Source organism: Stenotrophomonas sp. STEN008, from assembly GCF_056760435.1.
Genome location: NZ_JBRRET010000016.1, coordinates 1 through 57,671 on the forward strand (window position 1 = coordinate 1; position 57,671 = coordinate 57,671).

Consider the following 57,671-nt stretch of genomic DNA (forward strand, 5'->3'; position numbering starts at 1 on the left):
GGGGGGGGGGGGGGGGGGGGGGGGGGGGGGGGGCGCGGGGGGGGGGGGGGGGGGGGTGGGGGGGGGGGGGGGGGGGGGTGGGGCGGGGGGGGGGGGGGGGGGGGGGGGGGGGGGGGGGGGGGGGGGGGGGGGGGGGGGGGCGGGGGGGGGGCTGGGGGGGCGGGGGGGCGGGGCTTTTTGCTGGGGGTCTCCGGGCGCGGCCGGGGGTGTGGGGGGGGGCGCCACCCACGGAGCACCCCATGATCGACCTGAACCAAATCGATGACCTCGCCCGCCGCCTCAGCGACCTGGTGCCGCCGGGCCTGCGCGAATCACGCGAGGAACTGCAGGCCACCTTCAAGAGCGCGCTGCAGGCTGGGCTGGCCAAGCTCGATCTGGTCACGCGCGAGGAATTTGAAGTGCAGCGCGCGGTGCTGCTGAAGACCCGCCAGAAGCTGGATGCGCTGGAAACAGCGGTGCGCGAGCTGGAAGGGCGCCGCGCCGCAGAATGAAAAAAGGAGGCGCACTGCGCCTCCCACTTACAGATTATTTCCCGGATGGGGCCTTGCAGCAAGGCCCACCTGGCCCCCTAGACTCGCCGGCCTGTCGATCCGGCAGGACAACCTGGGGGTATCGCGATGACGCAGGACACCGAATGGACACCCGTTTCGCAGGACACCTGCGATCAGGTCGCCGGGCCGTTCTATCACGGCACCCGGGCCGACCTGGCCACGGGCGATCTGCTGGTTGCGGGCTACAGCTCCAACTATCGCGATGGCGTGGTGATGAACCACGTCTACTTCACCACGATTGCCAAGGGCGCCGGGCTGGCCGCGGAGATGGCCCGGGGCGAGGGGCGGCCGCGTGTGTACGTGGTGGCACCGACCGGGCCGTTCGAGGACGATCCGAACGTCACCAACAAGAAGTTTCCCGGGAACCCGACACGGTCGTATCGCAGTGCACAGCCGTTGCGGATTGTCGGTGAGATCACCGAGTGGGAACCCTACGATGCGGACTTCATCCGGCAGTTGAGGGAATTCGTCGCATCGGGGAGTGGCGAGATCATCAACTGATGGTCTATTGGTGCTGAGCGTTGCGCACATCTTCATCGGCATCGTAGATGTCAAGGCCGAGCTCGATGCCGCGCTCTCCCAGGGCGAGCAGGACCTTGGGCGAAAGCGAGACACCATCATTGCTGCTGCCCATGAAAAGGCCGCAGAACAGGTCAGGCCGGAACCGTGCCAGCGACTTCCATATGGCGGGATCTCCGGTGAGCTGATCAAGGATCTCAAAAATCTGAGCCTCCAGATCTTCAGGCTCACGACGCATCGCGGCCATTCGCCAGCTTCCGGTCCTGGCGATACGCACGACGCCCGAGTGGCTGCCTCCAAGTTCCTGGCCCTTGTGATGCGAGGCGGTTGGAGCCGCCCCCAGCAGGGCACTGATCTCATCCGGCAGAAGGTCGTCGCCGAAAAATCGAAGCGTTACCAGGGAATGATCGAATGCTGCCATTGAAGTCGGGTCGTCTTTTCGGAATGTCTTTCAGTATGCGCGTCCCGTCAATGTCAGCCTTGATCGGACCTGCGCGATTGCCCCGTGCCTGCACGCCTGTCCATCAATGCGCGGGCTGCGTCTGTAGTGCACTTGGCCCCCTGCGCAGCAGGTACAGCGCGACCAGGAAGGGCCACAGGGAGTTGATGGAAGAGAACAGGCGCTGGGTGAGTCCCCTGAAACCCTGCGGATCCGCGCCCACCAGGTTCAACCATAGATAGACCACTGCCGCGATGCTCACCACGGCAGTCACGGCATAGGCCCTTCGGTTGGCCGACCAGGCCCTCAGTTCGATATGCGACATCGCCGGCGCAATGATGTTCGCGATACCGATGGCGTAGAAGCCGTGCATCGGATGACCCATGGGCCAGAGCCCATTGGTCAACATGGAGACGCCAAAGATCATCCAGCAGGCGGCACCCACGGCGATCCGGCGACCGGATTCCCGCCATAGCGCGATGGCAAACAGTACGAACCCCAGCCCGCAGCCGATGGCGGCGATCCGTCCGCACAGGCTTGCGAGCACGGGTGCCTGCAGCAGCTCGCTGGCGTGATGTGCAATCGGGTTGTAACCGGGTGCGAGCATCGCAGCAACGGTGGTCCAGAATAGGAACCATGGCAGGGGTATCAGACCCGCGAAAAGAAGAGGTCGGCTGTGACGCAACATCTGCAATGATCCTTGTCGGGGTCTGCGGGGGCGGCGAATCCATTCAAACACCACCGCCTTCTCGTACTGCGGGCAGCCACGTCCAGGTGCCTGCCGCGGCAGTCAGACTCGGCGTGGCGCGCTGGACGGTCAATAGGTGGAAAGTCACTCGCACCTTCGCAGACGCGCGCCGCACGCTGTCGCAATCAACGCACTCTTCTCCCTCCAACAGACGAATCTGACGGGGCCGTCGCAGAAGTACCGAAAGCCCCGCCGTTCAAGCCTCTCGCGCCACTCCTCCCTGTACGACAATGCCAGAAACGTCTCGGGCCTGGCCGCATTGGCCCCGATCCCTTGGCATTCCCCACAACGGCGGGTAATCGTTGCTCCGCCACCGTGTATCGGTGGCCGGGCCTCGAAAACCCGCTGCTGTGACGAAGTCTGCGCCTGTCGGCTATGGCGGGCGGTTCGTGGGGGCCTCGTGCCCGCCGGCCCAACACAACCCGGTTTTCGAGCCACGCATCGTCCGCCCCCCTACTGGTGGCAGCTTATGCCCGCCCGTGCCGTCGCATTCCCTCAGTAGTCGTAGCTCACGCTGACGCGCAGCGAGCGCGGTGCCTGCCGTACCGTCGCTGCGCCGTACAGCGGGTCCGGCTGCCCCGGATCCAACTCGGAGTACGGCGATTTCCACAACGCCACCTGGCGGTTGAATACGTTGAACACATCCAGGTTGAAGCCCAGTCGCCCAGCCGCCACCGAAGGCCGGTAGGAGACTCCCAGATCCAGCTGTTTCAGCCAGGGCAGGCGCCCCTGGCTGCCCGGAGGCGCGGGCTGGCCGTTGTAGAAGTGGTAGGCAATGCCGTAGCCGGAAGGGTCTTCGAAGTTCGGGCCATACGAACCCAATGCGCTGAAGGGCGCGCCGGAAATCACCTTGAGGTTGGCCGAGACCAGCCATTCCGGCGTCAACTGGTAGTAACCATGCAGCTTGAACTGGTGGGTGTGGTCGTTGCTCTGCGGCCCGTTGGTGTGTTCCATCAGCTGCGCGTAATCCCAGGCCTGCGTGGTCGACACCGCCGTCTGGCCGATGCCCGACAGCAGCTGCCCTTCGGTGGTGCCATAGCTGCGCGACCACGTGTAGTCCGCCCGGCCATACCAGCGGCCATCAAACGGGTGCTCCAGCGACAGGTTCACCGCGTAGTAGTTGCGCTTGAACCTGGGGAAGCCCATCTCGGCATTGGTCAGCGGCACGCTTACGTAGTTGCCCCTGGTATCGACCAGATTGAAGGTGTTCGCACGGCCAGGATTGATCAACCAGCAACTGACCGGATTGCTGTCCTTGGTGACGTCATACCCCAGGCTGTCGGCCTTGGCCAGCACCGCGCCGATATCGCAGTAGTCATCCACGCCGCTGCGCAGCACCCGATAGGTCGCCTTCGCGCCGTACACCCAGTTCTGGCCGAGCGCCCTGCTGAAGCCCAGGATGAACTCGTCCTGGTAGGACGGCTCGATGCCGGAGGTCGCCACCGTCTTCGGATCGGGCAGCACGCCGTAGTAGTTGTTGGCCGACACCGCGCCGGAGAACGCGGTGAGGTCGGTTGGATAACCGTTGCTGTCGATGCCGCCATAGGTGTAGTACGTCGAGGTAGCCAGCGTCGCGCCCGCCGCGTTGAAGGCCGGGTTGAGCGGCAGCGCGAGGTAGTAGCGACCCACGTTGCCGAACACCTTGAAGCGCCCGTCGCCGTCGACGTCCCAGCTGAAGCCCAGCCGCGGCGCCCACTGCCCGCTGGTCTGCTTGATGTAGGCGTCGCCATCGCGGTTGTAGTTGGTGAACTGATCCAGGCGCAGGCCCAGGTTCAACAGCAGGCGGTCGGTCACCTGCCAGTTGTCCTCGATGTACTGCGCCCGCTGCGAGGCGCGTACCGACGCCAGTGCGCTGTAGATGTACTGGCGCACGTAATAACCCTCCTCACCATTGCGGATGCCGCCGGTGGCCGGCACGCCCAGGCCGGTATTGAGGGGCACGTTCGGGTTGGACTGGCCATAGATCCAGTAGTAACCGTCGGCGGAGGCCACCGAGCCACGGTTGAGCGCACGGGCATTCTGGTTGTCGATGCCGACCGTGATGCTGTGGTTGCCCCATCTGTAGTTCGCATCCAGTCGCAGGTTGTTGGTGCGGTTGCCGCGATCCGGGTTGACCAGCAGCGACGTGGTCTGCGCATTGGTGATCGGCGTACCACCGTTCAGCGCCGGATTCTGCAGCGTGGCGCTGCTGATGTAGGTCAGGCTTCCGTCGTAGGCCGGGTTGCCGATGTAGTCATCGGTACGCATTTCGCCATACTGCGCGCTGACGGTAAGCCGGTCGGTCAGGTAGCCGGTGTACTTGGCCGTCCACAGGTCGCCACCGGTCTTGGTGGTGTCTTCCTTGCCACGCTGCGCACCGCGGGTGAGCGTGTCGTAGTCGTAAGCGAAGCTATCGCCCCGGAAGACATTGCGGCTGGAGGCTCCGGTCAGTTCCAGCAGGTGGTTGTCGGTGATGTTCCAGTCCAGCTTGGCGTACCAGCGCGGGCGGTCGTACTCATAGCGGGAGTAGGCATTGGTCGCCTCCACATTCTTGACGTCGGTGCCCTCACGGCGCTCGAGCTCGTACGAGCCGAAGAAGAACAGCCGGTCTTCCAGCAGCGGACCACCGGCGTAGATGCTCTGCGTGGTCACCCACTCGCGGTCCTGGCTTTCCGGTGAATACAGCGCGCCATTGCCCGGGTAACGCACATCGTCCTTGTCCGAGCGCGTGGACGCTGGTTCCCAGGTGACCTGGCCACCGAATCGCCACTGATTGGTGCCGCGCTTGCCCACCGCATTGATGACGCCGCCATCGGAACGGCCGTACTTGGCGCTGTAGCCGCCGGTGTAGATTTCCTGCTGGTCGATGCTGCCGTAGGGCAGCGTGAGGCCACCCAGACCGCGCAGTGGATCGGTGCTGTTGAAGCCATTGATGTAGTAGGCGTTCTCGGCAGCGGACGAACCACCGAAGCTCACCAGCTGTGCACCGGTCGGGCCGGCATAGGTGCCATTGCCACTGTTGCCGTTGACCCCGGGCGCAAGCTGCGCGATCGCCTCGGCCGAGCGACCCAGTGGCAGGCGCTGCAGCTGCTCGGCCGTGATCACCGTGCGCGAGTCCACGCTGCTGACATCGATCGCAGCCGCTGCCCGGTCGGCGCTGACCTGCACACCGTCCAGCCGGGTGACGTCAGCGAAGGACACCTCGGTACTGGCGCCTACCGTCAGCGAAATGCCCTCGCGGGTCTGCAGCACGTTCCCTTCGACATCGCGTGCTTCCACCGCGTAGCGGCCCAGTGGCAGCTGGCCGACGGTAAAGCGGCCTCGCCCATCGACCGTCACCTCGCGGGTGAGGCCGGTATCGCTGCGAACGAAGATGCGCTGGGCGGTGGCCGGCGCCTGTCCGGCGATCGCGCCGGTGGTGGACTGTGCATGAAGTGTGGGAGACGCGGTGGCAAGCAACACCGCCAACGCCAGCAATCGCGGGCGCAGTGAAGAACGAGCTGTCGTCATCGTGGGCTGTACGGGTAGTGGGGGAAGCAATGCCAGCCGCAATCGGTGGACCAGACATCGCACATTCATTAACCCCGCCCGTGCCCCAATGCAGAAATGCTCAGTGGTTATCTGCTTTTGGCCGACGGTCATACCGAACCGCGCGCGCGTCGGTGCCCCCCCCTCCTCGTGCCACGCAGGAAAGCCCTAGGCGCCTGGCCAGCAATGCCTGATGGCGACGGACAGAGTGACGGCCGCACCATCGAGCCTCTCTCTCTGCAGGAAGCACACATGAGCCTGGCCCTGGTCTACAGCCGTGCCCGCGCCGGGGTCGAGGCCCCGCTGGTGCGGGTGGAAGTACATCTTTCCGGTGGCCTGCCCGCCACCCAGATCGTCGGTCTGGCCGAAACCAGTGTGCGCGAGTCGCGCGAACGCGTACGTGCGGCGCTGCTCTGCGCGCGCTTTGATTTCCCGCAACGGCGCATCACCCTGAACCTGGCGCCCGCCGACCTGCCCAAGGAAGGCGGGCGCTACGATCTGGCCATCGCCTTGGGCATTCTTGCCGCCAGTGGCCAGATCCCGCCGCAGTCGCTGCTGCCGTACGAGTTCCTGGGCGAGCTGGGCCTGACCGGCGAGCTGCGCCCGGTTGCAGGCGCGCTGCCCGCCGCCATCGCGGCGGCCGAAGCGGGCCGCATCCTGGTGGTCCCACCGGGGAATGCGGCCGAATCGGCGCTGGCCGAGCACGCCGACGTGCGCGTGGCCCGCACGCTGCTGGAATGCTGCGCCGGGCTGGGCAATCCGCGCCTGCTGCCGCAGGTTGAGCGGGTGGACACCACGCCCCGGCCGCTGCCGGATCTGGCCGATGTGCGCGGGCAGGTGCATGCACGGCGCGCGCTGGAAGTGGCTGCGGCCGGCGGGCACCATCTGCTGCTGATCGGCAGCCCCGGTTGTGGCAAGACCCTGCTCGCCTCACGCCTGCCCGGGCTGCTGCCAGCGTCCACCGAGATCGATGCCTTGCAGCTGGCGGCCATCGCCTCGGTCAGCGGCGAAGGGCTGGACCCGAAGCGATGGCGACAACGACCGTTCCGCGCGCCACACCACAGCGCCAGTGCTGCGGCACTGGTGGGCGGCGGCAATCCGCCCTGCCCCGGCGAGATATCACTGGCGCACCATGGGGTGCTGTTCCTGGATGAACTTCCCGAGTGGAACCGCAGCGCGCTGGAGACCCTGCGCGAGCCGCTGGAATCGGGCCACATCCGCATCGCCCGCGCTGCACGCAGCGTGATGTTTCCGGCGCGGTTCCAGCTGGTCGCGGCGATGAACCCCTGCCCCTGCGGTTGGGCCGGCGACCGCAGCAACCGTTGCCTGTGCACCGATGAGCGGATTACCCGCTATCGCGCCCGAGTCTCCGGCCCATTGCTGGACCGCATCGACCTGCACATCGCGGTGACGCGCATGGATGCGGTGGAGCTGCGTGAGAGCACGCCGCTGGGCGAGCCCAGTGATGCGGTGCGCGGGCGGGTGGAGGCTGCGCATGCGCGGCAGCAGATGCGCGGGGGACTCAATGCGCATCTGCCGCCCGCTGCGCTGCGCGCGTGCACGCGGCTGAGCGAGGCCGACCAGGATCTTCTGGAACACGCCATCGAGCGCCTGCAACTGTCAGCGCGCGCGATGCATCGCATTCTTCGCGTGGCACGCACGATTGCCGATCTGGCCGGGTGCGAGAACATCCAGACCGCACATCTGGCCGAGGCGATTGGCTATCGGCAGCTGGATCGGGGGAAGGCAAGCCAATGATGCTGCATCATGACCGCAGCCGCTCCAGCAATCCCGGCAGCCATTCCGGCTTGAACACGCAGGAAGGCTGCTCTCTCATTTCCTCTGCGCGCCACCACTTCCAGTCTGTGATCGTGGCGTTCTCCTCTTCTGTCCAGCCGTCACGTCGAATGGCTGGCTGTGCAGGAGCGTGAACCAGAAAATACGTCTCCAGCCATCGCGCGGGTGTCGAACGGGCGACCGCATAGACGGCGTCCCTTTCCTCAACAAGCCTGCCGATCTGCAGGTTCAGTCCGGTTTCTTCCCGGAGCTCGCGCCGCGCCGCGTCCAGATAGCTCTCGCCCGGCAGAAGTTCACCGCCCGGGGTCGCCCAGAAGGGGGCGTGGTGTTCGTCGTGGTACCGGAACAGCAGAAGCCTTCCGTCTTCATCGACGATCACCAGGCGCGCGGATCGTCTGGTCTCCATGATTGCCTCCGTCTGTCGATGCCCGCTGGACCGCACACGATAGGCGAAAGCTCAAGAGATGAAAAAGAACATGCGCAGCTGCTTCATGCCGCAGTCATGGCGTGCGGGCCCTTGGCGGAACGGGCGACGAGGCTTGGCAAACGTCGGTGGATCGGCCAAAGTTCGGGCTTCATGTCTCCTCATGCGCGCGGCCCATGACACGCCTGCTCATCATTGAAGACAATCCTGAGCTGGTAGCCAATCTGTATGCGTTCCTGGAACCACTGGGCTACGTGCTGGACGATGCGCGGGACGGCGCCAGCGGGCTGCGCCGCGCGACGGAGAACGACTATGACGCCGTTCTGCTGGACCTGATGCTGCCCCGCCTCGATGGGATGACGCTGTGCCACAGGCTTCGGCAGGAGTTCCAGAACCCCATACCGATCCTGATGCTCACCGCGCGCGACCAGGTGGACGACCGGGTGCAGGGCCTTGCCCTGGGCGCGGATGATTACCTGGTCAAGCCGTTCTCACTGGCCGAGCTGGATGCCCGCATCAAGGCCCTGGTACGTCGAGCCCAGGGCCGGCAGGTGGACACGGTGATCGCGTGGCAGGAGCTGCAGGTGGATACGCGCTCGCCGCAGGCATGGCGGTGCGGCAAGGCGATCAGCCTTACGCCGACGGCCCACAAACTGCTCGTTTCACTGGTGCGGGCGGCGCCGGCCGTCGTGCGCAAGCAGGACATGGAGTACCTGATCTGGGGTGACGAGCCGCCTGACAGTGGCGCGTTGCGAACGCATATCCACGAGTTGCGTCTGCAGGTGGATCGGCGCTTCGACTACCCGCTCATCGCAACGGTACACAGCGTAGGCTGGCGTCTTTCCAACCCCGCGCCCGGGCAACCGGAGTAGGTCATGCCGACAGGACCGACGGCGTGGACGTCGATCTATCAACGGATGTCGCTGCGGACGCGCATCACGGTCTCCTTCGTGCTGCTGATGGCCGGAGCCATGTGCTTCATCGCCGTGGTCGAGCTCGTCGACTATGACGAGGTACGCGCCTCGGCGGTCTCACGGGCGCAGGATGGCGAGGTACGCAGGCTGGAGGATGCGATCCGCCTTGGATCACCACGCGTGGTCACGCATGACAGTCAGCTCTATGACGAGGAGAACGTGCCGACCGTGCTGCGCCAGTATGGTCCCGGTTACCACGGCGAGCCCGCACCCAACGAGTGGCACCTGCGGGTGTTCGACGTCGAGGGCAAGCGCTACTACCTGCTCCAGGACGGCGAGCACTATGCCTACCTTGAACACCTGATCAATGCCTTCGCCGCACTGGTCATCCTGACCTGCGTACTGTGCGCCTACTGGATCGGGCGACTGACGTCGGCCCACGTCATCGCTCCGATCACCCGACTTTCCGAGGCGGTGCAGCGCACATCCAAGCCGTTCCCGTACCAGGACGCGCGCGACGAAATCGGCGTTCTTGCGCGTGCCTTTGGCCAGCATAGCGATGAGCTGGAGCGGTTCCTGCACCGCGAGCGGTGCTTTGCCGGAGACGCCAGCCACGAGCTGCGTACGCCCTTGGCCATCATCGCTGGCGCGGCCGAGACACTGCTTCACCAGTTGCCGTCCGACAGCCATCTGCTGCCCAGCGCCGACCGCATCCTGCGGACCACACAGGAGATGCAACGCCAGCTGACCTGCCTGCTGCTGCTCTCCAGATCCCCTGCGAGCCTTTCTCTGACCGACGTCCCGTTGCGTGCCATTGTCCAGGAGTGCATGGCACGCTGCGCACCCTGGCTCGCAGGGAAGCCCGTGACACTGCGGCTGGATGCCCCAGAGGAGGTCACTGTGGTCACCCATGCGGAGCTGGCGCATTGCGTCGTATGGAATCTGCTGCGCAACGCCTGCCAGTACACCGACAGGGGCGAGGTCCGCATCACCCTGCGGGAGGGCGAGCTGGCCATCGCCGACACCGGTCCGGGCCTGCCCCCGACCATCGACCCTGCCCAGTTCAGCAGGTTCCTTCCCAGCGCACGCCAGGATGGCGAAGGGCTGGGGCTGTCCATCGTGCAGCGCGTGGTAGAGCACCTTGGGTGGCAGATGAAGGTGGAGACATCCGCTCAGGGGTGCCGATTCCTGCTTCACCTGTCCTCGCCGCAAGCGCGTGCCTGACACTTTGCTGACATTGCCAGCCACATTCTGGCCACCTTTTCATGGAGAGGCAGGTCACCAATGCAGCAGCAGGCACCGCAGGGCGAGGGCAAGTACCGGCACGGCAGAACCGGATTCCGACGCATCCTGCACACCCTGATTCACTCACGCGACGGTTTCATCGCCACATTCCGCGGGGAGGCAGCATTCCGCCAACTGCTTGTCCTGCACGGCCTGCTCATGACGATGGCCTGTGTGCTGGACATCAGCGCGGTGGAGCGTGCCGTGATGCTGGCCGTCAGCCTGCTGAGCCTCGTGGTTGAACTGCTCAACTCGGCCATCGAGGCGGTGGTCGATCGCATCTCGCTCGAGTACCACCCCCTGTCAAAGAACGCCAAGGACATGGGCAGCGCTGCGCAGAGCGTGGTGCTTGTGATGGTCGCGCTGGTATGGGCGGTGATCCTGCTGGGTCCGCATCCGCAGCTGACAACTTCCTGATGAACGCGTCCAGATACTGCGCGCCTCTCTGGCTCCGCAGGATCTGCACGTGCGCGATTGCTTCACGTGGCATCGGCCACATCCGGTAACGCTTGTCTGGCTCTCGGCCGCGTTCTTCGCAACGGCGGGCAACATGGCCCTCTGGAAGAGCCTGTGGTCCATCGTGGAGATCCATGGCTTTCGCAGCGCACTGTTCATCGGCTCGTTGCCATTGCTGCTGTTCTGCCTGTTCAACCTCCTGCTGACACCCGTCGGGATGCTGCCCTTGCTGCGCAAGCCGCTTCTGGCGCTGCTGCTGATCGTCAGCAGCGCCGCCAGCTACTTCATGCTGCATTACGGCGTACTGATCGACAGAAGCATGGTGCAGAACGTGCTGGAGACCAATCAGGCCGAGATGGCTTCCTACTTCTCGCTCCCGCTGGTGCTGTCCGTCCTCCTGCTGGGCGTGCTGCCCTCATGCATCCTGCTGCTCATGCGGACGGGCAATCACGGCCGTCCCCTGCGATCCTCCCTGGTGTGGCTGGCAAACGTTCTTGCCACGATGATGGTGCTCGTCACCATTGCGTTGGGCTTCTACAAGGACTATTCATCACTGCTGCGGAACAACCGCTATCTGAGGGAACAGGTGCTGCCACTGAACATCGTGCGGCACACCTATGGCCATCTCGGCAGCAGCCACCGCGCCCGTCTCCAGCCGCTGCGCACATTGGCCGACGACGCCGTGCGTGCACAGGGCCCCCGGCCCCGGCTGGTGATCCTCGTCGTTGGGGAGACCGCCCGATCCCGGAATTTCCAGCTCAACGGCTACGACAGACCCACCAACCCGATGCTGTCGCGCAAGGACAACGTCATCAGCTTCCAGAACGTATCGTCCTGTGGGACCGCCACCGCGATCTCCCTGCCGTGCATGTTCTCATCCATGCTGCGTACACAGTTCGATGCGGAGAGGGCCGCGTCGCAGGAGAACGTCCTCGACATCCTGAAGAAGACCGGTGTCGACGTGGTCTGGCGTGACAACAACAACGGCGGCTGCAAGGGCGTATGCGCGCGGGTGCCGACGGATTACATGGGACAGATGAAGGTCGACAACCTGTGTGCCAACGACGATGGCACGTGCCTTGACGAAATCCTCCTTCACGGGCTGTCATCGCGCATCGAAGCCATACAGGGCGACGGCCTCGTCGTTCTCCACCCGCTGGGCAGCCATGGCCCCACCTACTTCCAGCGATACCCCGCAGACGCCCGTGTCTTCAGTCCAACCTGCGACAGCAACCAGATCCAGAAGTGCAGCAATGAAGCGCTGGTCAACACCTATGACAACACGCTTGTCTATACCGATCGCATGCTCGGCAGTGCGATCGACCTGCTGCAGTCCTACTCGAACGACCGCGATGTGGCCCTGATCTACGTTTCCGACCACGGTGAGTCACTCGGCGAGCACGGCCTGTACCTGCATGGAACGCCCTACCTCATCGCGCCACAGGAGCAGACCCGGGTGCCGATGATCATGTGGTTCTCCGCGCAGTTTGTCTCCCATGCAGGACTGGATCTTGCGTGCCTGCGCCGCGATGCGGCTACGCGGGTGTTCAGCCATGACAACCTGTTCCACTCACTGCTGGGCCTGTTCCAGGTCAGTACCACCGAGTATCACGCCGGGCTGGATGTCTTCGCCGGATGCCGCGGGCCATCAGCGGGGTCCGGTCCTCGCGCGATCGCCTGCCCCGCTGCGCGAGGCACCTCTGCCCCGGGCAGCGACGGCTGCCAGACGGCGACTGACGAGACCGTAGAGGTCCTGCAGTTCGGCCGAACGCTCGGCGGTGGTATTGCTGCCGAACATGACCCGCGCGAGCGCGACTTCCTGGGTGTCCGCAGGAAATCGCAGGCGGGTGCGGTAGACCGCCTGCAGAACCAGCCAGGCCCGCCGCAGGCCCCCGCCGGGTAGGGGGCGGACAAGACGCTCATAGACCTGCCAGAACTGATACTCGGCGTCGAGATCGACCCTGGGCACAGCGCAGGGCGCGGGTCGCGGGCATGCTCGGACGCCCGGACGGATCGGTGGTTGGGCGGAATCGGACTGGGCCATGCCAGGAAGCATGACGCGGCAACATTGTGTGAACCTTGCGTCGACGCAGGAGACGGCCTACCGCCGCGGCCCCTACCGCAGCACGAAGCGCTCGATCGCGCGTGCCACGCCCTCGTCGGCATTGGTGGTGGTCTCGAAGCGCGCCACGGCCTTCACCGCATCGATCGCGTTGCCCATCGCCACGCTGGTGCCGGCGTACTGCAGCATGGTCAGGTCGTTCTCCTGATCGCCGATGGCCATGACGTTGGCACGATCGATCCCCAGGTGCTCCGCCAGTTTCTGCAGGCTGGGGCCCTTGCCTGCACGATGATCGAACACCTCCAGGAAGAACGGTGCGCTCTTCAGCACCGCGAAACGCTCGGTCAGCTCACTGGGCAACCGCGCAATGGCCGCATCCAGTACCTCCGGCTCATCAATCATCATCAGCTTGATGAAGGACATGGTGGGATCCATGTCGGCCACTCGGCGGTACGACAGCGGCATGCGCGAGAGGTGCGAGTCGGCCACCGTGTAATAGCTGATGTCCTGGTTGGGCGTGTACATGCGCTGGCTGTCCAGCGCCTGGAAGTGCACGCCCAGTTCGCGCGCCACCTGCTCGCAGAACAGGAAATCGTCAAAGCTGAGCGGGTACTCGACCACCGTTTCACGCGTGCCGATGCGCTGCACCAGGCCGCCGTTGCAGGCGATGCAGTAGTCGTCGTTGCCATCGATGCCCAGTTCGTGCAGGAACGGCGCCAGGCCGGGGACCGGGCGGCCGCTGGTCAGCACGATGTGCACGCCCAGCGCGCGCGCCTGCGCGATAGCCTGCTTGGCGCGTGCGGTGAGCGCGTGGGTGGGATCCAGCAGGGTGCCATCCATGTCGATGGCGACCAGTTCGACGGTCGATTGCCTGCGGCCCATGTCCATTGCGTTCAACTCATGCGGGGCACGCCAGTTTACCCCCTCATGCCCGGTTCACCTCTTTGCCCACGTTGGCCGGGATACTGCCAGAGCCTGTGCGTCCCACACCGCAGGACGGCCCGTTGACCGCCCTTCCCTGGAGAAGCTTGCGACGCATGACCTACCGTGCCCCCGAAACCAACGACAGCGCCCCCTTGGCCCAGCAGATCGAGCAGATGATCGACGAGCTGCCCGGTGACCAGGTCAGCGTCGGCACCTTGCTCGGCGCGCTGGGCGATGAAGGCCTGCTGCTGATCGTGATCCTGCTCTCGGCCATCTTCATCATTCCGGTGTCGATTCCCGGGCTGAGTACCGTATTCGGTGCCTCGATCCTGCTGATCGGCCTGAGCCGGGTGCGCAACCGCCCGCTGTGGGTGCCCCAGAAGCTGGCCCGTCGCGAGATCGCCACCGACAAGCTGAAGGCCAACCTTGGCCGCGCACTGAAGTGGGTGCACCGCATGGAGCGCCTGTCGCGACCGATGCGGCTGGCGGTGATGGTGCGCTCGAAGAAGATGATGCGCCTGAACAACCTAGCCCTGATCGTGGCCACGCTGCTGCTGATGGCGCCGGCCGGGCCGATTCCCTTCAGCAACACGCTGCCGGCACTTGCCCTGATGTCCTTCGCCATCGGCTTCATCCAGCGTGATGGCGCGGCGGTGGCAGCCGGCTATGCCTTCCTTGTCGCCACGGTTGCGTACTTCGGCGTGCTGCTGGGCGGTGTCGGGTTTGCGGCCGAATCGGTGTTCAGCGGGTTCCGCAGCGGTACCACGGAACTGTAGAGCCGAGCCCACGTTCGGCTGCTCTTCGACCTGTACGCGGAAACCCAGCGCTGCGCGCGTAGGCCGAGCATGGGCTCGGCCCTACAGAAGCCAGATCCAGAGCAGTCGAGCATGGCTGGACTCTGCAGAGCTACCTGGCCGACACACGCCACACCACATCGCCGACGTCGTCGGCCACCAGCAGGGCGCCCTCGCTGTCGATGGCCATGCCCACCGGTGCGCCCCTCAATGTCTTCTCGTCCTCCGAGGCAAAGCCACTGACCACGGTCTGCGGACGCCCCGTCGGCCTGCCATCCTTGAACGGCACATACACCACTTCATAGCCGCTCAGCGGAGAGCGGTCCCAGCTGCCATGCTCGCCGATGAAGGCGCCGCCGTGGTACTTCGCCGGCAGTGCCTGGCCGGTATAGAACAGCAGCCCCAACGGTGCCACGTGCGAACCGATGGCGTAGTCCGGGCGGATCGCTTTGGCCACCAGATCCGGCCGCTGCGGCTGCACACGCTCGTCCACATGCTGGCCGTAGTAGCTGTACGGCCAGCCGTAGAAACCATGTTCCTGTACCGAGGTGAGATAGTCCGGCACCAGGTCGGCACCGATCTCGTCACGCTCGTTCACCACTGCCCACAGCCTGCCGGTGCTGGGTTCCCAGTCCAGGCCGGTGGGGTTGCGCAGGCCGGAGGCATAGATGCGGCTGCCGCTGGTCGCCACGTCCACCTCCAGCACCACCGCGCGCCGGTACTCGATGGCCAGGCCGTTTTCGGTGATGTTGCTGTTGGAGCCCACGCCCACGTACAGCTTGCTGCCATCGCGGCTGGCCAGCAGATCCTTGGTCCAGTGGTGGTTGACGGTGCTGGGGAGGTCGGTGAATTCGCTGCCCTTGTCGGACATGCGCGTTTCGCCGGGCACGTAGTGGTACTTCATGATGTTGTCGGTGTTGGCGACGTACAGCGTGTCGCCGATCAGGGCGATGCCGAATGGCGAATGCAGGCCCTCGATGTAGACGTGCTGGCTCCATGTGGCAGTGCCAGGCGCGCGCCGCAGCAGCGTGACCCGGTTGCCTCCCTTGCCGGCCTTGCCCGAGCGCGCCTTTACCTTGCCGGCAATCCATTGCTTGGGGGTGGTGACCGGCTCGGTGCCCGGACCGTTGCCTTCCACCACCAGCACATCGCCATTGGGCAGGGTCAGCAGGCGGCGCGGGTGCTGCAGGTTGGCAGCGATGCGCTCGATCTTCAGTCCGTCGGCCACCGACGGCGCCTGCCCAACGGCCCAGCCCACCCCGCGCGGTACCTGCATGGGCGGCATCAGGTAGTTCTCCGGCGCCGGCAGCGGCGGATGCGCACCGGATTGTTCGCTGGGGTGATATTCGGCTTTGCCGGCACACGCCGACAGGATTGCGGCCAGGACCAGCCCGCCTGCAGCAGGCACGATGCGATCAACCATGACGGCCTCCTTGCAGCACCGGCGGCTGCAGTGACAACAGGACATGGCCAAGACCGATCAGTGCAACGGTCAGCGCCGACAGGATCGTGCCGGGAACGGCCACCGCATACGCATCACGGCTGTGCACGAAGGCGTTCCAGATGGCCAGGGCGACCGCCACCAGATTGAGCAGGAAATCGAGGCGGTCGATGCGCGTGGCAGTGTTGCCCCGGCGCCAGACGGCGAACAGGTTGATCAGTCGCGGCACGATGGCGATGAGCAGGCCGAACGTGATCAGCCAGGCCGCGGATTTGCCCCACATCACCTCGGCAGAGTTGAGGTAGATGGCATCGAAGATGAGGGCGCCGACGAAGAAGCCGAACGGGATCGGGTTCAACAGGCTGAACAGCGTCGTGCCAAGGCCACGATGGGCCTGGGCCAGCGGATTGACCATCGTCCTGCTCCATTGCGGGGAAGTGCAGGGGCCTTGGTAGCACAGTCGGTGGTGAAGGCGCGCGATGAGCCTTCGGTTCTGCGACGAGGCCAGGCTCGGCGTTACAACAGGAATGCGCAGTCGTCATTACCGCGGGGCATGAGTGTTTGTGACGCAATCGGCACATCTGCAGATTGCTGCCGTGAAGAGGTAGGGGGTTCTCAGTTGTGTCGCGTTTGGCTCGTTGCGATGGGGCAATTCCGTCCCGCCGTCCTGCCAGGCCGATTCACAACAGAAGGATTCGTGTATGAAGCGACACACGCACCACTCCGCGCCACCGCGCTCCGCGCGGCTGGCCCTGGCCACTGCCCTGGTACTGGGCAGTTTGGCCGTGACCGCCCAGGCCCAGCAGGCCGATCCGCTGGCCGGCATCCAATGGCATCTGCTCAACACCGGGCAAGCGGTACAGGGCGACACGCGCCCGGTCGCCGGCAATGATCTGAACGTGGATGGGCTGTTCCGCAATGGCATCCGCGGCGAAGGAGTGATAATCGGCATCGTCGACGACGGCCTGCAGATCGCCCACCCGGACCTGGCCGCCAATGTGGCAGCCGTGGCGGGCAAGAACTTTGCCAACAACTCCAACAACCCCTCCCCCTCCGCTCCGGATGTGGACAATCACGGCACCATGGTCGGCGGCATTGCCGGTGCGGTGGGCGCCAACGGCGTGGGCGTGCGCGGCGTCGCCCCGGCGGCCACGCTGAAGGGCTTCAACGTACTGGCCTCCGATGCAAGCGGCAGCCAGACGGCCAACATCGAGTACTCGTGGTGGGACGGCGCCGAGGCCGCCGACGTGCAGGTGTTCAACAACAGCTGGGGCGCAGGCCCGGGCAATCCGAACCTGCCGTTCGCGTTCAGCGAGAACGATATCCGCGCGTACGAGCAGGCCCTGTCCGGCACGCGCGGCGGCAGCGGCGGCATCTACGTGAAGTCCGCCGGCAACAACTTCAACAACGCATCGATCAGCCAGACGCAGGATGTCTGCACCACCGACACCAAGAACCGCGGCACCGGCTGCGTGCCTGCCGGCCGCGACCCCCGCAACAATCTGTTCAATGTGATCACCGTGGGTGCGGTGCGCGCCGACGGCGTGCGTTCGTCCTATTCGTCCACCGGTGCCGCGCTGTGGGTGTCCGCATTCGGTGGCGAGTACGGCTGGCAGCGGCAGGTCGTCCCGGGCCAGCCTGCCGTCCGCTACGATCCGGCCATCGTCACCACCGATGTCACCGGCTGCGCGCAGGGCAGCAACAAGAACACGAGCCTGCGCAACACACTGGACGGCAATCAGTCCGCTGTCGACAGCACCTGCAATTACACCGCCAAGATGAATGGCACCTCGGCCTCGGCGCCGATGGTGTCGGGCGTGGCGGCGCTGGTGCTGGAAACCAATCCCAACCTGACGTACCGCGACGTGAAGTACATCCTGGCCACCACGGCCACCCGCAACCACCCGAACCAGCCTGCCGTGACACTCGCCGATGGACGCACGCTGGTGCCGGGCTGGACCGTCAACGCTGCAAACCGGGCCTACAGCAACTGGTACGGCTTCGGCGTGGTCAACGCGGCGCGCGCGGTGGAGGTCGCAGAGAACTTCCAGTCTCTGGGGCCGCTGGTGGACAGCGGATGGCGCAACACCACGCGCCGGGTCGCCATCGGCAACACCTCCGCTGCGGCAGCGCGGCTGACGGTGCAGCTGGCCAATGTCGCACGCAACGTCGAATCGGTGCAGCTGGGCTTCCGGGTGAATCACAGCAACACCCGCCAGCTGCAGTTCGTGCTGGTTTCGCCCAGCGGGACGCGCAGCGTGGTGCAACCGGCGTTCACCTCGATCGGCTCCGGCCTGTCGGGTTCCGTGGCGATCCAGCGCAACTTCACCAGTTGGGACCTGCTGTCCAGCAACGCCTTCCTGGATGAGACCGGCAACGGCACCTGGACCCTGGAAGTGACCGACATGGGGCAGTCCGCGAACGCAGCGTCGCGCGGCAGCCTCGAATTCTTCAAGATCCGCGTTCTGGGGCACTGATGATGAAGACGACCATTCTGTTGACCACCCTCGCCGTCGCGGCGATCTCCTCTACCGCCTGGGCGCAGAGCTCGACCCAGGCCCCCACAGCCCGGAGCCTGTCTGCCGTGGACGCACAGGAACTGAAGGCCAGGGCCACGGGCCGCGCGTTCAACGTGGGCGCGACCCGCTTCCAGCTGGCGCCGTCGGCTACCGTGCAGCAGGCCAAGGGCGGTGAGTTCCGCATCACGCCCTCGACCGACGCACCGGCGCCCGCCACTGGCACCCGCAGCAAGCGCTCCACCGAGGCCAGCAGCACCGGTGCCGCTGCACGTCTGGATGCTGGTGCCGGCAAGTTCGCCGCCGCCGTTTCCAGCGACGGCGCGCCGGTGGTGGCCACCTCCCGGGTAAAGGTCTTCTTCACCGATGCGGCCTCCGCACAGCGCGCGGCAACGGCCACCGGCGGCACCGTGGTGAAGGTGTCCAAGGCCTCCGGCCGTGCGATCGTCGAGTACCCATCGGTGAACGCCGCACTGGACGCGACCACACGACTGCTGTCGACCGCCGGCATCCGCGCCGCCGAGCCCGACGTCGTGCAGTGGGAAGAAACCAAGTAAGGCGGTAAAGCGTTGTGTGGTATCCCCGGCGGGCCGGCTCTCCCGGCCGGCCGGGGACTTTGCCGGAGTCGACCGGCGGCCCGGTTCTCTCCCCCATGTCAGGCATCCACTGCGCAAGAACTGCTAAGCGCAGCGGCAGCCGATCCGCTACTGTGCCGGACAGTGCAGCGGGGATGGCGGGATGAGCGCGGCAGGCAAGGCGTTGTGGTACATCGAAACCCATGCGGGCCGTCCGCTGGCGTTGGCCGATATCGCGGCTGCCGCTGGCCTGTCGCCCTTCCATCTGTCGCGTCTGTTCCACGCGCGCACCGGCACGTCGGTGATGCGCTACCTGCGCGGCCGCCGCTTGAGCATGGCAGCGCAGCGGTTGGCCGACGGCGCCGACGAAATCCTGCCGGTGGCGATGGACGCCGGTTATTCCACGCATGCCGCGTTCACCCGTGCCTTCTGCGAGCAGTTCGGGCAGACCCCCGAACGGGTGCGCGAGTCCGGCACTGCGGATCTGGTCCTGGTGCAGGCGGCGCGCGTGGACGACATTCCCACCGCCTGCAGCGTGGCACCGCGCCTGCTCGACACGCCTTCGTTCCAGGTGGCCGGAATCGGCATGCGCCACACCCGCCACAGCAGTGGCGCCATCCCCGGCCAATGGGCGCAGCTCAACCGGGAATGGCCCAAACCCGCACCGGTCAGTTTTGGTGTATGCCACGACAGCGATGACGACGGCGGATTCACCTACCTGGCCGCATTGCCCAGCGCCGCGCTGACCTCGATTCCAGCACATTGGCAGCGCCTGCAGATTCCCGCGCGCCGGTATCTGGTGGCCTGGCATGACGGCCACATCTCGTCCATCCGCGCCACCTGGTTCTGGTTGCTGGATCACTATCTGCCCACCTCCGGATTGAGTCTTGCCGCGGCGCCGGACCTGGAACGCTACGACGCCCGCTTCGACGAGCACAGCGGCAATGGCGGTGTGGAGATCTGGCTGCCCGTGGACCCCCACCCCTGATGAATGCAACACACTGAAAGGAGTCGTGCGATGCGCTTGATGCACCTGCTGCTGGGCCTGGTCCTGATTGCCCCCGCGTCGCTCGCCGGCGTCCCCGGCAGTGGCCTGGCCGGCGAACACCAGGCGGTGACCACCGTGGCCAGCGCTGCGGTACGCGACGCGCAGCAGCGCGATACGCTTCGCTACACCGTCTGGTATCCGGCTATGGCGGGCAGCAGCGAAGTGCCACTGCGTATCGGTCCGCCCGATGCACCGCTGTTCGTGGTGGGCCAGGCGGCGCCGGAGGCAGCCATTGCCGGTGACCGCCTGCCGACCTTGCTGCTCTCGCATGGCAACGGCGGCAGCGCCCGCATGATGGGCTGGCTGGGCACCGCGTTGGCGCGCGCCGGCTATCTGGTGATCGCCGTCGACCATCCCGGCAACAACGGCGTGGATGAATTGACCCTGCATGGCAGCATGCTGAGCTGGCTGCGTGCGGATGATCTGCGCGCCGCATTGGCCGCCGTGCAGGCCGATCCCAAGCTGGGGCAGCATGTGGATGCGGAGCGGATCGGTGTAATGGGCTTCTCGGCCGGAGGCTACACGGCCCTGCTGGCGGCGGGGGCGCGACCGGACCTGCGGCGGTTGCGTGACTTCTGCGAAGCCCATCCGGATGACGGTGTGTGCCAGCCACAGAGCGAGGCGCCGTCGCACACCCTGGAGGCTCGCAAGGCCGCGGCGGCAGCAGCGGATCTGGCGCCGTGGATGGCCCACGCCGATGATGCCCGCCCGGTCCCGGGTGTGCGCGCCGTGTTCCTGATGGCACCGGCCATCATGCAGGCGTTCCCGCCCCAGCAGTTGCAGGCGCTGCGGCAACCGGTGTCGATCATCCAGGGCGCGGCGGACACGGTCGCTCCTGCGGCCACCAACGCGGAGGTCGCCAAGGCGTCCATCACGGAGGCAAGACTGGATGTCCTGCCCGGTGTCGGCCACTACGACTTCCTGTCCGAATGCACGCCGCTGGGCCAGCAGCGACTGCCCGCCCTGTGCAGCAGCCAGACGCCAAGAGCGCAGACGCATGCACGCACCGTGGCGGAGGCGCAGCGGTTCTTCGAGGCCGCCCTGAAGCCGCGACCATAGCGCTTCGCGACGCCCGGTTGCACGGATGAAGACGCCGCGCGAAGACCCGTGCCGCTACACTGTCAGCGCACGCTTCGAGGCGGAGAGACCATGCGTCTGTTGCATCTCACCCTGCCGGTATCCGACGTCACCGGGGTGGCAGCCTATTTCCGCGATGTGTTGCAGCTGCCGGTCAGCGGCAACCGCATCCACATCGGCTGGAGCACGATCGAGCTGCGGCTGGCCGAGGACGTCGCGGTCGGCGGCGTGCACCTGGCCTTCAACGTGCCGGACAACCGTTTCGCGGCCGCCATGACCTGGCTGCGCGAGCGTACGCCGCTGCAGCGCAACCCGGCAGGACTGGACTACTTCGCGCTGGAAAGCAGCTGGCAATCGCAGTCGGTGTACTTCACCGGCCCGGATGGACTGATCCTGGAGCTGATCGGCCGGCGCCGGCTTCCGTGCAGTCCGCAGGAGGGCGCCTTCCATGGCAGTGAGATGACCTGCCTGAGCGAAGTCGGCCTGCCCAGCCACGATGTCGATTCGGTGCGCCTGGAGGCCGCCGGGCGCTTCGGCCTGCAACCGATCAGCGCGCCCTCGGCCCAGTTCGCACCGATGGGCGATGACGAGGGCCTGCTGATCGTCGTTGCCGCCGACCGGCGCTGGTTCCCCGAACAGAAGGACCTGCCCAACGCACGGGGATTGCAGGTGCTGATGGGAGATGTACCCGCGGGCGAGCTGCGGGATGCGGAATTGGGCTGGGAGGTACGCGCCGTACCGCATCGGCGGGGCTGAACGGGCCGTGTGCCGTGCAGGAACCTACAATGGCGCTCCCTCCCGTTGCCGGACCCTCCATGCGCCGCATCCTGCTGTTGTTCGCCCTGTTGTTGCCCGCTGCCGCGGCGACGGCCGTGGATCTCCAGGAGGGCGACCTGCTGTTCGTCACCGCAGGAGACAGTGGCCTGAGCGCTGCCATCGATGATGCGACCGGTACGCAGGCTCATCCCGGTTTCGATCATGTGGGTCTGGTGGCCGCCACGACGCAGGGCTGGGAAGTGCTGCATGCGGACGAGAAGGGCTCGCGCCGGCAGACGTTGGCTGCGTTCCAGCAGGACGCGCGCGCCCGGCTGCGGCAGATCGTGGTCTACCGCCTGCGCGCACCGCACAACGCTGCCATCGGCGACGCCGTCGCCACCGCGCGTACCCTGCTTGGAAGGCCCTACAACGCCTCCTACGTGCCGAACGATGACAGCTACTACTGCTCGGACTTCATCGAACGTGCCTTCCGTGCCCACCATGTATTCGCGCTGCAGCCGATGAACTTCCGCAATCCGCAGACCGGGAAGATCGCCCGGCATTGGATCGACCTCTACCGCAGCATGGGCATGGACGTACCGCAGGGCGTACCGGGTACCAATCCCAACGACATGTCGGCGGCGCCCGTGCTGGAGCGGATCGGCACACTGGAATGAGAAGCCCCGCACAAGGCGGGGCTTCAGGCGATGCTAGACAGGGACGCGAGGGTCACTCTTCCTCGTCCTGCCCGCCCTGCTGCTGGTTGCGCTGGCCGCGCTGCTGCTGTTCCTGCTGCTGTTGCTGCTGTTGCTGCTGTTGCTGCTGCTGATCGCGACCGCGCCCCTGCTGATCCTGCTGATCCTGCTGCTTCTGGTTCTGCTGGTTCTGCTGGTTCTGATTGTGCTGGCCCATTGCGGTGTCTCCAGTGCCACTCGCGGAATGCGGTGGTTGCGGCCATCGTCTGCAGCGGTGGGTTAACCATGCGTTGTGACGCAGCTACAGAAATGTGCATGCGCGTGAATGAACCGGCGTGACCCCTTGTGCCGCAAGCGGCTGAAGGATTCATTCGGGATCGGCATGTGCTCATGCCCGCAGAGGCTGTAGCCCATTCAGCGGCGCCCGCCCGGCCCGGCCGCGCAGCGGGCGCTGCACCTCATGGCATCACAGGCGGCACGTACTCCAGCGTCATGCCCAGCAACCACAGCAGGCCCAGCACCAGCGGGATGTGCACCAGCAGCTGGATGAAGGTGAAGCCGACGATGTCGCGGGCCTTCAGGCCCAGCACGCCCAGCAGCGGCAGCATCCAGAACGGATTGATCAGGTTCGGCAGTGCTTCGGCGGCGTTGTACACCTGCACGGCCCAGCCCAGGTGCGCCTTCAGTTCGTTCGCCGCCTGCATCACGTACGGTGCTTCGATGATCCACTTGCCGCCGCCGGAGGGAACGAAGAAGCCCAGGACCGCCGAGTACACGCCCATCACCAGAGCGAACGTATCGGTGCTGGCGATGTGCACGAACAGACTGGACAGCCGGTGCGCCAGCGTCTGCCCATCGGCGCCGGCCGCGTGGGTGAGGATCATCGCGATGCCGCCATACAGCGGGAACTGGATCAGCACACCGGTCGTGCTGGGCACCGCCTTGGCCACCGCGTTGAGGAAGCTGCGCGGGCGCCAGTGCAGCAGCAGGCCGAGCGAGATGAACAGGAAGTTGTAGGTATTGAGGTTGGCGATTGCGGTCACCACCGGCTTGTTGGCGAACTCGTTGAACAGCCATCCGAAGGCCAGCAACGAGAGCAGCACGGTCAGCAGTGGGCTGTATTCGAGCCATTCGCCGGGGCGCGTGCGGCGCTGCAGCGGCTCAGGCTCGGCCTGCGCCGCACCGGGAAACGATTCAGCGGTGCGCGCACTGCCAGCCGCCGGTGCGGTCAACCAGGCAATCAGCAGTGACACCAGGATCAACGCCGCGGTCAGCACGATCGACTGCCACAGGAAGATGGTTTCAGTGAAGGGCAGTACGCCGGTGATCTCCACCAGCCCCGGCGGCATGCTGGCCGGGTTCGCCTGCAGCTGCGCAGCCGAAGAACTCAGGCCCATCGCCCAGACCGCGCCCAGGCCGAGGTAGGCGGAGGCACCCGCTGCGCGGTAGTCCATGCGCAGATCGGTCCGGCGCGCCAATGCACGCACCAGCAGACCCCCGAACACCAGCGAGAAGCCCCAGCTGAGCAGCGAAGCCAGCATGCTGACCAGGCCTACATAGACCACCGCACCGCGCCCCGTGCGCGGCACCCGCGCCAGCAGTTCGATGAAGCGCGCCACCACAGGCGCGGTGGCCACGGCATAACCGCCGATCACCACGAAGGCCATCTGCATGGTGAACGGAATCAGGCTCCAGAAGCCATCGCCAAAGGCACTGGCCGTGGTCTGCGGCGTGGAACCGAAGCCGATAGCTGCCAGGGCGACGATGACCACGCCCAGCACCGCGAACACGTAGGCATCAGGGAACCACTTTTCCGCCCAGGAGGCCGAGCGCAGCGCTGCGCGCGCCATCCAGCCATCCTGTACTGCTGCCGTCGAGGCCATCACCTACCCTCCCAGGTTCGATGGCTCGATTCTCGGCCTCGCGGCGGGGGCTGTCAGTCGCCTATTGGTCGTAGGACGGTACGCGCCCCTTCCCGGCTGCGCCTGTCAGCGCAGCGCCAGATCCAGCGCGATACCGGCAAACAGCGCCGCGCCGACCCAGTTGTTGTGCAGGAACGCCTTGAAGCATGGCCCCCGCTCGCGGTTGCGGCAGATCCAGAATTCGTACACCACCAGCGCCGCAGCCACCGCCAGGCCAGACAGGTACCAGCTCCCCAGGCCGGCGCGCACACCGACCAGCGCCATGGTTGCCAGGAACAGGGCGTAGAGCACCCCTTGGATCACCAGATCCAGGTCCCCGAACAGGATCGCCGTGGAGCGCGAGCCCATCTTCAGGTCGTCCTCGCGGTCGACCATGGCGTACCAGGTGTCATACGCGGTCGACCAGAGGATGTTGCCGGCGTACAGCAGCCAGCCCAGCAGCGGCACTTCGCCCTGCACCGCGGCGAATGCCATGGGAATACCCCAGCCGAACGACATGCCCAGATAGACCTGCGGCAGGTGCGTATAACGCTTCAGGTAGGGATAGCTGGCGGCCAGGAACACGCCGATGAAGCTCATGCCGATGGTCAGCCCGTTCAGGGTCAGCACCAGTCCGAATGCCACCAGCATCAGTACCGCGAACAGCACCAGCGCGGCACGGCCACTGATCGCCCCCGTCGCCAGCGGACGGGCCTTGGTGCGCTCCACATGCGGGTCGAGCCAGCGATCGGCGTAGTCATTGATGACGCACCCCGCCGAGCGGGTCAGCCAGACACCCGCGGTGAACACGAACAGGGTCCACAGCGGCGGCATGCCGCCTGCCGCCAGCCACAGTGCCCACCAGGTGGGCCACAGCAGCAGCAACGTGCCGATCGGACGATCCGCGCGCATCAGACTCCAGTAATGCCGCCAGCGCGGAATGTCGGCAGAGGGGGCACGGTCTTGCATCATTCGCCGATGATACGCCGATGCGCACGGCATGACAGCGCTGAACTCAGACCCTGCCCCATACTGCAGGCTCACGATGCCAGCGCCATGCACTCTCGATGATTGGCGCCAGTTCGGTCCATGTCGGTTGCCATCCCAGCAACCGGCGCGCCCGCTCGCCGGACGCCACCAATCGCGCAGGATCACCTGGACGTCGATCAGCGATGTCGTAGGGGACCTGCATGCCGGATACGGTCGCAGCTGTCTGGATCACATCCAGCACAGAGAAACCCTGCCCGTTACCAAGGTTGAACGCATGTGCACCGGGCTCCGTGTCCATGTAGTCCAGTGCCAGCGCATGAGCTCGGGCAAGATCCTGCACGTGGACGTAATCCCGCACACAAGTGCCGTCGGGGGTGTCGTAATCGCGTCCGAATACCTGGAGACGTCCTGCTTGGCCAAGCATCGAACGCAGCACATTGGGTATCAGATGAGTCTCGCAGCGGTGCGCCTCCCCGATCCCATGTTCCGGCAGCGCCCCGGCAGCGTTGAAGTAACGCAGGCTCACGGAACGCAAGCCGTATGCGGCAGCAGCGTCTGCAAGTACGCGCTCGGCCATTTGCTTGCTGGCGCCGTAGGGGTTGATGGGCTGTTTGCGATGGTCTTCATCGATCAGCGCTGAGCACGGCTCACCAAAGATCGCTGCCGTAGACGAGAACACGATGCGCTCAGTGCCATGTTTGCGCATTGCCTGCAGCAGGTTGATTGTTCCGCCGACATTGTTGGCATAGTACGCGTAGGGATCACTTACGGATTCACCAACCAACGACTGTGCGGCGAAGTGCATCACTGCATCGAAGCGACGGCCGGCAAACAGCCGCTGCAACGATGCGGCATCCAGCAAGTCGCCCTCAACCAACTCCCCCCAGGCGACGGCTTCGCGATGCCCGGTGGACAGATTGTCGAACACCGTGACGCGGTGCCCTTGCTCGGCCAAGTGCTGAGCCATGTGGCTACCGATGTAGCCGGCACCGCCACAGATGAGAATGTCACGCATCGGGGCCTTCCTTGATGTGAATGGTGCCCGGAGCATCCTCGCCCACGGAACACACAGAGGGCCGACACCTTGCCGTCGGCTTCCTCATCCCTCCGATGGCAGGGAATTACTCCTTGCCGTCGGTTTTGTATTCATAGTAGCCATAGCTGTAGTAGCCAGTGGCACGCTTCTCGACGGCGTTGAAGATTGCACCCTTGATCTGCACGCCGTTCTGCTCAAAGCGCTGCAGTGTCAGTTCGATCTCCTTGGCCTGATTCACGCCAAAGCGGGTTACCAGCAGACTCGAGCCGGCATGGGTCGCCACCAGCGCCGGATCGGTGACGGCCAGGATTGGCGGCGTATCAACGATCACCAGGTCGTACTTGTTCGACATGTCCTGCAGGAGCTGCGCGAAGCGTGGGTGCATCAGCAGCTCGGCCGGGTTCGGTGGAATGTTGCCACGCACCATGTAGTGCATGCTTTCCAAGCCGGATACCGGGTGGATCACGTCTTCAACGCTGAGCTTGCCGCCCAGCACGTCCGACAAACCGTTCTGATGCGACACGCCGAGAATGTTATGGAGCGTGCCTTTGCGCATGTCGGCATCGATCACCAGCACACGCTGCCCTGCCTGCGCGATTACTGCCGCCAAGTTGGCCGATACGAAGGTCTTGCCCACCCCAGGACGTGGACCCGAGATGGTCAGGATGTTGTTCTTCGCTTCCAGCATGGCGAAATGCAGGCTGGTACGAAGGCTGCGTAGCGCCTCCACCGTCGGATCAGCGGGAGCTGAAACGGCCAGCAGATGCTGGCGACCATCGGCGATTACGCGCGTTCCGTGCTTGCCCTTGCGCAGCTTTGGCAGCGTGCTGGACGCACTGAGCGGGATGGCCGCGTAGACCGGCAAGCCCATGGCCTCGATGTCGGCTGGGTCTTCGATGCCGGGGTTGAGCATACGCTGGAGGAAGACAAAGGCGGTGGACAGGAAAGCGCCCAGCAGCGTAGCAATAGCAATGATCAGGGCCTTACGCGGCTTCACCGGATTGGTTGTATCAACTACGGCCGGATCCACGATGCGCACGTTGCCGACCGTGCCTGCGCGGGCGACATCCAATTGCTGCGCCTGGTTCAACAGCGCGGTGTAAAGCTCATTGCTCACCTGCAGGTCGCGGGTCAAGCGCAGCAACTCCTGTTGCGTATCCGGCAGGCTACTTACCTGGCGCTGGAAGCCGGACTTCCGGCTCTCAAGTTCGCTGATCTGGCGCAGCAGTGCACGGTAGGCGGGGTGCTCTCGCGTGAAACTCCGATCCATCTCGGCCTGCTTCAAGCGCAGCTGCTGGATGCTGCCCTCCACAGCCACTTCCTGATCCAGGAGACCTTTGGTCTGCATGGTGATGTCAACGGAATTGGCGCGTGACTGGTAGTTGGTCATCGCCTGCTGAGCTTCTTCCACCTGCTTGCGCACGATGGGGAGTTGCTCCTTCACAAACTGAAGCTGTGCCGCCGCTTCTGCAGACCCACGATCAACGTTCTGACGCACATAGGCCTGGGCAACACGCTGAACAACAGATTCGGCCAGTTCGGGATCTTCGTTCTCGAATGTAACTTTGAGGATGCCCGAGTCCTTGCCCTGCTCGGCGGCAACCACAGCCTGTTGCAGGCCAGAAATCACATCCAGGCGACGGAGCTTGATGACCCTGAAGCGTGTACCAGGCGATGCACGCAGTTGCGCCACCTCAATGGTCACTCCCCCCCCCTGGGCACTTTCTCCCGCCTTCCCCTTGAGCACGACGCGGCCGTCGTCATCTTCCAGGACGAACGCGCCATCCGTGGCAGCACGCAGCACCAGCTCCCGATTGATCAGAGCTTCAGGGACGTCGAGCCGCTGGACGTCAAGCAATTCTCCGCCCCATCCGTAACTCTCTGCACCAAACTTGGCAGGTGCTACTTCACCCGACTTCTCGGGCATGAAGCGGCGCGCAAAATAGTCGCCCAGCAAAGGAAACCGGTACGGAGCCACGCTGATATCCAGACGCAGGTCATCCACGGCCTTGCCGATCACGCTACGTGAGGTGAGCAGCGCAACTTCGGTGGTTGCTGCCGGGCTCGCACCTGTCACGCCGATCGAAGTGAGCTCGGAAAGCCCGGGGATGCCGGGCATCTTGGACTCCACCTGCACCATCGATTGGGCCTGGTAGACCGGAGTGGCGAGCAGTGCATACAACGTCCCCACCACGAAGAAGAGCCCCGTGACCGCCGCAATCAACCACTTCCGGTCGAGAATCGTGCCAAGGATCTCTCGGAGATCGATCTCATCGTCCTTGATTGCTCGGGCTTCCGTCTGTCTTGTCATCGCTTCCACTTCAAAATGAGGAGACGCAGTGGCGCGGCCACGATTCACTGCTCGATCAAAGGCTTGGGTGTTCAGGGTGACCGCAAAATCTAGCCAGCGCATCAGTGTACTAGATTGCCAGGCACAGCGAAGCCTTGGCCCGAAGGGAGCGGGGCGACAACCACACCCCGCGCAACAAAGTCAAGTGCAATTGACTAACCACCTGGGCGCCAGCGGGCCTTCTCGGTCCAGCGATAGGCCAGCTTCGCTGTAGTACGATTCAATCTTCGCTTTGGGCTGCACGCGTTGTGCAACCCCAAAATGAACGCCCCTATACATAAATGAACAAGGACCTTGGAATGACCGACGCCGAGGGGCGCGACGGCCACACCGCGTCTACCCTGCCTCCCCCAGTTGGCACGACTGACGTAGTGCAACGCCAGAGAAGGATGCTGAAGTGAAGATTGCCGTTGCCGGAACAGGCTACGTTGGCCTGTCCAACGCTGTGCTCTTGGCGCAACACCATGAAGTTGTCGCGTTAGATATCGATGCAGGCCGTGTCGAGCTCATCAACTCCCGCCGGTCCCCGATCGAAGACCGGGAGATCGAAGATTTTCTGGCGAACAAGCCTCTGAAACTGAGCGCGACTCTTGACCGAGAGGTCGCCTACAAAGACGCACGCTTCGTCATTATCGCAACTCCGACCGATTACGATCCAGACAGCAATTGCTTCAACACGTCTTCGGTCGAGTCCGTCATCCAGGATGTCGTTGCCACGAATCCGAATGCGATAATGGTCATCAAGTCGACTGTGCCGGTAGGATGCACGGCCGCCCTGAAGGCCCGCTTCAGAACCGATAACATTATCTTTTCCCCCGAATTTCTGCGGGAAGGAAAAGCACTGTATGACAACCTTCATCCAAGCCGCATCATCGTGGGCGAACGCTCAGCGCGTGCAACCGAGTTCGCAGAACTGCTGAAAGAGGGCGCCATCCGCAAGGAGATCGCCACCTTGTTTACCGATGCCACCGAGGCGGAGGCCATTAAGCTTTTCGCCAATACTTACCTGGCCATGCGTGTCGCCTATTTCAATGAGCTGGACACTTATGCCAGCTCCCGCGGCCTTGATACCCGCCAGATCATCGAAGGGGTCAGCCTCGATCAGCGCATCGGCAATCATTACAACAACCCATCGTTCGGGTATGGCGGCTATTGCCTACCGAAGGACACGAAGCAGTTGCTGGCCAATTACAGCGACGTGCCTCAGAACCTGATTCACGCCATTGTCGAATCAAATCGCACGCGCAAGGATTTCATTGCCGATGCCATCATTCGACAAGCCCCGAAGACTGTTGGTATCTACAGACTTGTCATGAAGGCCGGATCTGACAACTTCCGCGCCTCAGCCATTCAAGGCGTCATGAAGCGAATCAAGGCGAAAGGAATTGAAGTCATAGTCTACGAACCATCACTCCGCGATGGAGAATTCTACCGCTCCCGCGTTGTCAACGACCTGCCTGAGTTCAAGCGCAAGGCTGATGTAATTGTAGCCAACCGAGTTTCTGGCGAACTTCAGGATGTCGCGAAGAAAGTCTACACGCGCGACCTTTTCGGTTCGGACTGAATTGTAATCGCCAATGCCACTCTCACCCCCAAGGCCGCGGATTCCTGGTGACGCGCGATGCTGCGTGAAAACCACCCTCATTCCGCCATCGGCACGACAGCCATATGAAAAAGCTAACTGAATTTATAAAAGTGGCCTATGGCTACGCGAAAGTCTACTCGTATGACATCTACCGTTTCGTCAGATTCAGCGGCACCCTGAGAACGCGCACGCATCCGGCCACGCGTGGCGCCCTCATGACCAAGTACTACCATATGGTGGAGAAAGGTCTAGCGTTGCCTCAGCCGCGGCCAGGATTCGGCGCCGAGATGACCAAGGATCTTGGCGATCAAATGGAGCGGGCCATGCGGGATGGCATCTGCGCACATGAAGTGCAACTGTCCGCAGACGCCCTTGATACTTACATGGCTTTCAACGCGGAGATGGGTACACCTTCGCCTTCGCACGTAACGCAGTCGGTCGTCAGCGCTCGCAATGCAGGATTTGCGCCCTCCGGCTCGGCTCTCAAGCATATGAAAGTGCGGCAGCAAGACTCTGAGATCCATCTAGCCTTCCTGCGCAGCCGCAGCTCAGTGCGCGGCTTCGGCGATGGAGCCGTGCCACAAGAGGTGTTGTTGAAGGCAGCTCAGGCGGCCCAGTTTGCGCCGTGCGTGTGCAATCGCCAGGCTGGCCGACTCTATTTTCTTACGACCGAAGAGCAGAAGCGAAAGGCACTGAGCTATCAGAAGGGAAATCGCGGCTTCGGAGACACTGCCGCCGTCATTGCAATCGTGACAGTGGATATCGCCGAGATGCTTGAACCGACTGAGCGCTACCAACACTGGATCGATGGCGGCCTGTTCGCGCAGAACTTCCTGCTCGGCATTCACGCGCAGGGATACGGAGCGTGCCCGCTTAACTGGTCTGCGCCCATCACGCGGGACATCGGGATCCGCAAGTTGGGATATATCCCGGACTCGGAGAGCATCATCATGATGGTTGCCATCGGGCCACTCAAGGACGAGTACAGCGTGGCTCGATCAGAGCGTCGACCATTGGCGGACATTGCTCACTTCCCGGACTTGGAGCACAAGCAATGAACGTGCTGCTTCTGACCTATTCATTCAATTACAACTATGGCGGCCTGCTGCAGGCATACGCGACTGCGCAATACCTGAGCAGTATCGGCCATGAAGTTGTCGTACCCACGGCTCACCCCGCCCATATGGTGGGGAACACCTCGTTCTGGCGAGGAATGGGGCTGAAGGGCGGGAATCCGCTCAAGGCCGTCCTGAGGCGCTTTCGGCAGGCCAAGCGATACCGACGTTTTGACGCTTTTCGTTCAAGGCTTCCGCTGGCTCCGCAACTGTCCTCCAAAGAGGCCATCAATGCCGCCTTGGCGCGCTTCGACGTGATCCTTACCGGGAGCGACCAGACCTTCAATACGAAGTTCATGCCCAAGTACGATTCGTACTTCTTCCAAGGCTTTCACCACGGCGGTCCACGCAAGGTAAGTTACGCTTCCTGCTTCGGTACGCGCGAGCAGAAGCCCGAGATAATCACAAGGGCTGCGCCGGATCTGAAGAATTTCGACGCGCTTGCAGTTCGCAATGAAGTGAGCCGACAGATCATCGCCGACTTGATCGGCATTGAGTCGACAGTTGTCGTCGACCCGACGCTCCTCCATGACTTCAACGAGCTGAAGTCCGATGGGGAAGGTGCTGCCGCATCCGGTCGATACATCATGGTCTATGCATTGGACACCGCAAACTTCCCCATTGCTGAACGCATCATTGGCCAGCTGAAGGAGTCCGACCCCAATCTGGAGGTTCATTTTGTCAACGGCGAGAAGAACTTTGACAAACCTGCGTGGGCGTCGCATCTGATAAATGACTATGGCCCCCTGGAGTTCCTGCGTTCGATCCAGAACTCGGCGTATGTGGTGACCGATTCCTTCCACGGGGTCATCTTCACCCAGAAGTTCGACCGTCCCTGCATCGCCTATTCCTCAGGCTGGCGCTCCGAGAGGATCGTCAGCATGATGCGAGATTTCAATGCCTCTGATCTGTTGGTGCTGGAGAATGATCCCAACGTTGTGAGGGCAGCGGTCACTCGGGTTGTCCGCGATGGCGCGCGCCTGAGCATCAGCGACGATCTGGAGAGTAAAATCCTGCGCTCGAAGCGATACCTCAACGAAGCATTGGGCAACCCGTGAATCTGAGCCAAGTAGGCAAAAAGGGGTTTGCCCACCTGCTGGTCATTGTGCTGACGAGCAGGGCGTCTGCGTTCATTGCCCAATGGGTGATGGGCATCTTCCTGTTTCCGGAAGACTTCGGACTGATTGCAATCATCTCCATCGTCTATCTCCTGGCGTCCGGATTCAAGGAAGTCGGGCTCTATCAGATACTGCAGGAGCATCGTGACGATTTTGAATCCCAAGCACCAAGCCTCACAGCCTCTGCGCAGATACTGAATCTGAGCGGCGTTGCGCTGTTGCTTGTGGCGGCGCCAATCATGGCTGAGCACTACCACGATCCGCGGCTTCTTTGGATCACGGTAGTGCTCGCGCTCACCATGCCGTTCAACATCGCCGCACTCCCATACAAGGCCAGATCGGCGATCGCGTTCAACTTCAAGCGTATTTCCCGAGTTGAATCGGTATCGGCACTGGCCAGCAACCTCAGCATGGCCGGGCTCGCCGCAGCTGGCGCGGGAATCTACAGCTTTGTCGCGTCCCAAGTGATTTTGGCGCTCGTCACATTTCTCATGTACCGCTGGGGCCAACCGCGCATTGCAAGCCCCTTATGGCCGGGCGCAAGCAGGCTTCGAGCGTTCTTCAAACGCTGCAAGTGGTTGATTGTTTCCTCCTATCTCAACAACGTTGCTACACGAGGCGAGTACCTCGTGCTGTCTCTGATCCTGAGCAAAGCGGCTCTCGGGCTGTTCTACTTTTCCTATCAGTTGATGGCAGCAGCGGTGCAGTTGATCGGAATGGCGCTGAATCATCTCCTCTTGCCGCTCTTCTCCGCGATCAGAAACGACGCGGCTAGAGTTCGCTCAGGGCTGCACAAGGCCGGCCACGCGCTTTCGCTGATGTCAGGGGCCTTGTGCCTTTCCCTGTTGGTGTGGTTCCCATTCGTCATTCGTCATGTCTGGAGCGGAAAGTGGGATGCCGCGATTTCGCTTACTCTGATAGTGACGGCCGCTGTCCCACCGCGACTGCTGTCTTCGCCACTTGGCTCTTCCGCACTCGAAGCGATGGCGCGTTACCGTGAGCGAGGAATATTGTCGCTGGTCGATGCATTGACCTTGATTGTCTTTGTCTGGATCGGCGGCCAATTCTTCGGCGTGGAAGGCGCGTGTGTCGCAATGGCGGCCCAACGGCTGAGTGCAGGAATGCTGTTCTATTTCGCCGCCGCCAGCGCCTGCGGACTGCGCACCCGCATGGCCTTCTATCAGCTCATGAAGAACCAGGCACCCTACCTTGCCTGCGTGGCGGCGCTGTCCGGATACGTTTTCCTGATCATTGGCTACAACGGTTTCATTCACCTCGGCTTTGTTCACACCCTGGCCGTCTACGCTGCACTGATGGTGGCGTATGTGGTCATGAACCATAAACGCATCGCTGAATATGTCCTTGAACGCTGACAAACAGATCCCCCACGAGCCGCAGCGCTACTGCTTCTGCGCGGATGGGCGCTATGTGGACTTCATAGTCCCTGCCGTAGAATCAATCGCGAAGAGCTGCGCGTCGGGCACCAAGTTCTCGGTTGATATCATCGTGGACAAGGAACCAAAGGCTGGCGTTCTGGGTGCACTCAAAGCACTATGCTCCGGTGATGTGACCGTCCATGTCATTGATCCCGCTCAGTTCGGCGACCTACTGGAAGTGACGCACATTTCCAGAGGCATGTATTACCGGCTATTGATTCCAGAACTGCTCGACGCGGATAAGGTCCTGTACCTCGACTGCGACGTTCTTGTAAGACACAGTCTTAGCGACCTGTTCAACATCGACCTGGAAGGTGTTCTGGCGGGGGCGGTCATCAATCCCTTCTATGATGGAAGTCGATTGGGGCTGGCGGACGGTGATCGTTATTTCAATTCCGGCGTCTTGCTCCTGAACTGCGCAGAATGGCGTGCTGATGGCACCAAGGACAAAGTTCTGGCGTATCTACGCGCCAACACGGACTTGCTGAGGATGCCGGACCAGGACGCATTGAATGCCGTGCTCAGGGGACGATGGCGCGAGCTTGATCCCACGTACAACTGCCAGGTATCAATGCTGCTCAGGCACAAGGAACTGGCTGGAGAGCTCGCACCTGGCTGGTCCATGTCATTCCTCGAGTCACCGGCGATCATGCACTTCTCCTCGGCACACAAGCAGTGGCATTCCAGCAATCGGATCGTCTTTTCGAAGGAGTACCGACAGCTGCGCACGCACATCATGGAGCCGCGCCGCGGCCCGTTCCTGGACTTCGTCATAGGCCGCATCAGGCAAGCGAAGTTCGCCATCGGGCAATCCAATCCCTACTTCTACTAATCAGTTCGACGAAAGGCGGCAATGGCAACCAGCATCCCGGCACCGACAGTTCCCCTGAAGCGGCCCACGTTCGATACCGTGCGGTTTGGCGACTTCAACATCATTTGCGCGTCACGGCAGGACCTGGTGGACATGGCGCTTTACGACTGCGCGCATCGATCGCGCCCTGCGCAGCTGGTGTTCGATGCTAATGGCCACGCATTGTCATTGGCACGCACCGATCGCAGATTTGGCTCACTTGTACAGGAGGCCGACATCATTCATGCCGATGGAGGATTTCTGGTGTCCCTGTCCAAGCGATTGAAGCTCAATGCCATCCCTGAGCGCAGTGCCACAACTGACATGCTCCACGATTTTTCGAGGGCATTCGAGAATACCGGCTTTGGGTTCTATCTTCTGGGATCCGAGGAGCGCGTCAATTCATCATGCACCAGCATTCTGCAAGAGCAGTACAAGGGCATGAAGATTTCTGGCCGTCGCAATGGGTTCTTCACCCCGGACGAAGAACAGGAAGTTGTCGACGCAATCAACGCTTCCGGCGCGGATATCCTCTGGGTCGGCCTGGGGAAGCCCAAGGAGCAGGAATTCTGCGTTCGTTGGCGCGACAAACTGAAGCCGCGATGGATCATCACCTGCGGAGGGTGCTTCAACTACGTGACCGGTGACTATCCTCGCGCTCCTGCCTGGATGCAACGCAACAACCTGGAGTGGGTTCATCGCTTGGCCACGCGACCGAAGGAGTTGTTCGTCCGATATGCCGTTACAACGCCTCACTCGCTGTGGATCGCGCTGACAGATCATTCCAAGCTGGCTTCAAAATAGTCGCACGGCAGTTCTGCTTTCTCCACTTCCCATGGCTCGGGTAGCAGCCGATGAGAGACACGCATGTCCCCCTTCTTTTCGATTGTGATTCCCACCTACAATCGCTCATCAACCATTCTCCCGACGCTGCTTTCGGTTCAGGGTCAGACGTTCTCCGATTTCGAATGCATCATCGTCGATGATGGATCAAAGGATGTCGACGCGCTGACCAGGTTGGTAGACCAGCTTGCGGATCGGCGTTTCCGTGTAATACAGCGACCCAACGGGGGAGGGGGGGCCGCGCGCAATACGGGAATCGAGGCCGCAGTCGGACTTTACATCGCATTTCTTGATTCCGACGACTTCTTTGTACCCGAGAAGTTGGAGCTCTTCCACGCGTATCTGCGTCGGTCGCCCTATCCGGCCCTTTATTCTTACGCCAAGGTGGACCGTGGAGTTCCCGAGCGCATGTGGATACGTCCCGACCGCCCGATCCGGGAGGATGAGTCGATGGCCAGCTATCTGTTCATCGCAAATCAGTTCGTGCAGACCTCAACGATCGTCATGGACAGCAGCCTCGCGAAGCGGATCAAGTTCAATCCAGAGCTTCGCAAGGGTCAAGACCTTGATTTCTGCCTCAGAGTGGACGTGGATGGGACCAAGTTCCGCATGCTGGAGCAACCCTTGATCGTCTGGACGGACATCAGCGAGGTAGGACGTACGTCGCGCCATGCGGGATCAGCGGCACCTGCCCAGTGGTTGAACCAGCACGCCCATATGATGACACCGGCGGAGATCATCGGATATCGAGCTACAGTGCTCTCCTATTATCAGCCCAAGCATCGTTTCCTGGTTGTCCTGAAGGATCTGGTACAAAGTGTGACTGTCGCGAAAGTGCCGCCCAAGGTGGCGCTCCGTCATTGGCTGCGATTCATGCTACCAAGATCGCTTTACCGCTCTATTGTCTCTGTCGCCATTCGCTCTCTGAAGCAGAAGGGCCCAAGCAGCAGTGAATTCCAAGAATGAGTATTTCCAGCGCATTCACGATCAAACGCCGGCCGTATCCAATTTCGCTGCTCTACCTTGGAACGATTCTCATCGTGACAACGGCGTGGTTACCTCGACTGTCCGGCGTGACGGTTGGCGAGCCCTTGCTGGACTTGGTTTTCGCGGCATCGTCTGCTGCCCTGTTGTGGGTTTATGGCGCACGTAAGGATCGGCTCTTTGCTCAGCAGCTCTTCTGGATTGGCTACCTTGTCGTCGGTGCGGCGCTTGCCGTTGGCTTGCGCAATACAAATCCGTTGGACTTTGCGCAGGCGTACAAATTCGTCTGGTACTTGATCCTGCTCGCACCGTTCGCGTGGGCACCTGGCCCCATGAAATCGGAAGATTTCAGGCGACTGCTGAACCTTTGCCTTTTCATGTTCTTCAGTGTCTATCTAGCAAAGCGGGCCATCGGAATTGACCGGCCCGTTCTGATGACAGAGAACAACTTCGAAATCATCTTCTTGTCGCTCGTCTACTTCAGCGCCCATGTTTCAGGCGTAAAGATCAGCGGATTGCAGACTGGGACACTGCTGGCCGTGGTCATCCTCTCCGGATCTCGCTCCGCTGCAATCGCTGCCGCCTTGGCCGTTCTGTTCGCGTTTGACTTCAGGTCCCGTAACTCTGCAAAAGTCGTCGGCGGAATGATCGCCGGCACCGCAGCAGTCGTGTTTGCATTCCTAATTTTCGAAAATCGCTCACAAGGTGGAATCGAGTCGATCGATAGATTTCGGTTTCTGATGATGTTCCTTGAGTCGATAAGAGACTGGGACGCAACAGACTATGTACTTGGTGCCGATAGGATTTCTCCACTTCCCGCGCACGTGTGCTCGTCACTCTCCTACTATCAATCGCTCTTCAGCTTTAGCGGCAACGGGAGTTGCTATTCCGTCATCCTGCATAGCTTTAATATGCGGGTGATCTACGATCATGGCCTTGCAGTAACCGCCCTGACGTTCATCTACCTCATCGGTGTGATGAGGAACGCCAAACGCCATCAGCGGCTCTGCGTCATTCTCATCGTTCTGGCAAGTGGCCTTTCCGTATCGGCCCTCAACAATGTGTATACAACACTGGGCATTGCGCTTGTATGCCTGGCAGCCGGCGCTGCGAAGAACGAAAGACGTGAATGATTCCGCCCCCGACGGAGCGAAAGCTCGACGGCTCACGCAGCAGCTCTCCTAGAACACCCAGTTGGCGACCAGGGAAATCAGATGCAAAAGTACCGCGCAGATATCGATGGCCTAAGATCGATCGCTATCCTGCCCGTGCTCCTTTATCACACAGGCATACCGCTCATCACCGGCGGGTACGTCGGTGTGGATATTTTTTTCGTGATCAGCGGCTTCCTGATTACAGGAATTCTGCTGAGAGATTTTGATAACAACACCTACAGTGTTCTATCGTTCTACGAACGGCGCATCAGAAGAATATTTCCTGCTCTTGCAGTCGTGGTGTTCTTCACGATCATCTGCGCACCTTTCATCCTGCTTCCCAGCGAGTTCGAGCCGTTCGGACGCGACGTCGCGTCTTCCCTGCTATTTGTCGCAAACATCAATTTCTGGCTGCAGTCGGGATACTTCTCCCCTGTCTCCGAGGCCAAGCCGCTCCTGCACATGTGGTCGCTGGGTGTCGAGGAGCAATTTTATCTGATCGCGCCCCTCGCACTCTTTGTGACCGTCAAGTACGCGCGTCGATATCGACTGGCGATAACGCTGATAGCGATCGGCCTTTCACTGGGCGCCTGCATCTATCTCACACCGCGATCGCCCTCGGCAGCCTTCTATCTCCTGCCTACGCGCGCGTGGGAACTTCTGGTGGGTTCGGCTCTGGCCATCTACATCTCGACCCGAGACAATCCTGCTCCAACGCGGGCTTCTGGATTGATCGGCGCCATAGGACTGGCGCTGACCATGGTTCCAGTTTTTGTCTATGACAAGTCGACTCCCTTCCCCGGCTATGCGGCCATCGCGCCAACCGCAGGCGCGGCCATGCTGATCTATGCTGGGCCCAGCAGCTTCGCTGGACGATTGCTCAGCACAAGGCCGCTGGTCTTTATTGGCCACATTTCCTACTCCCTGTACCTCTGGCATTGGCCAGTAATCACCCTGTTTAGGAACGTGGGCTGGCTCGAAAGCAGCTTGGGCAAGGCAATCGTCATCCTTCTGTCGTCCCTGCTTGCATGGCTCACGTGGCGGTTTGTTGAATCACCCACCCGCGATCGCACGAAGATCGGCAGCAGAACGCTTTTCGTAGGCGCAGCTTCCTCGACCGCGATCTTGTTGTTCGTCTCGGCAATCTATTCCTCTCTCGGAGGATGGCCGGGCCGGCTACCTGCCTCGACGGTCGCGTTTGACGCCGCCAGGAACGACTACAGTCCAGACCGGGCTCGGTGCCATTTCGACGGAGGCCTCCCTGACTATTCTTCGGCCTGCGTGCTTGGTCCCAAGAATGGCCTCAAGGTGGCAGTGTGGGGAGATAGCCATGGTGTAGAGATGGCGAAAGCTATCAGTGAGCAGGGCTTTTCCGTCAGGCAGCTCACCTATTCATCCTGCCCGCCCAGCTCCAACGGCGTAGGTACGAGTAACCGCCCTCAGTGCAGTGACTGGAACAAGCAAGTTGCCAAAAGCCTCGCCGATGACAAGTCAACCGGCGTCGTAATTCTATCGGCATACTTTGAATCACCGGTGTCACGCTCGGCGACCAGGCAGAACGAGCTTGCCAGAACGGCGTCGTTCCTCAGGAGTGTCGGAAAGCATGTCATTGTAATTGGACCGTTTCCGATGATCAGCCAGCGCACTGACTTGCCAACTTATCTTGCACGCGGTGGGAGCGCCAAACACGTCATCCAACTCGAAGGGATGAAAGAACTTGAGAGCACGCTGTCGAAGTCGGCAACATTGTATTCCCCTCAAAGGCTCTTTTGCCAACGCGATATATGCAACTTCGCGCCCGGCGGTAACGCCATACTTTTTGACTCGCATCATCCCAGCATGTCGGCTGCACGTCTTGCAGCGGCGCAGATAGCGCCATTGATTGATGACGTCATCGGGGAATGATAGCGTTGCCGCCCTTTTGTCCGTTATTGAATTGCAGCCACATGGCTGACCAACTGGCGACGTCCCGCAGTTCCTTTGAAGGATGATTCATGAGATCAGCATATTGGGATAACTGGAAAGGGCTCGCCATTGCCGCAGTCGTTACGATTCATGCGTGCAGCGCATTCCCAGGCGGCACAGCAGAAACCGGCGCGGCCACCCAGGAAATGTGGATCAGACAGCTGACCAACTTCGCAGTCCCATTTTTCTTTGCAGCCGCAGGCTTCTTTGCTCCGAAGGGGCAGATTACCTGCATCAGAGAATTCTATGCTTCCCGATTGCTGCGAATACTGCCGCCGTATCTGGTCTGGACCACGATCTATCTGGGCGTTGGAGCATTCCGTGAAGGGATGGATCCAATCACGGCACTCAAAGGCTATGTATTCGGAACGGGAATAGGAATCGGCTACTTCGTAATTGTCCTGTGCCAGTTCACTCTTCTAACTCCTTTGCTGCTGAGTCTAAAGAGTCTCACAACGCACTGGATCGTGATTATTTCCATTTCTCTTGTGGGAATCGCATACACATATTATTTTCAGACCATCGAACCCAATACCAGGCTATCGGGCTTTCCCGCTCATGCTCTGCCCTTCTTTGTCTGGTACCCCTTCTACCATCTCGGACTGGTAGCCGGGTGGCGACGCGATGCTTCACGGATTCCGCTCCGCATCATCATTGGCGCTGTGCTTCTTGCCTTCGCCGCTGGACTGCTGGAGAGTAAATACTGGCTTGCGACAATTGGCGGATCTTTCCCATTCTCGCAGCTCAAGGTCTCGAATTTCCTGTATTCAGGAGCACTATTCGCATTGGCCATCCGCCTCGCCGATGCGCAGACGCTCCTGCACAAGGGCGGCGTGCTCACCTGGCTTGGACGCAACTCGTACGCCATTTACTTGATCCATATGTTGTTCCTGCCCTCGATTCTTTCGCTATTGAAGGATTCCTGGCCATGGTCAACAAGCGGTTTGGCGCTCGTACTATCCGGTGCAGTGTTGTGCCTGGCCGTTACGAGTCTCACTGTGTTCCTGCTGAGGAAGCGCCTTCCAGAATCCCCTGCCCGCTATATTCTCGGCTAGGTGCCTGCTGCGCCAACCGCCTGGAGTTGCAGATGGCGAGGCCATCTGACATGGCCAGGCTGGGGGCATCTCGACCGGGTAAGTGCTCCATACCGGGCCGGGGTTCGACTGCGAGCCGCATTGCGAGCACTCAGGAACCGGCCAGAGCGCGTATGGCGATGCCCCTGTCGCATGGACCGGGCAACCTTGAGCGTGAGTCCCATCATCTCATCAGGCGATTCTCGACTGATCCAGCGGGCTTCATTGTCGGCCTCCCTGCGGATGGGCGAGCGGCCGGGCGCTTCGGCCATCGGTTCCACATTGCCCGTTCTTCTGTGCTCGAAATCCAGCAGCGCAATCAGGGGCAGATTTTTATCGTGGACTCCGCTAGAATTCCGCCCTACCACCGGACAACCGGTGGGTTCTACAACGCGCCCGTAGCTCAGCCGGATAGAGTAGTGGCTTCCGAAGCCATTGGTCGGGGGTTCGAATCCCTCCGGGCGCGCCATCTTTCCCTGCTCAGGCCATCGATTGTTGGCCCACCGGCACGGCCCCAGAATCAGCAGGCCGCTGATATTCCACGCTGAGACCTGGGAACCGGCAGCCGCCGAGCGCAGGCCCAGCGCCACAGGGGCGAGCACACCGGTCCACACAGCAACGCCGGGCATGGCCCGGCGCTACCGTGGGTGTACGGATCAGTACGTGCCGTCGAAGGCGAAGATCGGCTTGCGCTGCTTCCACGCACCAGCGGTGAAGTCAGGGAACTCCAGCGTCTGGAAGCCATTGGCAATGGACTGCTCGGACAGCGGGGTGATCGCGCTCCAGGTCACTGCATCGTAGATGTCGATCGGCATCGGCGCCTTGGCCTTCAGTGCCTCGACGAACGCATGGATGACGAACCAGTCCATGCCGCCGTGACCGGCGCTGGCCGCGGTGTCGGCATGCTGCTTCCACAGCGGGTGCTCGTACTGATCCTGGTAGGTCTTGAACTCTTCCCACTGGTGCGGCGGGCTGCGGCCTTCAATGTGGATCGAGTGGTTGACGTCCATCCACAGACCCTTGGTGCCCTGCACGCGGAAGCCCATCGAGTACGGTCGGGGCAGCGAGGTGTCGTGCTGCAGCAGGATGGTCTCACCGTTCTCGCAGGCAAGCGTGGTGGTCACGATGTCACCCAGCTTGAACTTAACTTGGGTGCTGGGGTGGGTGGTGCCACCGCTCTTGGCCACGGTGTACTCGTGCAGGCCGCGTGCCTTGGTCGCGAAAGCGTTGATATGGGTAAAGCGGTTGCCGCGGTTGATGCCGGTGTACATCGCGCATGGGCCGATGCTGTGGCTGGGGTAGAGCTCGCCGTTGCGCTCCACCGAATGCTCGGTGCGCCAACGTGCCTCGCTCCAGCCCTTGGGACCGAACTCCACGCCGCTGTCGTAAGGCTGGCTGGGATCACCGGAGTTGAACTTCACCCCGCGCAGGTCATGCTGGTAGCCGGCCTGCAGATGCACCAGCTCGCCGAACAGGCCCTGTCGCACCATCTGCAGGGCGGCCATCACATCGCGGCGGTAGCAGACGTTCTCCAGCAGCATGTACGGCGTGCCGGTTGTGAGCTGGGTCTTCAGCACATCCCAGTGGTCCTGCAGGGTGATGCCGGCCACCACCTCGCAGCCTACGGCCACGCCCGCCTGCATGGCGGCGATCGCCATCGGCGCGTGGTATTCCCACGGCGTAGCGATGATCACGCCATCGATGCCCTTCTGTTCCAGAAGGCGCTTCCAGGCGTTGCTGTCGCGATCCTGGCCATAGGTTTTCGGCGCAGGCTTGCCGGCCTTGGTCACCATGTCCACGGCACGACCCAGCATGATCGGCTCGATGTCGCACAGTGCAATGACCTCGACATCGTCGCGGCGCACCAGCTCCTTCAACAGCACCTGGCCGCGCATGCCGGTACCGATCATGGCCAGGCGGAGCGTGCGCCCGCGCGCCCAGGCCGGGGTCTGTGGCAACAGGCTGCTGGCGGCGACGGCGGCACTGGCCGCGATGAACTCCCTGCGTTTCATGGCAAACATCTCTCCTCTTGGAAGCGCGCCGGCCGCAACCGGCGCGCTGGATCACTCGAACCTGCTTACTTGAATCGATAACCGATGGTCACACTGTAACCACGGCCGAAGATCGTCGCGTAGTCGCTGGAGTCACCCAGGAAGCTGTTCGGATCGTAGAACGGCAGCCGGTCGAACAGGTTCTTGACGGTGAAGCTCAGGTTCCAGGCGTCGTCGGGGCGCCAGGTGACGCTCAGGTTGGCGGTCCACCAGGACGGCGCGCCGTCGCACTTGCTGGCCTGCAGCGCCAGGTAGCCGGCGGTGCAGGTCTCCTTGTTGTTATCCACTTCATCCACGCGGTCACGGGCCCACTTGGTACCGCCCACATAGTTGACGAACATGCTGGTGGTCACCTGCTTGTAGGTCCAGTCGGCGTTGAGCGTGGCGCGCAGGCGCGGGTTGTTGTAGTAGCCCACCACGTCGCCGTAGTACCAGCCGCTTTCCTCATCCATGTAGTAGCGGTTGCGATTGGCGATGGTGGCGGCCAGGCCCACGTTCAGCCCGCCCCACTCGCCCAGCGAGAAGCGGCTGCGTGCGTCCACGTCGAAGCCGTCGACCAAGGTCTTGCCGCGATTCTTGTACTGGCCGACCACGCTGGCCACGTTGCCCACGCTGTAGCCGGGCAGGACCGAGGGGCAGCTCACACCGCTGGCCGGGTCGGCGCACATCGCCGCCAGCTGGGCCAGGTTTGCACGATCGGCATCAGTGATCGGCGAACGGGTGGAGGAGATGATGTCGGTATCACGGCTGAAATCCGGGGCGACGATCTCGTTGTTGCGGTAGATGAACCAGTAGTCGGCCGACACCGACAGCCAGCTGGCCGGCTCGTAGACGAAGCCCAGGGTGGCGATCTTGGCCTTCTCCGGCTTCAGGTCCTGGTTGGGCTGGGTCATGCGGGCCACGGTGCGGCTGCAATCGACGTTGGCCAGGCTCTTGCCCAGGTCCACGTCACCGGCGCGCTGCGACTGCCGCAACAGGTCGGCGATCGCGTTGGTCTCGGCGCAGCGCACCTCATCGCGGTAGCCACCGAGCTGGGCGAACACGCCACCGCTGCCGGACTCGGCCAGGCTCGGCGCACGGAAGCCGGTCGAATAGGTGCCGCGCAGCATCAGTTGATCGAATGCCTGGTACTTGAAGCCGATCTTCGGTGCGACGTTGGCGCTGAAGTTCGGGTATTTGTCCACGCGGACCGCGGCATCCAGTTCCAGCTTGTCGGTGATCGGCGCCACCGTTTCGGCGAACAGTGCATAGGTGTTGCGCGCACCGTCGAACCACGAGCCGCCCTGCTGGGTGATCAGGCCGGCGGCGGCGTCGGCATTGCCCGGCGTGTAGAAGGTTTCGCGGCTGGCATTGAAGCCGAACGCGGCGCGCATCTCACCGGCCGGCAGCTGGAACAGCGGGCCTTCGATCTTGCCGTCCAGGGTGTGCAGGCGCGTCCAAGACTGGATGTCGAAGGTCGGGAACGCCTCGCGGATCAGCGCTGCGTTGGCTTCGCTGATCTCACCGAACTTGTATGCCGGATGGTCGGAAATGATCACCCGCCCGGTACCCGGATCCACCGAGTAGGGGCCGAAGGCCTTCTCGAAGCCCTTCAGGTTGACGTTGATGGTCTGGTAGGTGGTGGAGTGCGTGCCGGCGGTGGCGAAAGCAGTTTCCCAGTTCCAGTCACCCATGTTGCCACGTGCACCGGTCAGCACGCGGTAGCTCTTGTCGGTGTTGCGCTGGCCGAAGTAGTTGGCGCCGGCATCCTGCAGCAGGTACTGCAGGCCAACTACGCCGCCCATCATCGCCTTCAGTTCAGGGCTGGCGTGGTTGTACTCGTTGTTCGGCCCCAGGTAGGGATACAGGAACTGGTTGACCGTAGTGCCGGTATCGCGGGAGAACCAGCTGGTCGGGTTACCGGTGGTGGTGCCATAGCTGCGGGGTGTACCGCCATTGGCACGCAGATCGATGTCGGTGTAGGTCGCCTCGGCGAAGATTTCGGTCGAGTCGCCCACCAGGAAGGTGCCATTGAGGTAGGCGGTGTTGCGCTCGGACTTGGCGCCGGCGTCGATCTCGTTGTTCATCCAGGTCTCCCAGACACAACGCGGACCGGCGGCCTCGCCCTGCAGCACGTTCTTGCACCCGGGTGCGGCCTCCTGCACGCGGCGGCCGGTGACCGGATCGAAGGCGAAGTAACTGCCCGGGTTGAACTCACCCGGCTTGCTGCCCACGCCCAGGCGCAGGTTCGTCAGGTAATTGGGATTGTTGACGTAGTACTGCTCGGGACGCTTGTCGTAGAAATCACGCAGCGGGATCGCGTCACGGCGGTACATATTGACCGCACCGTAGATGTTGAAGCGGTTCTCGGCCAGGTCGCCGAAGCCGGCGGTGATGCTGGCCTGGCGCTCACCGTAGGAGTCGATGCGCGATGACGTATCGTTGGTGAAGTTGATCTCCGCGCCCTGGAAGTTGCGTTTGGTGATCACGTTGATCACACCGGCCACGGCGTCGGTGCCGTACACCGCCGAAGCACCATCGGTGAGCACTTCCATGCGTTCGATGGCGGCAGCCGGGATCGCATCGATGTTGACGAACTGGGTCTGGAAGCCGGCGGGTGCGCCGTAGTACGACAGGCGACGACCGTTCAGCAGCACCAGCGTGCCCTGTGCGCCCAACCCACGCAGATTGGCCTGCGAGGCACCGTCGGAGCCGGTGAACAGCGAGCGCGAATCCTGCTGCGCCGGGCGGGCAGCCGGCAGGTTGTCGAGCACCTGCAGCAGCGTACGCGCACCCATGTTCTGGATGTCCTGCTTGCTGATGACCTGGACCGGCGAAGCGGTTTCCACATCGGTACGGCGGATGTTGGAGCCGGTGACCTCGATGCGGGCCAGGTCGGTGGCGTTGTCCTTGCTGTCCTGCGCAGCGGCAGGCAGGGCGACCGAGAGCAGCGCGCCGGCAATGGCCAGCGTCAGCGGAGCGATCGTGCGACAGGGGGGGCGGCGGTAGCGTGCGGGCAACATCGGGGTTCTCTCCTGGCAGGGGTGCGGCGCGAATGTGGATCAGCGGGCAAAACGCTCCCGGGCCACGGCCAGCAGGCCGCAGTCGGTATGGGCGGGGGAGGAGCGGTGTTACGAAGGGGTCATGGGGCGACGATGCTGGCGGAGTCGCCCTCCTGGCCGATCAGCACGGCGTTGGCCCAGTTGGCACAGACCTGGGCGGGTTGACTGCCCTGCGCACCCAGCGTGCGCAGGCTCAGGGTGGTAAGGCCACGGATGTCCAGCTCCGGCTTGACCACGCCGGGCGCCTTCACCAGGCCGCTGTCGTAGAGCAGGCGGTTGTCGCCCCAGACCTGGAACTGCAGGCCGCCTGCGCTGCGGCAGGCATCATCGATGCCCAGATCCGCACGCAGCAGACGCCAGCCGCCCTGCAGACGCAGGTCGATGCGGCTGTTCGCGCCCACTCCCAGGCCACGGCGGAACTGCAGGCCGTTCATGCGCATGCCGGCCTCGCCACGGAACGCCTGGTCGGCGCGCACCTGGCTGGCCAGCGCGGCCGGCACCGGCAGCTCGGAGAGATAGCGCTGCCGGGCCGGTCGCTCCGGTTCCTGGTGCTCGAGGATGTGGAAGGTGGACAGCGCGATCGGGCCGACATCGCGTGGCTGCAACGCGTCGAACGCGCGGGCGCTGCCCTGTGCCGCAGTGACCATCGGGTCGGTGCTGCTGGCGCCGTCACCTTCGGGGTTCTGCACGCTCAGCACCCGGAAACGCAGCAGGCGACCAGCGTGTGCGGGGAAGTCGATGCGCTGCATTCCTTCCTTCAACTGCAGCCGGCCCCGGGCGATCGGCTCGCCCCATTCGCCATTGCTGTCGCCCAGGTACACCTCGTAGTCGCGGACCTGGCCATGCTTCCAGTTCTTGTCGTTGCGTGGCGCCAACTCGATGCCGTCGATCATCCGGCGCTCACCGAAGCCGACCACCCATTCGTGGGCGCCGGTGCGCACGGCCTGGTTGCGCACGCTGCGGAACCAGGTGGCCGGGTCATCGTCGAACGCGTTCTCCAGCGGATGGCCAGGCTCTTCCGCCGGGCGGTTGACCACCAGCAGGCTGTCGGCCGGCAGCTCGCGGCCGAGCACCGGCGCGGCCGGATATGCATCGTCCGCAGCGGCGGCGGTCACGGCGAAGTCCAGCTGCACCTGCAGTGGCTGGCGGATATCCTGCGTGGCGGTACGCACATGGACGGTGCCGCCACGCTCACGGGCATCGAAGTACCAGCCTTCGTCGGCACCGTTGAAGGCTGCCGCGTCGGCCAGCGCGGGCAGCACACGGGCGCCGGCCTGCACTGCGCGCGGGGCCTGCCGGCTCAACACGCGCAGGCCGTAGCGACGCTGCGCCAGCTGGCCCTGGTAGGTGCCCTGCACGGCCGCGATCTGCACCTGGACCGGGCCACTGCCCTGTGCCGGCGCCTGCACGCGGATCTGCTGCGTGCTCGATTCGCCCTGCTGGTAGCGGCGGGTGTTGCCGTCGTCTTCATACAGGGTGTACTGCGATTCGCCCTGCGGATAGAGATCGAAGGTGACCTCGTCCAGCGGCTTCTCGCCATCGAACAGCATCGACGGATACATCGGCAGGATGGCCCCGGCGCGCACGAACACCGGCAGCGTGGCCAGGTCGACCTGGCGGTCGAGCTGACGGCCCTCGGCGCCCGCCTGCACGCGGCGGCCATCCCAGTAGTCGATCCATCCACCGGCCGGCAGATGGATGTCGCGCCGCCAGCCGCGGCTGGCCGCCTGGCTGCGGTAGACCGGTGCGATCAGCAGATCGCGGCCCAGCAGGAACTGATACTTGTAGGTTTCGTCCTGCGCGTGCGGATCGCGGGGGTAGTCCCACATCAACCCACGCACCGGCGGCGCGCCGGTCTGCGCGGCGTCGTGCACCAGCCCGTACATGTACGGCGTCAGCCGCATCTTCAGTTTCAGATAGTCGCGGTTGATGCTGCGGTAGGGTTCGTCGTACCACCACGGGTGCTTGCGCGCGTTCGACGACCAGCCACTCATGCCCATCAGTACCGGAGTGAAGGCCTTCCACTGCAGGTCGCGGGTGTAGGTCTCGGCGCTGCCGCCGAAGATCGCATCGACATCGCCACTGGCATAGGCCATGCCGGACAATCCCGAGCCGACCAGGGTCGGCACGTGCCAGCGGATGTAATCCCAACTGCTGCTCTGGTCACCGGTCCAGGCGACCGCGTAACGCTGGATGCCGGCCCAGCCCATCACCGTCCACAGGAAGGGACGCGAATCGGAATTGTCGACGATGCCATTGAACGCCTGGCGGTTGGCGTCCATCGCGAACTGATAGCCCTTGCCGGTCCAGGCCACATCCAGCTTCTGTACACGGCTGCCGGCCTTTCCGACTTCCCAGGCGATCTTGTCGACACCGTTCTCCGTCCACAGGCCGGTGCGGAAGCCGTATCCGGCCAGACCCTTCACCGTCTCGGGCAACTGCTTGTAGCCGCAGCCATAGCCGTCGTTGGGCAGGATCCAGCCACCGGGCATGTCGTGTGCCCGGTACTGCTTGGCCACGCTGTCGACCACGTCAGGCGTGGTGCCGGTCGGGCCATCGCTCCAGCCCTCGGGCACGGTGCCCGGCTTCTTCGCGTTGTCGCCGTCGTTGTAGCAATCGGCATCGCCATAGGACAGCGCCCAGCGCGCGACCATGTTGGGGCGGCCGGTCAGCTGCGTGTAGCGCTCGATCAATGCCGGCAGATCGGCACCGACGAAGTAGTAGGCGTCGAAACGATCTTCGCGATGCAGCAGGGTGGACTGATCGGGCTGGCGCAGGTCGTAGCTGCCGTCGCTCCACGTATTGCGCAGCATGCCCCAGCCGCGGCTGCTCAGCAGCATCGGCGCCGGGCTCGGTCGATCACCCTCTTCCCAGCCGCCGGAGTAGGACACCTCAAGCTCGCGTCCCTTGAACTGGTAACGGCCGTTCTGCTGGCCGCCGCCGAAGAAACCTTCGTCGGGCTGCGACGAGAGTACCTGCACGCTCTGTGCAGCATCCAGGTCCAGCGGCTGCAGCTCCTGCCACAACGCAGTGGGCTGGCCATTGTCCAGACGCTCCAACCGCAGGCGCAGCGGCTGGCGCTGTACGTGCAGCACGAGTGCGCCGGTGCGCAGACGGATCTCCTGCGCATCTTCTTCCAGCTGTGCCTGCACGTCGGCACTGGGCTGGGGCAGCACGATCGGCGCGGCCTTGTCGCCGGCTCCGGTCAGTACCCCCTTGCGCCCCGCCTGCACACGGACAATGTCGGCAGCCGGCAGTTCGATGCGCACACGCGCGCCGGTGTCGGTCTGCAGGTCCCAGGCGGGCGTGCCCGCCTTGCTGGCGGTGACCGAGCGCAGGTTGCCGATGGGTTCGGCGTGGGCCGACATGGACGCCAGCAGCAGCACCGGCAACAGGGCCGGCATCAGCGGCGAGCGACGAATGCAGATTTCCACGCGGACTCCCAACCCGTTCACCGGGCGTTTCGAAAGCGGTTGGGCCGACTCTAGGGCAGGGATTCGAAAGATGTCAACAAATGGAAAGCAAAAAGTAAGATAAGTTCGACTGAAACGAAAGGTGATGCGGCGCAATACTTTGTGTAATCGCTTGCACCCCCCTGTTAAGCTTGGTGCGATACGGCATTTTTCGATTCCTTTCGTTTTGGACGATTGCGGTCTACCAGAAACGCCAAGCGCTCTTTATCTTTCTTTTTGCTTTCGGTATTTGACATTTCGAAAGAAAACACAGATCGTGCGATGGCCCAACTGGAACCTCCGAATGGACGTCACCCTGCTTTCCGATGTGTCCGCCTGGCAGCGCCGGGGCGGAGCCGATACCGCTACTGAAATCGCCCAGCAGCCAGCACTGTGGGACGCGCTTGCACAGGATCTGCTGCAGGCCCGCGAACGCCTGCAGGCCTTCCTGGGCGACCGCCTCGACAATCCCGATCAGCGCGTGTTGTTCACTGGCGCCGGTAGTTCCGGCTTCATCGCCGAGATGGTGGCCGATGCGATCAACGCGCAGTGGGCCGCTGACGTCCGTGTGGTGCATACCACCAGCCTGCTGACCCATCCGGCGCTGTATCTGCAACGCGACCGCCCCACCCTGCTGGTTTCGTTCGGCCGCAGTGGCTCCAGCCCGGAAAGCGTGGCAGCGGTGGACCGTGTGCGCAGCGACGTGGATGACGCACGCTTCCTCGACATCACCTGCAACGCTGATGGCGAACTGGCCCGGCGCGGTGCCGGCCGTGCCGATACCTGCACCCTGTTGATGCCGTCGGCCAGCTGCGACCGCGCCTTTGCGATGACCAGCAGCCTGACCTGCATGCTGCTGGCCGCGCTGACCGTGTTCGACCGCTCACCGTGGCAGACGCGGGTGGCACGCCTGACGCAGCTCGCTGCGCTGGCCCGCGAAGGCCAGGCGCAGTGGGGTGCACCGGTGGCCGCGCTGGCACAGCGCCCCTTCAACCGCGTCATCTACCTGGGCAGCGGTCCGCTGGAAGCGCTGGCGCGCGAGTGCGCGCTGAAGGTGCTGGAGCTGACCGCCGGCCGCGTGCTGGCGCTTGCCAACACGCCGCTCGGCTTCCGCCACGGCCCGAAATCCACGCTGGATGGCAGCACCCTGGTGATCGTGCTGCGCAGCGTGCAGCCGCTTGCACGCCGCTACGAGCAGGATCTGCTGGACGAGCTGCGCCGCGATGGCGTGGCCGGCCAGGTGCTGGCCATCGGCCCGCATTCGGACATCGGTGCCGACGATGACTACACCCTCGCCGTACCCGTCCTGGAGCCGGTTCTGGATGATCCCTGGCTGGCGCCGGTGTGGCTGGCCTTCGGCCAGCTGTTCGCACTGCAGCGCTCGGCCGCGCTGGGGCTGACCCCGGACAATCCGTTCCCCGACGGCACGGTGAACCGCGTGGTCAAGGGTGTCACCATCCACCATGGCTGAGTTGATCGCCCATGCCTGCTACGGCATCGATATCGGCGGCACCAAGATCGAGCTGGTGGCGTGCGATGCGGCGATGCAGGTCACCTGGCGCCGCCGGGTGGCCACTCCGCAGGGTGACTACGATGGCTTTCTGCGGTCGGTGGTGGCGCTGGTCGCCGACGCCGATGCCGCACTGGGCCGCAACGATGCGGCCATCGGCATCGCGCTGCCCGGCGTGCGTGACCGCCGCACGGGCCGCCAGCTGAGTGCCAACGTGCCGGCGCTGACCGGCCACAGCGTGGCGGCCGATCTGCAGGCACGCCTGCAGCGTCCGCTCCACTTCGGCAACGACCTGCAGTGCTTCGCCTTGTCCGAAGCGCATGGCGGCGCAGCCGACGGCTACCCCAGCATGTTCGGCGCGATCCTCGGCACCGGCGCCGGTGGCGGCTTCTGCCTGCAGGGTCGCCTGCTGTCCGGCTTCAACGGCCTGGCCGGGGAATGGGGCCACTGGAGCGTGCCGGGCCACCTGCTGCAGCGTCACGGCCTGCCGTTGATCGACTGCGCATGCGGCCTGCAGGGCTGCGTGGAGCGCTATGTGTCCGGCAGCGGTCTGGCGATGATCGAACGCCACCTGGGCGGTGCGGCCGTCGATGCCAGTGCGGTGATCGCGATGGCCGAAGGCGGCGATGCGCGCGCACGCAGCGCGCTGGACATCCACCGCGACCTGCTCGGCCACAGCCTCGCTGCGCTGGTGCTGGCCCTGGACCCGCATGTGATCGTGCTCGGCGGCGGCCTCTCGCAGTACACCCCGCTGTACCAGCAGCTGCCGGCGGCAATCGCTGCCCATCTGTTCAACGGCGTGCAGGTGCCGCCGATCGTGCCCCCGCGCTTCGGCGATGCCGGTGGCGCGCGCGGTGCCGCGCTGCTTGCCTGCCAACCCTCGTTTTCCTGATTGTCCGGAGCATGACCATGTCCCCGTTGCAGACCCTGCTTGCCTCCCACCGCGCCGGCCACAATGTGGGCCTGTACAGCGTCTGCTGCAGCAACGAACAGGTGCTGCGCGCGGCCATGCACGTGGCACTGGCACACGACACGGTGCTGCTGGTCGAAGCCACCTCCAACCAGGTCGACCAGTTCGGCGGCTACACCGGCATGACCCCGCCGCAGTACCGCGACTATGTCGGCACGCTTGCAGATGAGGAAGGGTTTCCGCGCACGCGGCTGATCCTGGGCGGCGACCACCTCGGTCCGAACGCCTGGCAGAAGCGCCCCGCCGCCGAAGCGATGGCCCACGCGCGCGTGCTGATCGAAGCCTACGTGGCCGCCGGCTTCCACAAGATCCATCTGGACTGCAGCATGTCCTGCGCCGACGATCCGGTGCCGCTGCCTGATGCCACCGTGGCCGCGCGTTCGTCGGAACTGGCGACGATCGCCGAGCGCACGGCTGCCCGGCTCGGCCTGCCGGCGCCGGTGTACGTGATCGGCACCGAAGTGCCCGTTCCCGGCGGCGAAGCCTCGCTGGCCGGCGGCCTGCAGGTGACCACACCGGCAGCCGCCGCGCAGACCCTGGCCATCCACCAGCAGGCATTCGATACCCCCGAACTGCGCGATGCCTGGCAGCGCGTGATCGCGATGGTGGTGCAGCCGGGCGTTGACTTCGATCACAGCAGCGTGCACGAGTACGACCCGGTCGCCGCCAATGCGCTGGCCGACTTCCTCGAGCAGCAGCCGCGCATCGTGTTCGAGGCGCACTCCACCGACTACCAGCGCGAAAGCGGACTGCATGCGCTGGTCCGCGATCATTTCGCGATCCTCAAGGTCGGCCCCGCCGCCACCTTCGCCTATCGTGAGGCGCTGTTCGCGTTGGCAGCGATCGAACAGGCGCTGCTGCCGGCTGCGCAGTGCTCGCGCCTGCCACAGGTGCTGGAGGAGGTGATGGTGGCGCAGCCGAAGTACTGGCAACCCTACTACCAGGGTGACCAGGCGACACTGCGCCTGTTGCGCAGTTATTCCTTCAGTGACCGCTGCCGCTACTACTGGGGCGAGCCGGCACTGCTGCGCGCCGTGCAGACGCTGTTCTCCAACCTGGAGCAGCACACGCCACCGTTGGTGCTGCTGAGCCAGTACCTGCCGGAGCAGTACCGCGCCGTGCGTGACGGCCGCCTGGCCAACACGCCGACGGCCCTGGTGCAGCACCGCATCGGCCAGTGCCTGGGCGAGTATGCCCGCGCCTGCAGTGCCAACCAGGCAGGCAAGCGCGGTCAGGACACACGATCCGCTGCCGGCATTGCTGCGAACGGCTAATCTCTACCCCTCACAGCAGACCCGAGACTCCGCCATGCGCAACACTCGCTCCCGCCGGCAACAGATCCTGCAGCTGCTGATCGAGCACGGCTCGGTGCAGGTGGCCGATCTGGTCGAGCGCTTCGGCGTGTCCGCGGTGACGATCCGCGCCGACCTGACCCACTTCGAGTCGCAGGGCCTGGCCAACCGCACCCACGGTGGCGCCAATCTGGTGCGCACGCCTCCGCAGGAGCAGGACATCCATGAAAAGGATGCGCTGAATCTGCCCCTGAAGGAGTCCATCGGCGCCTGCGCGGCGAACCTGGTGCAGGCCGGTGACAACATCATCATCGACTCCGGTTCGACCACCATGACGCTGGCCCGCCATCTGCGTGGCCGCCGCGATGTGACGGTGATGACCAATGGCCTGAACATCGCGTGGGAACTGGCCAATGCTGCCGGCATCAATGTGCTGCTGACGGGCGGGCTGCTGCGTCAGCAGTCGTTGTCGCTGCAGGGCAGCCAGGCCGAAGCCAGCCTCAACTCCTACAGCTTCGACACCCTGTTCCTGGGCGTGGACGGATTGGACCTGCAGTTCGGCCTGACCACCCACGATGAGGCGGAAGCGCGCCTCAACCACCGCATGGTCGAGCGCGCGCGGCGCATCGTCGTGCTGACCGACGCCTCCAAGTTCGGCCGTGTCAGCCTGCATCGCATCGCCCGCCTGGATCAGATCCATACCGTCATCACCGACGCCGGCATCGACGACGCAACCCGCGAGGGCCTGCAGCGGCTGGGCATCGAAGTGATCATCGCCGAGCCGCCCGCATGACCGACACCCGTTCCCTGCATGGCCGCATCCTCACCCCGCTGGGGTGGCGACGTGGCCATGTCCACTTCGACTCGCATGTGCGCCAGCTGCAGGTGGACGACCACAGCGGCGGTGATGACCCGCAGCTGCAGGTGATCCTTCCCGGTTTCATCGATCTGCATGTGCACGGCGCTGCCGGTGTAGACCTGATGCAGGGCGGCGACGTCGCCCGCACCATCGCCCGCACCCACCTGCGCTTTGGTACCACCACCCTGCTGGCGACCACCATGACCGCCGGCCTGGACGAGATCGAGTACGCCCTGCAGGGCGTGGCCGCCACCATGGCAGCACCGGACGACGAGGCCGCATGCATCGCCGGCGTGCATCTGGAAGGGCCGTTCATCAGCCCTCAGCGCCTGGGCGCACAGCCCAACCGTACGATCGAGGCGACGCTGGCACTGGTGCAGCAGCTGCATGCGCTGGCACCGATCCGGGTGATGACGCTGGCGCCGGAGATCGGCGAACACACGGCGCTGATTCCTGCGCTTTCGGCGATGGGCATCCGTGTGCAGCTCGGCCACAGCGCGGGTACTTACGAAGAAGGTGTAGCCGCTCTGCAGGCGGGTGCATCCGGCTTCACCCATCTGTTCAACGGCATGACCGGCGTCGATCACTATCGCCCGGGCATCGCGGCGGCGGCGCTCGCCCATGCACGTTACGCCGAGATCATTCCCGACCTGCAGCACATCCATCCCGGCGTGATCCGCCTGGCCGCGCGCGCGATTCCGCGCCTGTACGCGGTGACCGACGCTACGGCCGCCACCGGCATGCCGGATGGCGAGTACGCGCTGGGCGAACAGCGCGTGCACAAGTGTGGCGGTTGCGTGCGGCTGGCGACCGGTTCGCTGGCCGGCAGCGCGCTGACCATGGACCAGGCACTGCGCAACCTGGTGCGTGTCGGCCTGGATCTGGCCGACGCCTCGCATCGCGTTTCCACGTTCCCGGCCGACTACCTGGGCCTGGGCGATCGCGGTCGCATCGCGCCCGACGCCCGCGCCGATCTGGTGGTGCTGGACGCTGGGCTGCGCCTGCAGCAGGTGGTGGTGGGTGGCCGGGTGGTCGAGCTGCACTGAGCAACGTCCCTGCCGTAGAGCCACGCATGGCGCGGCGCCACAGAACGCAATCTGCGAAGAACCGCCGCCGGGCAGGGCCCGGCACTACCACAGGAACTGCCGATGACTGCAAGCACCGCTCCGCGCTGGCCCGTACGCTATCTGCTCTTCATCGGCGGCCTCGGCGGCCTGCTGTACGGCATCGATATCGGCATCATTGCCGGTGCCCTGCCCTATCTGGAAGCGACCGCCAGCCAGGCCTGGCAGCTCAGCAGCCAGCAGCTGGGATTCGTCGTTGCAGCCGTTCTGCTGGGCAGTGTGCTGTCCTCACTGTTTGCCGGCATGGTGGCCGACCTGATCGGACGCCGCGGCGCGATGCTGCTGGCTGGCGTTCTGTTCACCGCCTCCATTCCCATCATGGCGCTCGCTTCGGGCTACACGCCGCTGCTGCTGGGCCGACTGCTGCAGGGCATCAGCGGCGGCCTGATCGGAGTGGTGGTACCCCTGTACCTGGCCGAGGTGCTCAGTCCGGAGCGGCGTGGCCGGGGTGCAGCGATGTTCCAGCTGCTGCTGACCATCGGACTCGTGCTGGCGGCGCTGATCGGCCTGTACCACGCCCAGGCCGTGGATGCCGCTGCCGAAACCGTGCGCTCGCTGCCGCTGGCACAGCAGGCGCAGGAACTGTTCGCCGTGAAGGACCATGCGTGGCGGACCATCTTCTGGAGCTGCCTGACGCCGGGCCTGGTGTTCTGTGCCGGCATTTTCTGGCTGTCGGAGTCGCCGCGCTGGCTGGTCCGCCGTGGTCGGGTGGACGACGCCCGTCGCAGCCTGCTGCGGGTGCTGCCGGCCGCCGAGGTCGAGCCCACGCTCGCGCGCATCCAGGCACCGGAATCCAGTGGCACGAACGGCAGGCGTGATCCGCTGCTCAGCCGCCGCTACGTGGTGCCGTTCGTGCTGGCCTGCGTGGTCCTGGCCTGCACCCAGGCCACCGGCATCAACTCGGTGCTCGCCTATGCGGTGAACATCCTCAACCAGGCGGGCCTGTCCGGTTCGGTGGCCAATGGCGCCGACGTGGCGATCAAGCTGCTCAATGCGGTGATGACCGTGGTCGCGCTGCTGCTGGTCGATCGCAAGGGCCGCAAGTTCCTGCTGATGCTCGGCAGCGGCGGTATCTGCGTGGCGCTGCTGGCCGCCGCCACCCTGTTTTTCCAGGCCGAACGCGGCCGCGCCGATGTGCAGCCGCAGCTGCAGGCCGCAGCCAGCGGCGATGGCCTGCATCTGGTACTGGACGAGGCACAGTGGCAACGCCTCACTGACGGCATCGACAGCGAAGGCCGTCCGATGCAGCTGACCGTGTCCTACGCCTATGGCGATTTTACCAACGTGCGCGCACTTCGCAGTGACAACCTGATCGATCGCGGGCTGCGCATCGACCGTGCCGGCACCGTGCAGCCGGACAGCGTCATCGGCGCCTTCTTCCGCACCCTGCACCTGAATCCGTTCGCAGACCCGGCCGGCGCAGCGCACGCACCGCTGCGCATCGAGCAGGCGCGGATCGGACCGGTGCCAACGCCGGCCCACGGCTGGGCGGTGGCCGCCTGCATCCTCGTGTTCGTTGCCTTCTTCGCGGTGGGCCCTGGCGTCTGCGTATGGCTGGCACTGTCCGAGCTGATGCCCAACCGGATCCGCTCCAATGGCATGAGCATCGCGCTGCTGATCAATCAGTTCGTGTCCACCACCATCGCCGCGATCTTCCTGCCGACCGTGGGCCACTATGGCTACGCCAGCATGTTCCTGTTCTGGGCGGCATGCACATTCGTGTTCTTCCTGGTGGCTGCGTTCTGGCTGCCGGAAACCAAGGGCAGGTCGCTGGAGGAAATCGAGGCCAGATTCGCGACCAGGCAGCGCTGAGCAGGGTTCAGGGCGCCGGCACCCGCTGGCCGGTGATGTGCCATGCCAGTTCCTGCGCCTCGGCCACGCTGGGCAGGCCACTCAACATCATCGATTCGCCGAACGGGCCAGCCACCGTCGCCACCGTCAGCACGCGGCCATCCACGCTGAGGGCCGCCCGCTGGCCCACGAGTGCGGCCGTGCCATCGTGGATGCGCTGGTGTGCCTCCTTGCGATAGCGGATCTGCAGGCCAGGCTGCTGGCTCTGGTCCAGCACGTAACGCACATCGGCAATGTCGGCACTGCCGGCGATCGGCGGCTCGCGCAGCGCGAGTGTTTCACCCTGCCACTGCACCGGTGTGCCATTGCCGGCAGCATCGACTGCGCTCAGACGCACATCCACGCCCGGACGCGGCGGATGATCCCTGCCAGCCTGCGCATCCGCTGTGGCGCCGGGCATGCAACCGGCCAGGCCCAGCACCGCGACCAGCAGAAACGAACCCGCCGGCCTCACTTCAGCTTCCTCAGCTTGAATGCCACCAGCACCTGCAGCAGCCCATACAGCAGGCTGCCGATGCCGATCCACAGCGTGGTCACGGCCACGCCCGCGTAAGGATTGGCCGCAAACAACAGGCCCAGCACCACCGCCAGCAC

47 protein-coding genes and 1 tRNA gene (1 of these 48 running past the window's edge) are annotated in these 57,671 nt (G+C 63.8%); 31 read left to right on the top strand and 17 right to left on the bottom strand.

Annotation, left to right across the window (positions count from 1 at the left end; translation table 11 throughout):
- Positions 1-239 precede the first annotated feature (239 nt).
- Complete coding sequence (gene ubiK / locus ACVOME_RS09700) at positions 240-491, top strand: ubiquinone biosynthesis accessory factor UbiK (RefSeq protein ID WP_053518135.1); 252 nt, start codon at positions 240-242, stop codon at positions 489-491.
- A 126-nt stretch (positions 492-617) separates the two neighbouring features.
- Positions 618-1,052: an NAD(+)--rifampin ADP-ribosyltransferase gene (gene arr, locus ACVOME_RS09705; RefSeq protein WP_197571359.1), complete on the top strand. Its 435-nt coding sequence runs from the start codon at positions 618-620 to the stop codon at positions 1,050-1,052.
- A gap of 4 nt (positions 1,053-1,056) precedes the next feature.
- Here arr and ACVOME_RS09710 read toward each other — a convergent pair whose 3' ends face one another.
- From ACVOME_RS09710 to ACVOME_RS09720, 3 genes are all read right to left on the bottom strand, one after another.
- The gene (locus ACVOME_RS09710) at positions 1,057-1,491 is read right to left on the bottom strand and encodes a DUF4279 domain-containing protein (RefSeq protein ID WP_277381164.1); all 435 of its coding nucleotides are present in this window, start codon (positions 1,489-1,491) and stop codon (positions 1,057-1,059) included.
- A 103-nt stretch (positions 1,492-1,594) separates the two neighbouring features.
- The gene (locus ACVOME_RS09715) at positions 1,595-2,197 is read right to left on the bottom strand and encodes a DUF998 domain-containing protein (protein WP_481505035.1); all 603 of its coding nucleotides are present in this window, start codon (positions 2,195-2,197) and stop codon (positions 1,595-1,597) included.
- Between the two features lie 555 nt (positions 2,198-2,752).
- Positions 2,753-5,746, bottom strand: coding sequence for a TonB-dependent receptor (locus tag ACVOME_RS09720; protein ID WP_481505036.1), 2,994 nt, complete (start codon positions 5,744-5,746; stop codon positions 2,753-2,755).
- Between the two features lie 270 nt (positions 5,747-6,016).
- Between ACVOME_RS09720 and ACVOME_RS09725 the strand changes: the two genes are divergently transcribed.
- Positions 6,017-7,522 carry a YifB family Mg chelatase-like AAA ATPase gene (locus tag ACVOME_RS09725; RefSeq protein WP_481505037.1) on the top strand — a complete coding sequence of 502 codons (1,506 nt, stop codon included), beginning with the start codon at positions 6,017-6,019 and terminating at the stop codon, positions 7,520-7,522.
- Between the two features lie 7 nt (positions 7,523-7,529).
- On the opposite strand, the gene ACVOME_RS09730 is transcribed toward ACVOME_RS09725, so the two are convergent.
- Positions 7,530-7,967 carry an NUDIX hydrolase gene (locus ACVOME_RS09730; protein ID WP_180875595.1) on the bottom strand — a complete coding sequence of 146 codons (438 nt, stop codon included), beginning with the start codon at positions 7,965-7,967 and terminating at the stop codon, positions 7,530-7,532.
- Between the two features lie 194 nt (positions 7,968-8,161).
- On the opposite strand from ACVOME_RS09730, the gene ACVOME_RS09735 reads away from it, so the two are divergent.
- From ACVOME_RS09735 to ACVOME_RS09750, 4 genes are read left to right on the top strand one after another with little or no spacing between them, the layout of a single operon-like run.
- Positions 8,162-8,857: a response regulator transcription factor gene (locus ACVOME_RS09735; protein WP_065174346.1), complete on the top strand. Its 696-nt coding sequence runs from the start codon at positions 8,162-8,164 to the stop codon at positions 8,855-8,857.
- 3 nt (positions 8,858-8,860) lie between these two features.
- On the top strand, positions 8,861-10,123 hold the full coding sequence (locus tag ACVOME_RS09740) for a sensor histidine kinase (RefSeq protein ID WP_065174345.1): 1,263 nt from the start codon (positions 8,861-8,863) through the stop codon (positions 10,121-10,123).
- A gap of 60 nt (positions 10,124-10,183) precedes the next feature.
- The gene (locus ACVOME_RS09745; protein ID WP_065174344.1) at positions 10,184-10,600 is read left to right on the top strand and encodes a diacylglycerol kinase; all 417 of its coding nucleotides are present in this window, start codon (positions 10,184-10,186) and stop codon (positions 10,598-10,600) included.
- Between the two features lie 49 nt (positions 10,601-10,649).
- Positions 10,650-12,542 (top strand): phosphoethanolamine transferase, encoded by a 1,893-nt coding sequence (locus tag ACVOME_RS09750; RefSeq protein ID WP_155760136.1) that lies wholly within the window; start codon positions 10,650-10,652, stop codon positions 12,540-12,542.
- A 213-nt stretch (positions 12,543-12,755) separates the two neighbouring features.
- On the opposite strand, the gene yidA is transcribed toward ACVOME_RS09750, so the two are convergent.
- The gene (gene yidA, locus ACVOME_RS09755) at positions 12,756-13,589 is read right to left on the bottom strand and encodes a sugar-phosphatase (RefSeq protein WP_065174342.1); all 834 of its coding nucleotides are present in this window, start codon (positions 13,587-13,589) and stop codon (positions 12,756-12,758) included.
- 149 nt (positions 13,590-13,738) lie between these two features.
- On the opposite strand from yidA, the gene ACVOME_RS09760 reads away from it, so the two are divergent.
- Positions 13,739-14,401: an exopolysaccharide biosynthesis protein gene (locus ACVOME_RS09760; protein WP_164150536.1), complete on the top strand. Its 663-nt coding sequence runs from the start codon at positions 13,739-13,741 to the stop codon at positions 14,399-14,401.
- Positions 14,402-14,531: 130 nt separating this feature from the next.
- Here the strand turns inward: ACVOME_RS09760 and ACVOME_RS09765 are convergent, their stop codons facing one another.
- Together ACVOME_RS09765 and ACVOME_RS09770 are read right to left on the bottom strand one after the other, a co-directional pair.
- Positions 14,532-15,842 carry a PQQ-dependent sugar dehydrogenase gene (locus ACVOME_RS09765; RefSeq protein ID WP_262218994.1) on the bottom strand — a complete coding sequence of 437 codons (1,311 nt, stop codon included), beginning with the start codon at positions 15,840-15,842 and terminating at the stop codon, positions 14,532-14,534.
- Complete coding sequence (locus ACVOME_RS09770) at positions 15,835-16,275, bottom strand: DUF2231 domain-containing protein (protein WP_053518153.1); 441 nt, start codon at positions 16,273-16,275, stop codon at positions 15,835-15,837. The genes ACVOME_RS09765 and ACVOME_RS09770 overlap by 8 nt, the downstream gene beginning before the upstream one ends.
- Positions 16,276-16,561: 286 nt before the next feature.
- On the opposite strand from ACVOME_RS09770, the gene ACVOME_RS09775 reads away from it, so the two are divergent.
- From ACVOME_RS09775 to ACVOME_RS09800, 6 genes are all read left to right on the top strand, one after another.
- Positions 16,562-18,337: a S8 family serine peptidase gene (locus tag ACVOME_RS09775; protein WP_065181491.1), complete on the top strand. Its 1,776-nt coding sequence runs from the start codon at positions 16,562-16,564 to the stop codon at positions 18,335-18,337.
- Positions 18,337-18,933, top strand: a complete 597-nt coding sequence (locus tag ACVOME_RS09780) for a S8 family serine peptidase (protein WP_065181490.1) — start codon at positions 18,337-18,339, stop codon at positions 18,931-18,933. Before ACVOME_RS09775 ends, ACVOME_RS09780 begins: the two co-directional genes overlap by 1 nt.
- A 181-nt stretch (positions 18,934-19,114) precedes the next feature.
- Positions 19,115-19,939 (top strand): AraC family transcriptional regulator, encoded by an 825-nt coding sequence (locus tag ACVOME_RS09785; RefSeq protein WP_065174337.1) that lies wholly within the window; start codon positions 19,115-19,117, stop codon positions 19,937-19,939.
- Positions 19,940-19,969: 30 nt separating this feature from the next.
- Entirely contained in the window at positions 19,970-21,058 is a 1,089-nt protein-coding gene (locus tag ACVOME_RS09790) for an alpha/beta hydrolase family protein (RefSeq protein WP_481505038.1), read from the top strand.
- A 90-nt stretch (positions 21,059-21,148) separates the two neighbouring features.
- Positions 21,149-21,832, top strand: coding sequence for a VOC family protein (locus tag ACVOME_RS09795; protein ID WP_262218996.1), 684 nt, complete (start codon positions 21,149-21,151; stop codon positions 21,830-21,832).
- Positions 21,833-21,891: 59 nt separating this feature from the next.
- Positions 21,892-22,509, top strand: coding sequence for a YiiX/YebB-like N1pC/P60 family cysteine hydrolase (locus tag ACVOME_RS09800; protein ID WP_053518162.1), 618 nt, complete (start codon positions 21,892-21,894; stop codon positions 22,507-22,509).
- Between the two features lie 52 nt (positions 22,510-22,561).
- Here the strand turns inward: ACVOME_RS09800 and ACVOME_RS09805 are convergent, their stop codons facing one another.
- From ACVOME_RS09805 to ACVOME_RS09825, 5 genes are all read right to left on the bottom strand, one after another.
- Positions 22,562-22,744 (bottom strand): hypothetical protein, encoded by a 183-nt coding sequence (locus ACVOME_RS09805; RefSeq protein WP_481505039.1) that lies wholly within the window; start codon positions 22,742-22,744, stop codon positions 22,562-22,564.
- A 241-nt stretch (positions 22,745-22,985) separates the two neighbouring features.
- The gene (locus ACVOME_RS09810) at positions 22,986-24,410 is read right to left on the bottom strand and encodes a short-chain fatty acid transporter (protein WP_206733971.1); all 1,425 of its coding nucleotides are present in this window, start codon (positions 24,408-24,410) and stop codon (positions 22,986-22,988) included.
- 105 nt (positions 24,411-24,515) lie between these two features.
- On the bottom strand, positions 24,516-25,400 hold the full coding sequence (gene ubiA, locus ACVOME_RS09815; RefSeq protein WP_262218998.1) for a 4-hydroxybenzoate octaprenyltransferase: 885 nt from the start codon (positions 25,398-25,400) through the stop codon (positions 24,516-24,518).
- Positions 25,401-25,443: 43 nt separating this feature from the next.
- Positions 25,444-26,433: a UDP-glucose 4-epimerase GalE gene (gene galE, locus ACVOME_RS09820; protein WP_262218999.1), complete on the bottom strand. Its 990-nt coding sequence runs from the start codon at positions 26,431-26,433 to the stop codon at positions 25,444-25,446.
- Between the two features lie 106 nt (positions 26,434-26,539).
- Complete coding sequence (locus ACVOME_RS09825; RefSeq protein WP_193396070.1) at positions 26,540-28,765, bottom strand: polysaccharide biosynthesis tyrosine autokinase; 2,226 nt, start codon at positions 28,763-28,765, stop codon at positions 26,540-26,542.
- 436 nt (positions 28,766-29,201) lie between these two features.
- Here ACVOME_RS09825 and ACVOME_RS09830 point away from each other — a divergent pair, with 436 nt between their 5' ends.
- From ACVOME_RS09830 to ACVOME_RS09880, 11 genes are all read left to right on the top strand, one after another.
- Entirely contained in the window at positions 29,202-30,368 is a 1,167-nt protein-coding gene (locus tag ACVOME_RS09830) for a nucleotide sugar dehydrogenase (RefSeq protein WP_065181483.1), read from the top strand.
- Positions 30,369-30,472: 104 nt separating this feature from the next.
- A complete protein-coding gene (locus ACVOME_RS09835) occupies positions 30,473-31,447 on the top strand; it encodes a nitroreductase family protein (protein ID WP_081284358.1) in 975 nt (324 codons plus the stop codon).
- Positions 31,444-32,562, top strand: a complete 1,119-nt coding sequence (locus ACVOME_RS09840; RefSeq protein ID WP_065181482.1) for a polysaccharide pyruvyl transferase family protein — start codon at positions 31,444-31,446, stop codon at positions 32,560-32,562. Before ACVOME_RS09835 ends, ACVOME_RS09840 begins: the two co-directional genes overlap by 4 nt.
- A complete protein-coding gene (locus ACVOME_RS09845) occupies positions 32,559-33,995 on the top strand; it encodes an oligosaccharide flippase family protein (RefSeq protein WP_065181481.1) in 1,437 nt (478 codons plus the stop codon). Before ACVOME_RS09840 ends, ACVOME_RS09845 begins: the two co-directional genes overlap by 4 nt.
- Positions 33,985-34,890, top strand: coding sequence for a glycosyltransferase family 8 protein (locus ACVOME_RS09850; protein ID WP_196768729.1), 906 nt, complete (start codon positions 33,985-33,987; stop codon positions 34,888-34,890). The genes ACVOME_RS09845 and ACVOME_RS09850 overlap by 11 nt, the downstream gene beginning before the upstream one ends.
- Before the next feature lie 21 nt (positions 34,891-34,911).
- Positions 34,912-35,712, top strand: coding sequence for a WecB/TagA/CpsF family glycosyltransferase (locus ACVOME_RS09855; protein WP_065181479.1), 801 nt, complete (start codon positions 34,912-34,914; stop codon positions 35,710-35,712).
- 63 nt (positions 35,713-35,775) lie between these two features.
- Positions 35,776-36,717 carry a glycosyltransferase family 2 protein gene (locus ACVOME_RS09860; RefSeq protein WP_065181478.1) on the top strand — a complete coding sequence of 314 codons (942 nt, stop codon included), beginning with the start codon at positions 35,776-35,778 and terminating at the stop codon, positions 36,715-36,717.
- Positions 36,714-37,868: a hypothetical protein gene (locus tag ACVOME_RS09865; protein WP_262219001.1), complete on the top strand. Its 1,155-nt coding sequence runs from the start codon at positions 36,714-36,716 to the stop codon at positions 37,866-37,868. The genes ACVOME_RS09860 and ACVOME_RS09865 overlap by 4 nt, the downstream gene beginning before the upstream one ends.
- Before the next feature lie 81 nt (positions 37,869-37,949).
- Entirely contained in the window at positions 37,950-39,794 is a 1,845-nt protein-coding gene (locus ACVOME_RS09870) for an acyltransferase family protein (RefSeq protein WP_262219002.1), read from the top strand.
- Positions 39,795-39,883: 89 nt separating this feature from the next.
- Positions 39,884-40,909 (top strand): acyltransferase family protein, encoded by a 1,026-nt coding sequence (locus tag ACVOME_RS09875; RefSeq protein WP_481505040.1) that lies wholly within the window; start codon positions 39,884-39,886, stop codon positions 40,907-40,909.
- Positions 40,910-41,319: 410 nt separating this feature from the next.
- Positions 41,320-41,396 (top strand) — tRNA-Arg (locus tag ACVOME_RS09880).
- 187 nt (positions 41,397-41,583) lie between these two features.
- Here ACVOME_RS09880 and ACVOME_RS09885 read toward each other — a convergent pair.
- The 3 genes from ACVOME_RS09885 to ACVOME_RS09895 form a co-directional block, all read right to left on the bottom strand.
- Positions 41,584-42,939 carry a Gfo/Idh/MocA family protein gene (locus tag ACVOME_RS09885; protein ID WP_111187265.1) on the bottom strand — a complete coding sequence of 452 codons (1,356 nt, stop codon included), beginning with the start codon at positions 42,937-42,939 and terminating at the stop codon, positions 41,584-41,586.
- 65 nt (positions 42,940-43,004) lie between these two features.
- Complete coding sequence (locus ACVOME_RS09890; protein ID WP_065181474.1) at positions 43,005-45,980, bottom strand: TonB-dependent receptor domain-containing protein; 2,976 nt, start codon at positions 45,978-45,980, stop codon at positions 43,005-43,007.
- A gap of 119 nt (positions 45,981-46,099) precedes the next feature.
- Entirely contained in the window at positions 46,100-49,453 is a 3,354-nt protein-coding gene (locus ACVOME_RS09895; RefSeq protein ID WP_262219004.1) for a TIM-barrel domain-containing protein, read from the bottom strand.
- Positions 49,454-49,775: 322 nt separating this feature from the next.
- Here ACVOME_RS09895 and ACVOME_RS09900 point away from each other — a divergent pair, with 322 nt between their 5' ends.
- The 6 genes from ACVOME_RS09900 to ACVOME_RS09925 all read left to right on the top strand — a co-directional run bounded on the left by ACVOME_RS09900 (position 49,776) and on the right by ACVOME_RS09925 (position 57,038).
- On the top strand, positions 49,776-50,942 hold the full coding sequence (locus ACVOME_RS09900) for an SIS domain-containing protein (RefSeq protein ID WP_262219005.1): 1,167 nt from the start codon (positions 49,776-49,778) through the stop codon (positions 50,940-50,942).
- Positions 50,935-51,873 carry an ROK family protein gene (locus ACVOME_RS09905; protein ID WP_262219006.1) on the top strand — a complete coding sequence of 313 codons (939 nt, stop codon included), beginning with the start codon at positions 50,935-50,937 and terminating at the stop codon, positions 51,871-51,873. Before ACVOME_RS09900 ends, ACVOME_RS09905 begins: the two co-directional genes overlap by 8 nt.
- 17 nt (positions 51,874-51,890) lie before the next feature.
- Positions 51,891-53,225, top strand: coding sequence for a D-tagatose-bisphosphate aldolase, class II, non-catalytic subunit (locus ACVOME_RS09910; protein ID WP_253119160.1), 1,335 nt, complete (start codon positions 51,891-51,893; stop codon positions 53,223-53,225).
- Positions 53,143-54,036: a DeoR family transcriptional regulator gene (locus tag ACVOME_RS09915; protein ID WP_346475376.1), complete on the top strand. Its 894-nt coding sequence runs from the start codon at positions 53,143-53,145 to the stop codon at positions 54,034-54,036. The genes ACVOME_RS09910 and ACVOME_RS09915 overlap by 83 nt, the downstream gene beginning before the upstream one ends.
- The gene (locus ACVOME_RS09920) at positions 54,033-55,148 is read left to right on the top strand and encodes an N-acetylglucosamine-6-phosphate deacetylase (RefSeq protein ID WP_481505041.1); all 1,116 of its coding nucleotides are present in this window, start codon (positions 54,033-54,035) and stop codon (positions 55,146-55,148) included. Before ACVOME_RS09915 ends, ACVOME_RS09920 begins: the two co-directional genes overlap by 4 nt.
- Positions 55,149-55,250: 102 nt before the next feature.
- Positions 55,251-57,038: an MFS transporter gene (locus ACVOME_RS09925; protein WP_065174323.1), complete on the top strand. Its 1,788-nt coding sequence runs from the start codon at positions 55,251-55,253 to the stop codon at positions 57,036-57,038.
- A 7-nt stretch (positions 57,039-57,045) separates the two neighbouring features.
- Here ACVOME_RS09925 and ACVOME_RS09930 read toward each other — a convergent pair whose 3' ends face one another.
- The gene (locus tag ACVOME_RS09930) at positions 57,046-57,531 is read right to left on the bottom strand and encodes a SecDF P1 head subdomain-containing protein (RefSeq protein WP_065174322.1); all 486 of its coding nucleotides are present in this window, start codon (positions 57,529-57,531) and stop codon (positions 57,046-57,048) included.
- Positions 57,528-57,671 carry the 3' portion of an HdeD family acid-resistance protein gene (locus ACVOME_RS09935; RefSeq protein WP_065174321.1) on the bottom strand. Its footprint extends 408 nt past the window's final position, so 144 of the gene's 552 nt are visible here — the last part of the coding sequence; the start codon falls outside the window, past its right edge; it ends in the stop codon at positions 57,528-57,530. The genes ACVOME_RS09930 and ACVOME_RS09935 overlap by 4 nt, the downstream gene beginning before the upstream one ends.

What these genes read in the sequence shown, in the direction of transcription:
- ubiK (WP_053518135.1), top strand. Translation starts at nt 240, where the DNA reads ATGATCGACCTGAACCAAATCGATGACCTCGCCCGCCGCCTCAGCGAC.
- arr (WP_197571359.1), top strand. Translation starts at nt 618, where the DNA reads ATGACGCAGGACACCGAATGGACACCCGTTTCGCAGGACACCTGCGAT.
- ACVOME_RS09710 (WP_277381164.1), bottom strand. Translation starts at nt 1,491, where the DNA reads ATGGCAGCATTCGATCATTCCCTGGTAACGCTTCGATTTTTCGGCGAC.
- ACVOME_RS09715 (WP_481505035.1), bottom strand. Translation starts at nt 2,197, where the DNA reads ATGTTGCGTCACAGCCGACCTCTTCTTTTCGCGGGTCTGATACCCCTG.
- ACVOME_RS09720 (WP_481505036.1), bottom strand. Translation starts at nt 5,746, where the DNA reads ATGACGACAGCTCGTTCTTCACTGCGCCCGCGATTGCTGGCGTTGGCG.
- ACVOME_RS09725 (WP_481505037.1), top strand. Translation starts at nt 6,017, where the DNA reads ATGAGCCTGGCCCTGGTCTACAGCCGTGCCCGCGCCGGGGTCGAGGCC.
- ACVOME_RS09730 (WP_180875595.1), bottom strand. Translation starts at nt 7,967, where the DNA reads ATGGAGACCAGACGATCCGCGCGCCTGGTGATCGTCGATGAAGACGGA.
- ACVOME_RS09735 (WP_065174346.1), top strand. Translation starts at nt 8,162, where the DNA reads ATGACACGCCTGCTCATCATTGAAGACAATCCTGAGCTGGTAGCCAAT.
- ACVOME_RS09740 (WP_065174345.1), top strand. Translation starts at nt 8,861, where the DNA reads ATGCCGACAGGACCGACGGCGTGGACGTCGATCTATCAACGGATGTCG.
- ACVOME_RS09745 (WP_065174344.1), top strand. Translation starts at nt 10,184, where the DNA reads ATGCAGCAGCAGGCACCGCAGGGCGAGGGCAAGTACCGGCACGGCAGA.
- yidA (WP_065174342.1), bottom strand. Translation starts at nt 13,589, where the DNA reads ATGGACATGGGCCGCAGGCAATCGACCGTCGAACTGGTCGCCATCGAC.
- ACVOME_RS09760 (WP_164150536.1), top strand. Translation starts at nt 13,739, where the DNA reads ATGACCTACCGTGCCCCCGAAACCAACGACAGCGCCCCCTTGGCCCAG.
- ACVOME_RS09765 (WP_262218994.1), bottom strand. Translation starts at nt 15,842, where the DNA reads ATGGTTGATCGCATCGTGCCTGCTGCAGGCGGGCTGGTCCTGGCCGCA.
- ACVOME_RS09770 (WP_053518153.1), bottom strand. Translation starts at nt 16,275, where the DNA reads ATGGTCAATCCGCTGGCCCAGGCCCATCGTGGCCTTGGCACGACGCTG.
- ACVOME_RS09775 (WP_065181491.1), top strand. Translation starts at nt 16,562, where the DNA reads ATGAAGCGACACACGCACCACTCCGCGCCACCGCGCTCCGCGCGGCTG.
- ACVOME_RS09780 (WP_065181490.1), top strand. Translation starts at nt 18,337, where the DNA reads ATGATGAAGACGACCATTCTGTTGACCACCCTCGCCGTCGCGGCGATC.
- ACVOME_RS09785 (WP_065174337.1), top strand. Translation starts at nt 19,115, where the DNA reads ATGAGCGCGGCAGGCAAGGCGTTGTGGTACATCGAAACCCATGCGGGC.
- ACVOME_RS09790 (WP_481505038.1), top strand. Translation starts at nt 19,970, where the DNA reads ATGCGCTTGATGCACCTGCTGCTGGGCCTGGTCCTGATTGCCCCCGCG.
- ACVOME_RS09795 (WP_262218996.1), top strand. Translation starts at nt 21,149, where the DNA reads ATGCGTCTGTTGCATCTCACCCTGCCGGTATCCGACGTCACCGGGGTG.
- ACVOME_RS09800 (WP_053518162.1), top strand. Translation starts at nt 21,892, where the DNA reads ATGCGCCGCATCCTGCTGTTGTTCGCCCTGTTGTTGCCCGCTGCCGCG.
- ACVOME_RS09805 (WP_481505039.1), bottom strand. Translation starts at nt 22,744, where the DNA reads ATGGGCCAGCACAATCAGAACCAGCAGAACCAGCAGAACCAGAAGCAG.
- ACVOME_RS09810 (WP_206733971.1), bottom strand. Translation starts at nt 24,410, where the DNA reads ATGGCCTCGACGGCAGCAGTACAGGATGGCTGGATGGCGCGCGCAGCG.
- ubiA (WP_262218998.1), bottom strand. Translation starts at nt 25,400, where the DNA reads ATGATGCAAGACCGTGCCCCCTCTGCCGACATTCCGCGCTGGCGGCAT.
- galE (WP_262218999.1), bottom strand. Translation starts at nt 26,433, where the DNA reads ATGCGTGACATTCTCATCTGTGGCGGTGCCGGCTACATCGGTAGCCAC.
- ACVOME_RS09825 (WP_193396070.1), bottom strand. Translation starts at nt 28,765, where the DNA reads ATGACAAGACAGACGGAAGCCCGAGCAATCAAGGACGATGAGATCGAT.
- ACVOME_RS09835 (WP_081284358.1), top strand. Translation starts at nt 30,473, where the DNA reads ATGAAAAAGCTAACTGAATTTATAAAAGTGGCCTATGGCTACGCGAAA.
- ACVOME_RS09840 (WP_065181482.1), top strand. Translation starts at nt 31,444, where the DNA reads ATGAACGTGCTGCTTCTGACCTATTCATTCAATTACAACTATGGCGGC.
- ACVOME_RS09855 (WP_065181479.1), top strand. Translation starts at nt 34,912, where the DNA reads ATGGCAACCAGCATCCCGGCACCGACAGTTCCCCTGAAGCGGCCCACG.
- ACVOME_RS09860 (WP_065181478.1), top strand. Translation starts at nt 35,776, where the DNA reads ATGTCCCCCTTCTTTTCGATTGTGATTCCCACCTACAATCGCTCATCA.
- ACVOME_RS09865 (WP_262219001.1), top strand. Translation starts at nt 36,714, where the DNA reads ATGAGTATTTCCAGCGCATTCACGATCAAACGCCGGCCGTATCCAATT.
- ACVOME_RS09870 (WP_262219002.1), top strand. Translation starts at nt 37,950, where the DNA reads ATGCAAAAGTACCGCGCAGATATCGATGGCCTAAGATCGATCGCTATC.
- ACVOME_RS09875 (WP_481505040.1), top strand. Translation starts at nt 39,884, where the DNA reads ATGAGATCAGCATATTGGGATAACTGGAAAGGGCTCGCCATTGCCGCA.
- ACVOME_RS09885 (WP_111187265.1), bottom strand. Translation starts at nt 42,939, where the DNA reads ATGAAACGCAGGGAGTTCATCGCGGCCAGTGCCGCCGTCGCCGCCAGC.
- ACVOME_RS09890 (WP_065181474.1), bottom strand. Translation starts at nt 45,980, where the DNA reads ATGTTGCCCGCACGCTACCGCCGCCCCCCCTGTCGCACGATCGCTCCG.
- ACVOME_RS09900 (WP_262219005.1), top strand. Translation starts at nt 49,776, where the DNA reads ATGGACGTCACCCTGCTTTCCGATGTGTCCGCCTGGCAGCGCCGGGGC.
- ACVOME_RS09905 (WP_262219006.1), top strand. Translation starts at nt 50,935, where the DNA reads ATGGCTGAGTTGATCGCCCATGCCTGCTACGGCATCGATATCGGCGGC.
- ACVOME_RS09910 (WP_253119160.1), top strand. Translation starts at nt 51,891, where the DNA reads ATGTCCCCGTTGCAGACCCTGCTTGCCTCCCACCGCGCCGGCCACAAT.
- ACVOME_RS09915 (WP_346475376.1), top strand. Translation starts at nt 53,143, where the DNA reads ATGCCCGCGCCTGCAGTGCCAACCAGGCAGGCAAGCGCGGTCAGGACA.
- ACVOME_RS09920 (WP_481505041.1), top strand. Translation starts at nt 54,033, where the DNA reads ATGACCGACACCCGTTCCCTGCATGGCCGCATCCTCACCCCGCTGGGG.
- ACVOME_RS09925 (WP_065174323.1), top strand. Translation starts at nt 55,251, where the DNA reads ATGACTGCAAGCACCGCTCCGCGCTGGCCCGTACGCTATCTGCTCTTC.